Annotated in this window: 52 protein-coding genes and 3 pseudogenes (2 of these 55 cut by a window edge); 20 read left to right on the top strand and 35 right to left on the bottom strand. The window is 60.2% G+C overall.

The features are described 5' to 3' along the window. On the bottom strand, nt 1-159 hold the 5' portion of the coding sequence (locus tag M1E10_RS03670) for a GNAT family protein (protein ID WP_499172769.1). 291 nt of this gene lie to the left of the window's left edge; only the first 159 of its 450 coding nucleotides appear in the window; it begins with the start codon at nt 157-159; the stop codon falls past the left edge of the window. 340 nt (nt 160-499) lie between these two features. Between M1E10_RS03670 and M1E10_RS03675 the strand changes: the two genes are divergently transcribed. The 3 genes and pseudogenes from M1E10_RS03675 (at nt 500) to M1E10_RS03685 (ending at nt 3,850) form a co-directional block, all read left to right on the top strand. Continuing rightward, nucleotides 500-2,350: an ABC transporter ATP-binding protein gene (locus M1E10_RS03675; protein WP_499172770.1), complete on the top strand. Its 1,851-nt coding sequence runs from the start codon at nt 500-502 to the stop codon at nt 2,348-2,350. A gap of 315 nt (nt 2,351-2,665) precedes the next feature. Continuing rightward, a pseudogene (locus M1E10_RS03680) lies at nt 2,666-2,926 on the top strand (transposase); the annotation flags it as partial. A 582-nt stretch (nt 2,927-3,508) separates the two neighbouring features. Continuing rightward, nucleotides 3,509-3,850 carry an ISL3 family transposase gene (locus tag M1E10_RS03685; protein WP_499172771.1) on the top strand — a complete coding sequence of 114 codons (342 nt, stop codon included), beginning with the start codon at nt 3,509-3,511 and terminating at the stop codon, nt 3,848-3,850. Nucleotides 3,851-4,113: 263 nt separating this feature from the next. Here the strand turns inward: M1E10_RS03685 and M1E10_RS03690 are convergent, their stop codons facing one another. Then, on the bottom strand, nt 4,114-7,281 hold the full coding sequence (locus tag M1E10_RS03690; protein ID WP_499172772.1) for a GAF domain-containing protein: 3,168 nt from the start codon (nt 7,279-7,281) through the stop codon (nt 4,114-4,116). Next, entirely contained in the window at nt 7,278-7,478 is a 201-nt protein-coding gene (locus tag M1E10_RS03695) for a type II toxin-antitoxin system ParD family antitoxin (protein ID WP_499172773.1), read from the bottom strand. The genes M1E10_RS03690 and M1E10_RS03695 overlap by 4 nt, the downstream gene beginning before the upstream one ends. Before the next feature lie 351 nt (nt 7,479-7,829). Here M1E10_RS03695 and M1E10_RS03700 point away from each other — a divergent pair, with 351 nt between their 5' ends. Beyond that, nucleotides 7,830-8,192, top strand: a complete 363-nt coding sequence (locus M1E10_RS03700; RefSeq protein ID WP_499172774.1) for a hypothetical protein — start codon at nt 7,830-7,832, stop codon at nt 8,190-8,192. A gap of 589 nt (nt 8,193-8,781) precedes the next feature. Here the strand turns inward: M1E10_RS03700 and M1E10_RS03705 are convergent. Both M1E10_RS03705 and M1E10_RS03710 read right to left on the bottom strand, forming a co-directional pair. Continuing rightward, nucleotides 8,782-9,411, bottom strand: coding sequence for an RraA family protein (locus tag M1E10_RS03705; protein WP_499172775.1), 630 nt, complete (start codon nt 9,409-9,411; stop codon nt 8,782-8,784). Nucleotides 9,412-9,433: 22 nt separating this feature from the next. Then, the gene (locus tag M1E10_RS03710) at nt 9,434-10,120 is read right to left on the bottom strand and encodes a fumarylacetoacetate hydrolase family protein (protein ID WP_499172776.1); all 687 of its coding nucleotides are present in this window, start codon (nt 10,118-10,120) and stop codon (nt 9,434-9,436) included. Nucleotides 10,121-10,378: 258 nt separating this feature from the next. Here M1E10_RS03710 and M1E10_RS03715 point away from each other — a divergent pair, with 258 nt between their 5' ends. The 6 genes and pseudogenes from M1E10_RS03715 to M1E10_RS03740 all read left to right on the top strand — a co-directional run. After that, the gene (locus M1E10_RS03715; protein WP_499172777.1) at nt 10,379-11,386 is read left to right on the top strand and encodes an ABC transporter substrate-binding protein; all 1,008 of its coding nucleotides are present in this window, start codon (nt 10,379-10,381) and stop codon (nt 11,384-11,386) included. Then, nucleotides 11,387-12,208 carry an ABC transporter ATP-binding protein gene (locus tag M1E10_RS03720; protein WP_499172778.1) on the top strand — a complete coding sequence of 274 codons (822 nt, stop codon included), beginning with the start codon at nt 11,387-11,389 and terminating at the stop codon, nt 12,206-12,208. Continuing rightward, nucleotides 12,205-13,104, top strand: a complete 900-nt coding sequence (locus M1E10_RS03725; RefSeq protein ID WP_499172779.1) for an ABC transporter permease — start codon at nt 12,205-12,207, stop codon at nt 13,102-13,104. The genes M1E10_RS03720 and M1E10_RS03725 overlap by 4 nt, the downstream gene beginning before the upstream one ends. Nucleotides 13,105-13,152: 48 nt before the next feature. After that, a complete protein-coding gene (locus M1E10_RS03730; protein WP_499172780.1) occupies nt 13,153-13,875 on the top strand; it encodes a GntR family transcriptional regulator in 723 nt (240 codons plus the stop codon). 25 nt (nt 13,876-13,900) lie between these two features. Continuing rightward, on the top strand, nt 13,901-14,584 hold the full coding sequence (locus M1E10_RS03735; RefSeq protein ID WP_499172781.1) for a sulfite exporter TauE/SafE family protein: 684 nt from the start codon (nt 13,901-13,903) through the stop codon (nt 14,582-14,584). Nucleotides 14,585-14,650: 66 nt separating this feature from the next. Continuing rightward, nucleotides 14,651-14,917 (top strand): annotated as a pseudogene (locus M1E10_RS03740) (ISKra4-like element ISMet1 family transposase); the annotation flags it as partial. Nucleotides 14,918-15,434: 517 nt separating this feature from the next. Here M1E10_RS03740 and M1E10_RS03745 read toward each other — a convergent pair. The 9 genes and pseudogenes from M1E10_RS03745 to M1E10_RS03785 all read right to left on the bottom strand — a co-directional run. Further along, nucleotides 15,435-16,517 carry a protein-glutamate methylesterase/protein-glutamine glutaminase gene (locus M1E10_RS03745; RefSeq protein WP_499172782.1) on the bottom strand — a complete coding sequence of 361 codons (1,083 nt, stop codon included), beginning with the start codon at nt 16,515-16,517 and terminating at the stop codon, nt 15,435-15,437. A 4-nt stretch (nt 16,518-16,521) separates the two neighbouring features. Further along, nucleotides 16,522-17,442, bottom strand: a complete 921-nt coding sequence (locus M1E10_RS03750; RefSeq protein WP_499172783.1) for a CheR family methyltransferase — start codon at nt 17,440-17,442, stop codon at nt 16,522-16,524. After that, entirely contained in the window at nt 17,393-17,890 is a 498-nt protein-coding gene (locus M1E10_RS03755) for a chemotaxis protein CheW (RefSeq protein WP_499172784.1), read from the bottom strand. The genes M1E10_RS03750 and M1E10_RS03755 overlap by 50 nt, the downstream gene beginning before the upstream one ends. A 294-nt stretch (nt 17,891-18,184) precedes the next feature. Beyond that, on the bottom strand, nt 18,185-19,879 hold the full coding sequence (locus M1E10_RS03760; protein ID WP_499172785.1) for a methyl-accepting chemotaxis protein: 1,695 nt from the start codon (nt 19,877-19,879) through the stop codon (nt 18,185-18,187). A 13-nt stretch (nt 19,880-19,892) separates the two neighbouring features. Continuing rightward, on the bottom strand, nt 19,893-20,411 hold the full coding sequence (locus M1E10_RS03765; RefSeq protein ID WP_499172786.1) for a CheW domain-containing protein: 519 nt from the start codon (nt 20,409-20,411) through the stop codon (nt 19,893-19,895). Then, entirely contained in the window at nt 20,408-22,384 is a 1,977-nt protein-coding gene (locus M1E10_RS03770; protein WP_499172787.1) for a chemotaxis protein CheA, read from the bottom strand. The genes M1E10_RS03765 and M1E10_RS03770 overlap by 4 nt, the downstream gene beginning before the upstream one ends. Further along, nucleotides 22,381-22,749 carry a response regulator gene (locus M1E10_RS03775; protein ID WP_029621227.1) on the bottom strand — a complete coding sequence of 123 codons (369 nt, stop codon included), beginning with the start codon at nt 22,747-22,749 and terminating at the stop codon, nt 22,381-22,383. Before M1E10_RS03775 ends, M1E10_RS03770 begins: the two co-directional genes overlap by 4 nt. After that, nucleotides 22,746-23,072: an STAS domain-containing protein gene (locus M1E10_RS03780; protein WP_499172788.1), complete on the bottom strand. Its 327-nt coding sequence runs from the start codon at nt 23,070-23,072 to the stop codon at nt 22,746-22,748. Before M1E10_RS03780 ends, M1E10_RS03775 begins: the two co-directional genes overlap by 4 nt. A 176-nt stretch (nt 23,073-23,248) precedes the next feature. Further along, nucleotides 23,249-23,816 (bottom strand): annotated as a pseudogene (locus tag M1E10_RS03785) (IS5 family transposase); the annotation flags it as partial. Nucleotides 23,817-24,018: 202 nt separating this feature from the next. Between M1E10_RS03785 and M1E10_RS03790 the strand changes: the two are divergent. After that, the gene (locus M1E10_RS03790) at nt 24,019-24,234 is read left to right on the top strand and encodes a hypothetical protein (RefSeq protein WP_499172789.1); all 216 of its coding nucleotides are present in this window, start codon (nt 24,019-24,021) and stop codon (nt 24,232-24,234) included. A 799-nt stretch (nt 24,235-25,033) separates the two neighbouring features. Here the strand turns inward: M1E10_RS03790 and M1E10_RS03795 are convergent. Next, complete coding sequence (locus M1E10_RS03795) at nt 25,034-27,175, bottom strand: bifunctional diguanylate cyclase/phosphodiesterase (RefSeq protein ID WP_499172790.1); 2,142 nt, start codon at nt 27,173-27,175, stop codon at nt 25,034-25,036. A 729-nt stretch (nt 27,176-27,904) separates the two neighbouring features. Here M1E10_RS03795 and M1E10_RS03800 point away from each other — a divergent pair. After that, entirely contained in the window at nt 27,905-29,122 is a 1,218-nt protein-coding gene (locus M1E10_RS03800) for a GGDEF domain-containing protein (protein WP_499173467.1), read from the top strand. Between the two features lie 609 nt (nt 29,123-29,731). Here M1E10_RS03800 and M1E10_RS03805 read toward each other — a convergent pair. From M1E10_RS03805 to M1E10_RS03825, 5 genes are all read right to left on the bottom strand, one after another. Beyond that, the gene (locus M1E10_RS03805; protein ID WP_499173468.1) at nt 29,732-30,487 is read right to left on the bottom strand and encodes a Crp/Fnr family transcriptional regulator; all 756 of its coding nucleotides are present in this window, start codon (nt 30,485-30,487) and stop codon (nt 29,732-29,734) included. Between the two features lie 132 nt (nt 30,488-30,619). Further along, nucleotides 30,620-30,853 (bottom strand): DUF6894 family protein, encoded by a 234-nt coding sequence (locus M1E10_RS03810; RefSeq protein ID WP_499172791.1) that lies wholly within the window; start codon nt 30,851-30,853, stop codon nt 30,620-30,622. 11 nt (nt 30,854-30,864) lie between these two features. Further along, the gene (locus tag M1E10_RS03815; protein WP_499172792.1) at nt 30,865-31,728 is read right to left on the bottom strand and encodes a Crp/Fnr family transcriptional regulator; all 864 of its coding nucleotides are present in this window, start codon (nt 31,726-31,728) and stop codon (nt 30,865-30,867) included. 235 nt (nt 31,729-31,963) lie between these two features. Continuing rightward, nucleotides 31,964-32,479 (bottom strand): ferritin-like domain-containing protein, encoded by a 516-nt coding sequence (locus tag M1E10_RS03820; protein ID WP_499172793.1) that lies wholly within the window; start codon nt 32,477-32,479, stop codon nt 31,964-31,966. A gap of 565 nt (nt 32,480-33,044) precedes the next feature. Beyond that, complete coding sequence (locus tag M1E10_RS03825) at nt 33,045-33,164, bottom strand: DUF6894 family protein (protein ID WP_499172794.1); 120 nt, start codon at nt 33,162-33,164, stop codon at nt 33,045-33,047. 94 nt (nt 33,165-33,258) lie between these two features. Here M1E10_RS03825 and M1E10_RS03830 point away from each other — a divergent pair, with 94 nt between their 5' ends. Next, nucleotides 33,259-33,954, top strand: a complete 696-nt coding sequence (locus M1E10_RS03830) for a Crp/Fnr family transcriptional regulator (protein WP_499172795.1) — start codon at nt 33,259-33,261, stop codon at nt 33,952-33,954. Nucleotides 33,955-34,140: 186 nt separating this feature from the next. Continuing rightward, nucleotides 34,141-34,443, top strand: coding sequence for a hypothetical protein (locus M1E10_RS03835; protein ID WP_499172796.1), 303 nt, complete (start codon nt 34,141-34,143; stop codon nt 34,441-34,443). A 203-nt stretch (nt 34,444-34,646) separates the two neighbouring features. Here the strand turns inward: M1E10_RS03835 and pip are convergent, their stop codons facing one another. Then, complete coding sequence (pip, locus tag M1E10_RS03840; protein ID WP_499172797.1) at nt 34,647-35,636, bottom strand: alpha/beta hydrolase family protein; 990 nt, start codon at nt 35,634-35,636, stop codon at nt 34,647-34,649. A gap of 224 nt (nt 35,637-35,860) precedes the next feature. Next, on the bottom strand, nt 35,861-36,352 hold the full coding sequence (locus M1E10_RS03845; RefSeq protein WP_499172798.1) for a DUF4142 domain-containing protein: 492 nt from the start codon (nt 36,350-36,352) through the stop codon (nt 35,861-35,863). A gap of 127 nt (nt 36,353-36,479) precedes the next feature. Between M1E10_RS03845 and M1E10_RS03850 the strand changes: the two genes are divergently transcribed. Then, the gene (locus M1E10_RS03850; protein ID WP_499172799.1) at nt 36,480-37,697 is read left to right on the top strand and encodes a DUF2254 domain-containing protein; all 1,218 of its coding nucleotides are present in this window, start codon (nt 36,480-36,482) and stop codon (nt 37,695-37,697) included. A 264-nt stretch (nt 37,698-37,961) separates the two neighbouring features. Next, a complete protein-coding gene (locus M1E10_RS03855; RefSeq protein ID WP_499172800.1) occupies nt 37,962-38,462 on the top strand; it encodes a YciE/YciF ferroxidase family protein in 501 nt (166 codons plus the stop codon). Between the two features lie 821 nt (nt 38,463-39,283). Here the strand turns inward: M1E10_RS03855 and M1E10_RS03860 are convergent. Further along, a complete protein-coding gene (locus tag M1E10_RS03860; protein ID WP_499172801.1) occupies nt 39,284-39,910 on the bottom strand; it encodes an SCO family protein in 627 nt (208 codons plus the stop codon). A 205-nt stretch (nt 39,911-40,115) separates the two neighbouring features. Between M1E10_RS03860 and M1E10_RS03865 the strand changes: the two genes are divergently transcribed. Both M1E10_RS03865 and M1E10_RS03870 read left to right on the top strand, forming a co-directional pair. After that, a complete protein-coding gene (locus tag M1E10_RS03865; protein ID WP_499172802.1) occupies nt 40,116-40,553 on the top strand; it encodes a disulfide oxidoreductase in 438 nt (145 codons plus the stop codon). Continuing rightward, the gene (locus tag M1E10_RS03870) at nt 40,550-41,206 is read left to right on the top strand and encodes a DsbA family protein (protein ID WP_499172803.1); all 657 of its coding nucleotides are present in this window, start codon (nt 40,550-40,552) and stop codon (nt 41,204-41,206) included. The genes M1E10_RS03865 and M1E10_RS03870 overlap by 4 nt, the downstream gene beginning before the upstream one ends. A 99-nt stretch (nt 41,207-41,305) precedes the next feature. On the opposite strand, the gene M1E10_RS03875 is transcribed toward M1E10_RS03870, so the two are convergent. From M1E10_RS03875 to M1E10_RS03885, 3 genes are all read right to left on the bottom strand, one after another. Continuing rightward, the gene (locus M1E10_RS03875; protein ID WP_499172804.1) at nt 41,306-41,980 is read right to left on the bottom strand and encodes an NAD(P)/FAD-dependent oxidoreductase; all 675 of its coding nucleotides are present in this window, start codon (nt 41,978-41,980) and stop codon (nt 41,306-41,308) included. A gap of 9 nt (nt 41,981-41,989) precedes the next feature. After that, a complete protein-coding gene (locus tag M1E10_RS03880) occupies nt 41,990-42,418 on the bottom strand; it encodes an NAD(P)/FAD-dependent oxidoreductase (protein ID WP_499172805.1) in 429 nt (142 codons plus the stop codon). A gap of 88 nt (nt 42,419-42,506) precedes the next feature. Next, complete coding sequence (locus tag M1E10_RS03885; protein ID WP_499173469.1) at nt 42,507-43,535, bottom strand: L,D-transpeptidase family protein; 1,029 nt, start codon at nt 43,533-43,535, stop codon at nt 42,507-42,509. 312 nt (nt 43,536-43,847) lie between these two features. Between M1E10_RS03885 and M1E10_RS03890 the strand changes: the two genes are divergently transcribed. Together M1E10_RS03890 and M1E10_RS03895 are read left to right on the top strand one after the other, a co-directional pair. After that, nucleotides 43,848-44,264 (top strand): MerR family transcriptional regulator, encoded by a 417-nt coding sequence (locus M1E10_RS03890; protein WP_499172806.1) that lies wholly within the window; start codon nt 43,848-43,850, stop codon nt 44,262-44,264. Between the two features lie 171 nt (nt 44,265-44,435). Further along, on the top strand, nt 44,436-45,662 hold the full coding sequence (locus M1E10_RS03895; protein ID WP_499173470.1) for a peptidoglycan L,D-endopeptidase MepK: 1,227 nt from the start codon (nt 44,436-44,438) through the stop codon (nt 45,660-45,662). A 216-nt stretch (nt 45,663-45,878) separates the two neighbouring features. On the opposite strand, the gene M1E10_RS03900 is transcribed toward M1E10_RS03895, so the two are convergent. The 9 genes from M1E10_RS03900 to M1E10_RS03940 form a co-directional block, all read right to left on the bottom strand. Then, nucleotides 45,879-46,385, bottom strand: a complete 507-nt coding sequence (locus M1E10_RS03900; protein WP_499172807.1) for a copper chaperone PCu(A)C — start codon at nt 46,383-46,385, stop codon at nt 45,879-45,881. 70 nt (nt 46,386-46,455) lie between these two features. Further along, entirely contained in the window at nt 46,456-48,639 is a 2,184-nt protein-coding gene (locus M1E10_RS03905; RefSeq protein ID WP_499172808.1) for a heavy metal translocating P-type ATPase, read from the bottom strand. 125 nt (nt 48,640-48,764) lie between these two features. After that, entirely contained in the window at nt 48,765-49,736 is a 972-nt protein-coding gene (locus M1E10_RS03910; protein WP_499172809.1) for an arsenic resistance protein, read from the bottom strand. A gap of 471 nt (nt 49,737-50,207) precedes the next feature. Next, nucleotides 50,208-51,035: a cyanophycinase gene (locus M1E10_RS03915; RefSeq protein ID WP_499172810.1), complete on the bottom strand. Its 828-nt coding sequence runs from the start codon at nt 51,033-51,035 to the stop codon at nt 50,208-50,210. Continuing rightward, complete coding sequence (locus M1E10_RS03920) at nt 51,028-51,963, bottom strand: isoaspartyl peptidase/L-asparaginase family protein (protein ID WP_499172811.1); 936 nt, start codon at nt 51,961-51,963, stop codon at nt 51,028-51,030. Before M1E10_RS03920 ends, M1E10_RS03915 begins: the two co-directional genes overlap by 8 nt. Next, nucleotides 51,900-54,677 (bottom strand): cyanophycin synthetase, encoded by a 2,778-nt coding sequence (gene cphA / locus M1E10_RS03925; protein ID WP_499172812.1) that lies wholly within the window; start codon nt 54,675-54,677, stop codon nt 51,900-51,902. Before cphA ends, M1E10_RS03920 begins: the two co-directional genes overlap by 64 nt. 76 nt (nt 54,678-54,753) lie before the next feature. Next, nucleotides 54,754-55,014: a DUF982 domain-containing protein gene (locus tag M1E10_RS03930; RefSeq protein ID WP_499172813.1), complete on the bottom strand. Its 261-nt coding sequence runs from the start codon at nt 55,012-55,014 to the stop codon at nt 54,754-54,756. Nucleotides 55,015-55,864: 850 nt separating this feature from the next. After that, nucleotides 55,865-56,101, bottom strand: a complete 237-nt coding sequence (locus M1E10_RS03935; protein WP_499172815.1) for a response regulator transcription factor — start codon at nt 56,099-56,101, stop codon at nt 55,865-55,867. Between the two features lie 497 nt (nt 56,102-56,598). Next, nucleotides 56,599-56,887, bottom strand: the 3' portion of a protein-coding gene (locus M1E10_RS03940) for a Crp/Fnr family transcriptional regulator (RefSeq protein WP_499172816.1). Its footprint extends 437 nt past the window's final position; the window shows 289 of its 726 coding nt (coding positions 438-726); the start codon falls outside the window, past its right edge; its stop codon occupies nt 56,599-56,601.

Here is a 56,887-nt window from a genome sequence, read left to right on the forward strand (position 1 = left end):
GCTCGGCAGGTATTGATCTTCGATAAGCGAGCATTGCTCCAGCAAACGACATTCGCCGATGAACGGATGCGCAATCAGGGACGCTTGGTACCAGATGTGTGACAGAGCCTTAGTGTCCGATGCCTGGAAAGGCCGGATCACAACGTCATGTGTCGTCATGAGAACTTCCGTAGAAATCATATGCAAAGAGGTCCGGCCACTCTTCGAAGTGCCGGGTGATGCCGCTACATGCGGCCAGTAGGACTGCCTCTGTGCATAAATCTCCTTCTACCGAAGTCAGCATCTAGGCTACTGACTGTCCCATCGTCAACGGTAGCATTGTGTCGAGCGCGGCTGCGGCGCTACGGCCGCTACTGGCGCATCGGCGTCACGAGCCGGTTAGCCGAATGCATTATTCTGCTGCTCAGCGCCCTCTAACGTTGCTCACCGGCACCTCCGGTGATCTTATCTGCACGTTACTGAGCCACACCTTTTCCTGAATGACTAAAGCGATAAACCCATGTCGATTTCCGATGCAATTTTCAGTCCCTTCGAGAGGTTGATCCGGCCACTGGATATCCCTTACCAGCCCCTGCCTTCCAAAGGGCCGGTTGCAGTTCTTCTTCATTTCATCTCAATGTTTCGAGGCGTGCTGATTGCGCTTGCCATCGCCGCCATGGCGGTCGAAGCCATCAACCTAAGCATCGTCTGGGGCCTTTCGGTCATTGTGGATGGGGTGAGTAACCAGGGAGCAGCGGCGTTCATTCAAGATGAATGGCTGCTACTGGGCTTCCTGGGCTTGCTGTTGTTCCCCGGGTTGCCTGTTGCATCGTTTCTGCTGAACACCCTGCAATCCCATACTCTAAGTGTTGCCATGCCGGTTGCCATCCAGTGGCAGGGCCACAAGGCGGTGGAGCGGCAGGATATCGCCTTCTTCCATGACCTCTTTGCGGGCCAGGTCGTCTCGCGCCTCTCGCAGGTCGCATCGGCAGTTCAGCAGCAGATCATAGCAGCCTTCCAGACCATCCCGCGGTTCATTCTGTCGATGGCCGGGTCGGTGGTACTGCTTGGTGCGCTAGCTTGGCAGCTTGCGCTTCCGGTCGTGGTCTGGATCGCGCTCAATGTTCTCCTGGCGATAAAGATGGCGCCGATCTTCACAGAGCGATCGCGCCGTACCGCGAAGCTGCGCAGCCTGATCGCCGGTACCGTCAATGATCTCTACGGCAACATGCAGATGATCAAGCAATTCGCAGCCGAGGACAGCGAGGCAGGTGCCATTCGGCGGGTGTTGCAGAACGCCGTGAGCACACAACACAGTGAGCAGCGGGTCTTCCGGGCTTCTGAACTCATCGTCGTTGCACTGAACACGGTGCTTTGGCTCTCTATACTTTCAATCGGCCTTACTGGACTGGTGCGAGGCTTCGTGTCCGTAGGCGAGTTCGTTGCTGCCGTTTATGTCCTGCAGCGCCTCTCAGGACACACGTTCACCTTTCTGCAGATGGGGCAGCAGATTTTCCAAGCGATCGGCACGATCAAGGACGCTATGCCGGTGATGACGACGCCCCCCACGATCGTCGATGCACCAGGAGCTGGAGAGCTCGCAGTCACAGGCGGGGAAGTCCGGTTCCAGAACGTCAGCTTCGCGTACCGGGGGGACAAGCAGGTCATCAAGGGCCTTTCACTGACCATCAAGCCAGGTGAGAAGGTGGGCCTTGTAGGTTTGTCTGGTGCGGGAAAGACGACGCTGGTGAGCCTGCTCTTGCGCTTCTACGATGTTGGGGATGGCGCGATCCTGATCGACAACCAGGACATTAGAACTGTCACTCAAGCAACCCTGCGGCAGAACATTGGTGTCATCGCGCAGGATGTTGCCCTTCTTCACCGGTCGGTCGGTGATAACATACGGTACGGCCGGCCGGACGCGAGCCAGGAAGAAATCGAAGAGGCCGCCCGAACCGCAAGCGCTGACGTGTTCATTGCGGAACTCAAGGATGCCGAAGGGCGCAATGGATACGAAGCGTTTGTTGGTGACCGCGGCATCAAGCTGTCTGGTGGCCAGCGCCAGCGGGTTGCGATCGCACGCGTCCTGCTGAAGAACGCTCCAATCCTTGTGCTTGATGAGGCTACCTCTTCGCTGGATAGCGAGTCGGAGGCAGCAATCCAGCAGCGCCTTGATCTTGTAATGGAGGAGAAGACCGTCATCGCAATTGCCCACCGGCTTTCGACAATCGCAAAAATGGATCGCATTGTAGTGCTGGACGCTGGATGCATCGTCGAAGAAGGCACACCCGACGAGCTTGTTGGACGCGGCGGCTTGTTCTCCCAGCTGTGGAAACGCCAGACCGGAGGTTTCATTCCTGAAGAGGAATAGCGGCCTTCGGTCCGTCTGATCCTATCGTGACGGCAGTCGGCCGGCGTGCCGCTTAGAAATGGCGGCCCGCACACCTGATCCTAAATGTCGGCCGTCTCGCTCTTGAAGGGATACGAACCATCGGCATACTGTTTTTGAAGCTATCTTTTTGTTTTTAAAACTTCAATGTCGCCCGACACCCGTGAACTTCTTAGTCACGTCTACGATGATGACTGCTACGGAGGAGTGAGGCCCTTCTCATGCCAACGGCTGTATTCAATCGAACTGAGCATCGTGGAAGACAGCTCATTTTCAGAGGGCAGACGAACCCGCTGCGAGCGGAGAGAGGTCATGGACATTCTCGATGATCGAAGCGTGGCAAGCGTTACACGATGGTTGAAGCGGCATCCCTCCATTGAGGTGGTCAGTCGAGATCGATGCGGCTTTATGCGCAGGCTGCTCGTGAGGGTGCCCCGCAAGCATCTCAGGTGGCGGACCGCTTCCATCTCTTCCAGAACCTGCGTCTTGCTATAGAGGAACAGATGAGCCTCTCTGGACGAGCTACAGGTAGAGCGCTGCTGCCAGACGACGACATTGAGATTGATCATGACGATCGAGCTTTGCATGAGCAGGCGCCTGAAACGCCTTGGCGCGATCAACTCCGCCGAACACATCGGCAGTCCAGGAAGGAGGTGTTCGGGACGGTGCACGCCTTGAGCAAAGAAGGCCTGACCTGCTCGGAAATTGCGCGTCGCACGGGATATGGCCGCCGCAGCATCGCGAAATGGCTAACGTTTGATACCCCACCCGACCGGCGCAGGGGAGAGCTGCAGCCGACGTCACCTCTCTATTTCGAGGCCTTTCTCACGCAGTGCTGGAAGGACGGTAACCGCCGTGGTTGGCATCTGTTTCATGACATCAAGCACCGCGGGTATACCGGCAGCTTTTCCAATCTCGAACGCCTCCTGGCAACCTGGCGCCGCGCCGAGAGGCCGGAAGCGGATAAGGATAAGGGTAAGGGTAAGGATGATGCCGCGCCGGCTCAAACCTGCCTCGCCGACAGCAAGTATCACGACGCGCCTGTGCGTGATCCGCACACTGGTCACCTTATCTCACCGGTAGTCGCCGCTGCTCTTTGCATCAAGCCGCGCGGCGCTGACCATCCAGCAAGGACGGAAAGTGGACGCCCTCAAACAGGGATCACAGACGTTCGCGACTTTGCGCAGCTTCTCCATGCGATTTCGCGGAATATTTCATAGCCGAAAGTCGGCGAGGCTCGAAGAATGGATTGATGATGCCATTCATTCTGGCCTCGTTTCCCTTGCCCGCTTTGCCCGCGTTCTTCGCCGCGATATCGATGCCGTCTGCAACGCCATCGACCTGCCCTGGAGCAATGGTCAAGCGGAAGGTCAGATCAACCGACTGAAGATGATTAAGCGCGCCATGTATGGCCGAGCGGGTGCAGAGCTTCTCAGAGCGCGGATGATGCCCATCCAATTGGCCGATCTCCACACAAAGTGAGGCAGACCCCATTAAGTGCCAACCAAGAAAGAAGCGGCCGCATTCTCACGTTTAAGTGCCAAGCAACACCTGCCGACGCCGCAGCGCTCGGCGAACTCTATGTCGTCTCATGGCGCGGGACATATAGGCAACTCGGGCTGCGCTCTTCTGGCGAGACGTTACGTAATTGCCCTTTGAAGCCGGAGGCAATCCTGCTCTGCCGTAGCGCCGCCAATGCCCCGCGCGCACGAGGCGGAGATTTTGTCTCGTATTGCGATGAGGGCCTACGTGTCTGAGATCATTCTTTTGATGCGGCTGGCGAGCACTGCGATGTCGAATGGCTTGGTGACGACCTGCATGCCGGGGTCGAGATGGCCGTGGCTCAAGACCGCGTTCTCGGCATATCCGGTTACAAACAGCACCTTAAGATCAGAACGAAGCTCTCGCGCCGCGTCGGCGACCTGGCGGCCGTTCATTCCGTTAGGCAGACCGACATCGGTGATGAGGAGGTCCAGGCGAACATCAGAGCGCAGAATCTCCAACCCCTCGGGTCCATCGCCGGCTTCGAGCACGGCGTAGCCAAGCTCCTCCAGAACGTCGATGATGAGCATGCGCACGACCGGCTCGTCGTCAATCACGAGCACCGTCTCGCCCGCCTGGGTACGCTCGATGGCCGTGGCCGCTGCCGGCACGTCCGACTGCGTTTCTCCAACGTGGTGGCGCGGCAGATATATGCAGACCATCGTGCCCTGGCCGACCTCGGAGTAGATCCGCACCTGCCCGCCCGACTGGCGGGCGAAGCCGTAGATCATGGACAGGCCGAGACCGGTGCCGACGCCGATCGGCTTGGTGGTGAAAAAGGGATCGAAGGCGCGCTCGATAACGCCGGGCGGCATCCCGGTGCCGTTATCGCTGACGCAAAGCGAGACGTACTGCCCGGGCGGCAGGTCGCGCTCACGGCCGGCCCGGTCGTCGAGCCAGCGATTGCTCGTCTCGATCGTGATCCTGCCGCCGTCGGGCATGGCATCCCGGGCATTAATGCAAAGGTTCAGCAGCGCGTTCTCGAGCTGGTTCGGGTCGGCCAGCACCGGCCACAGCCCGGCTTTGGCGACTGCCTCGATATCGATCTGCGGGCCGACCGTGCGCCGGATCAGCTCCTCCATGCCCGCTATCAGCCGGTTCACGTCAGTCGGCTTGGGATCCAGCGTTTGGCGCCGGGAGAAGGCGAGTAGCCGGTGGGTCAGCGCCGCCGCCCTCTTGGCGGCTCCCTGTGCAGCAACGAGGTAGCGATCGACGTCGGCCATTCGCCCTTGCGCGATCCGCGTTCCCATCAGCTCCAGGCTTCCCGAGATGCCCGCGAGCAGGTTGTTGAAGTCGTGCGCGAGGCCACCCGTGAGCTGGCCGACCGCCTCCATCTTCTGCGACTGACGCAACGCCTCGTGTGCCGTCTCCAGTTCGGCGGAGCGCTCCGCAACGCGCTGCTCTAGCAATTCGTTGGCTTGCTGTACCGCCTGGAACAGTCGCGCGTTGTCGATCGCGATTGAGGCTTGGGAGGCGATATTGACCATCAGCCGCTCGTGACGGTCGGTGAACCGGTCCGTCTCCGGGTGCCCGAAGATTAGGCCGCCGAGCACCGCGCCCGACCGCGACACAACGGGGATGGCCAGGTAGCTGCGGACCGGGAGGTGCCCCGCCGGCATGCCTTCGTGCGGTGGATTATGCCCATAACGAGGATCGGCAAGGATGTCGCCGGAGCGGATGATTGTCTCGTTGCGGAAGGTCGGCCCGAAGATCGCCGTCGCTCGCGGCCGCCCCATGCTCTCAAAGTCCGCACGGTCTGCCCCGGAGAGGGTGTAAAGGTGCAGCCGTTCCCCGGTTTCGTCCATCACGTTGTGGAAGTAAGCCCCAAACTTCGCGCCCGTGAGCTCAACCGCAGCATCCGTGACGGTCTGGAGGAGTTGCTCAAGGTCAAGTTCTCCGGCAAGCGTCGCTCCCGTTCGGTTCAACGTTTCGAGCGTGCGCGTCTCCTCACGTAGCGCCGCTTCCTGGAGTTGGCGGTCGGTGAGGTCAACCGTCACGGCGAGAACACCGCGAGGCTTGCCCTCCTCGTCATTCAATCGAGTCAAGTTGCTGTTGGCCCACACCACGACACCGTCCGCCCGGACATAGCGCTTGTCGACCGAGACGGGTTCGCCCGTCTCGACCGTGCGGCGAAGGTTTTCCCGGCTCTGGGAAACGTCGTCAGGGTGGGTAACATCCGCTATGCTGCCGGACAGGATCTCCTCGCGCGACCGGCCGAGCATGGCGCAGAGCTTGCTGTTCACGGTTTGGAAGCGGCCATCGAGGCCGATCTCCGAGAGCCCCACCGGCGCCTCGGCGAAGATTGCTGCAAGTCGCGCTTCGCTCGCCCCTAGTTCTGCCTTGGATCGTACGCGCTCGACGTGCGCCCAAGATCGGGCGGTCACCTCAAGGAGCAAGCTCAGGTCCGCCTCCGTCCAAATCCGAGGGACCCGATCGTGGATCGCCATCAAGGCGGTTAGGCGACCCTCCTTGACCAGCGGCATGCAGATAGTGGCGGCGATGCCGATGTTCTGGAACGTGGCCGCCTCCTCGGGTGCCAGCTCGCGAAGGTTGTCATTGACGACAAGCGGCAAGCCCGCGCCTAAGTTCTTCACTGCGAGCTCGCCGAAGTCGGCCAAGCTGTAGTGCCCAACGATGCTCGTCGAACCTGGCGCGGCCCAGTCGCCCCGGATGGTGAAGCCGTCCTGGTCGTCGTCCATATCGGCGTAGGCACAGACCGATAGGTTCAGGTGCTCGCCTAGAAGACGCGTTGTCGTCGCCAGAACCGCCCCAGCGTTGCCGAGGGGCGCCGTTTTAGCGCCGAGTTGATCCAGAAAGCTCAAGCGCGCCTCGCTCAAGCGTAGACCCGCCTCGGCGAGCACCTGGCCGGTCGTTTCGGTGCAGGGGCAGAACAGGCCGGCGACCTGGCCTGTCTCGTCCCGGACCGGCGTGTAGGAAAAGGCGAAGTGCGTCTCCTCGACGTACCCACGGCGCTCCATCATGAGCGTGATGTCGTCCATCTGCACAGACCGCCCGGCATACGCCTCCTCGACGATCGGCGCCAGGTCCGTGCTGACCTCCGACCAGACTTCGAGGAAGTCCACGCCCAGCGCCCCTGGATGCTTCTTTGCAAGGATCTGAGCGTATGAGTCGTTGTAGAGGAGCGTACGTTCGAGGCCCCAGGCGATGAACATGGGCTGGTTCGAGCCGAGCATCACGCTGACGAGGGCCTTCAGCGACTGCAGCCAGTCCGACGGGTCGCCGAGCGGCGAGATCGACCAATCGTAGGCGCGCATCAGGGCACCCATCTCGCCGCCGCCAGAAAGGAACGACGGGAAGGCTATTTGTGCTTCAACATCTGACGTTCCGGAGCTTGGGTTCTGGTCACTCATTCTGCGCCTGGCCACTGAGGAATAGGCGCTTTGGAACGAGGCGCATCCACTGTCTCCATCTCGCGTTCTATAAGAAGCCTCAGCGCCGCCTGAACAACTGCGCTAGCGGATCGATACCGGCCCTCGGCGACGCGCTGCTCGACGAAACTCGTGAGCGGCTCGGGCAAGGCGATGTGACGGATGTGCTTTGCTGCCATACCGCCTGATATCAGTTAGATTCGAGGGTGTCACCTTCTCGATCGCCAGCTTGTCCGCGAACACGCGCGAGAGCGGGATCATCGACACGCCGCCCATTGAATATCCGAGTGCCACTATTGCTTGGCAGAGATTGCCGCTTGACTCTGGTTGCTCTTTGACGTTCTCAAAGAGCTCATTACCTACCTAATGCGAGCGAGGAGGAGTTGCGCCTCCCCAACGGAACCTTCCGCAGCCGCATCAGGGATGGCCGTCTAGCAGGACGTTTCGCCGACCACATATGATCGCTTTGCGTCGGATGGAACATGAACGATCTGCCGGAGTTTGCTCCTCGACCGACAGGAGCAATCAGAATGAAGAAGATCAAGATCCCCAAGAAGATCGCTGGCTACAGGGTACCGAAGATGGTTCGTAAGAGCCCGGTCCTGAAAGCGATGCTGAAGAATAAGACGGGCCGAGATGTCTTGGCGCAGGCTCTCGTCGCGGGCGCAGGCGCTGCCGCAGCAGTGTTGGTTGAAGAACGCGAGAACGTCGCCGGTGCCGCGAAATCGGGCGGCAAAAAGGGCGCGAAGGCGCTTGGGATCGTCGGCGAAGCATTCCACCGCGGATCAGACGCCGCCATTGAGGTCGTTCGTGAAGCCTCGGGTTCGATGCTGCCGAAGAAGCTGCGAAAGGACAGGGACGAAAACCCTCAGAAGGGCGGCGCCGTTCATTAGTGGCGACGTCGTCCCGAAAAAAGGGAAAGAAACGTCGGCTAGAGCGTATGGCCCGCAATCAAGCCGGTGGCGGCATCTTGGACCAAGCGAAAGCTGCGGCTGGCGCTAAGATAGCGGTCAAACTTGTTTGTGAACACCCGCTTATTGCGACGGAATTGGCAGTTGCCGGCGCAGCTCGAGGGGTCCGGGTCGGGATCGAGGAGACCGGCCGACGGTTGTTGACCGGCGACAAGGAGAAGACAGAGGACCTTCCGGAGGGATGAATTAGCGCTTGCTGTGGGAGATAAACCACCGTCCCGGCGAAGGTCAAAGTCCTCAGTCAGCCCCTGCAATCTCAGGAGAGTGCAACCAGCCGAGCAGGTTCCTTGCCCCACTGGACGAGGTGCCATTGACACAGACGCTTTGCAGAAGGATGGCTAGGCTGGGGGCGACGGCGGCCTGCACCTTCTTCGTGCAAGTGCGCTGGCAAGTCGAGCCCCCGGGCCTTCAGCGCGCGCTAACGCCGCGCTCGACGCAGCAACACACTGGCCGCTTCCCCCTCCGCCTTGGAAGGAATCGAACCGCGGTAGCTAGGCGAAGGCAGACTAGCCTATGAGACAGGTCGAGAGAGACCTAGAAGATCCACCGTTAATTCACCTCTACTGATCGCTTGCCGCAGTTCGGCCTCTGCTGCCATCCGGGCGATAGCTGCCTGGCGGATTGCAGCTAGCTGCACGGCTGGCAAGATCACAACCCCGTCAGCGTCGCCGACCACGATGTCCCCGCGTCGGATTTCAATGCCGCCTATAAATATTGGCTCACCGACCGTCCCAGTATCATGCTTGGTCGTTCCGGTGATCGAGCAGCCGCGGGTAAATACAGGGAATTCCATCTTGATGAGAGTCGAGCTGTCGCGAACGGCTCCGTCGATCACCAAACCCGCGATGCCGCGCACCCTTGCGGCAAGCGCGAGGATGTCCCCGAATGGCCCGTGGGAAAGAGATCCTCCGTTCTCCACTACCAGAACGTCTCCCGGCTGTCCCACCGCTATGGCGCGGTGCAGCGCAAGATTGTCGCCGGCGGGTGCGCGAACTGGCAGCGCCCTTCCCCAAAGCTTCATGCTGCGGTCGAGCGGTGCAATCGAGCCCGGCAGCGCGCCGATCCTGCCTGCCGCCTCGTGAAGAGTGGCCGTGCCGAAGCCGGCCATCTCTTCCAGCGAACCTGGCGGGATCTGCATCATGTCGCTGCCCCCGCCCATCGGCTCAGGCCGCCGGGCCTATCGAAACTTCCAGCGGTGACAACCCCTCGAAACTGGCCACCAGCTTGTCGCCCGGCACCACGGGTCCAACACCATGGGGCGTGCCCGTCAGGATTACGTCTCCTGCGTGCAGTTCGAAAAACTCCGAAAGCCGCGCAATAATTTCAGGAATGCGCCAGATAAGCAGGGAAACATCCGATTCCTGCACGACCTTGCCGTTCACGGTCAGTTCAATCCGTCCCTTGTCGATGATGCCGGTCTCCGACGCCGGAGTAATGTCGCCCACTGGAAACGAGTTATCAAAGGACTTGGCGATTTCCCAAGGCAACCCTCCGCCCTGGATGTCGCGACGCGTCATGTCGAGACCAACGGCATAGCCCCAGATACACGATTGCGCTTCGGACTCGGAGATGTTGCGGCCGCCCTTTCCCAGCGCCAGGACCAGTTCCACCTCGTGGTGAAAGTCCGAAGTCTTGGTCGGATAGGAGATCGTCGCTCCGCTATTGACGACTGCATCCGTCGGCTTCTGGAAGAACAGAGGCGGGTCGCGATCCGCATCCCCACCCATTTCCTCGACATGGGCGACGTAGTTTCGGCCAATGCAATAGATGCGGCGGACCGGGAATGTCTTGTCGGTGCCGACCACCGGAATAGTGGCGGACTGGGGTGGTTCGATGACGTGATTGCTCATGCGCACTGCTCTCCTCCTTCGTGTGCAAAGGCCTCGCCCTGGCGATCAAAAGCTCGAACGGGGGCCAGGGACGGAAGTTACCATGTAGAATCCGCAGATCAAGCTGAATCATACATTATTGCAGCATTGACAGCGTATAAGATATGTCGCAGGCTCCGTTGGTCAGCGGAAGAGGAGCCGCCTGACACCGCCGATTTCGGCGGGGGCCTGCGGGTGGGAGCCTTGTAGGCTTAAGAAACCACACAGGGAGGAATGAGGATGCGTTTACTAAAGTGCATGGGCGGAGCTCTTCTGCTGGCGATGAGCGCGTTTGCGCCTGCAGCGGCAGAAGTCAAGGAATTGACACTCGTCGTGCCCAACCCCTCGGCCATCAACAATTATCCGCTTCATGTCGCCGTCGGAGAGGGATATTTCGAGGAGGAAGGTCTCAGCGTGACGGTCGAGGCCGTCAATGGTTCAGCCTCCGTCCTGCAACTGCTCGCTTCTGGACAGGGCCATATCGGCCAACCAGGCCCAGCGCCGCTTCTGGCAGCGCGTGCCCGCGGCGAAGACATCGTTTTTATTTACAATCACTTCAGCCGCTCGGTGTTCGGCCTAGTGGTGCCGGAAGAGTCTCCCGCCAAGACCCCGGCGGATCTTAAAGGCGAGACCATTGGCGTGGGAACGGCGGATGGCGCGGAGGTTGGATTTACCCGCGGCATCATGACGGATCTCGGACTAACCGAAGGAACCGATTACCAGTTCCTCGCGATCGGCGACGGCGGCACTGCTGTTGCAGCCTTCATCAATAAGGAGGTCGGCGCCTATGCCGCGGCGGTGGCAGATGCGGCCATCATATCGTCTCGCGGCATTCCGTTACGCGAGATAACGCCGGCTCCCTATCTCGACTACTTCGGTAACGGCTGGGCGGTGACTCGAGCCTTCCTAAACGAGAACCCGCAGACCTTGGAAGGGTTCGGCCGGGCCTTGGTCAAGGCAACTAAGTTCGGCTTAGATCCGGCAAACCGTGATGCGACGCTTAAGCACGTAGCTGCCGGCAATCCGCAGGAAAGCGAGGATCCTACCTTCGCCGCAGCCCTGCTAACGGCAATCCAGAGCAGAACTGTACCGGTCGACCCGAAGGATCCTGTCGGATACATGCCGCCAGCCGCCTGGAAGAAGTGGGAGGAGAGCCTCGTGGCCAGCGGCGGCCTTGAAAAGCCCATGGACAACCTCGAAGCAGCCTACACGAACCAGTTCATCGAAGTCTGGAACACGGTCAAGTAGATGATGCAGAACGCCAAACCTCTGGCGGAGCAAACGGCCGGGCATCACCATGCCCGGCCGGTCTACCAACTCCGCAACGTGTCGAAATCCTATGCATTCGGTAAGATCCGCGCGCTTGATCCCGTCGATCTCGATCTGCGCGAAGGCTCGTTCTCGTCGGTGATCGGCCCGTCGGGCTGCGGCAAGTCCACTCTCTTGAAGATCATGGCAGGCGTGACCCCGCCATCCACAGGAAGCGTCGTTCTTGACGGCAAGCCGGTTCTCGGCGCGCGGCGGGAAATCGGCATGATGTACCAGCAGGCGACGCTTTTCCCCTGGCTGACCGTGCTTGACAATGTCCTGTTGCCGATCACGATTCGCGATGGCAGGGCCGCCGCAAGAGATCGTCACGAGGATGCACAGGCCTTACTCGAACTGGTAGGTCTCAAGGGTTTTGAGAAGGTCTACCCACGCCAACTTTCCGGCGGCATGGCGCAACGCACCTCAATCTGCCGGATGCTGATCACGGAACCGCAGGTCCTGCTTCTCGACGAGCCTTTTTCGGCTCTGGATGAGCTTGCGCGCGACTTCATGAACATCGAGTTACAACGCATCTGCCTTTCTCACAATGCCACGGCATTCCTGATCACCCACTCAATCCCCGAGGCGGTGCTGCTATCGGATGACGTTTACATCATGTCACCGCGCCCAGGAACGTTTCTCGAGGTGGTGCGGATTGAGCTTCCAAGGCCACGCACGCTGGAGATGATGACCACCCCTGCGTTCGGTGAATATGTTCGCTACATTCGCAGCCGTCTAGACGAAGGGGTTGTAACCGCATGAGATCCGTTGATGCCGAAAATGGCCTCCAGGGCCTTGGCCGTCCGATCACCGTGGAGCAAGGCACGTTCCCGGAAACCGTGTGGAGCGAGCAAGTCGCCTGGATAGACAAGGTCCCCCGCGTCGTCGCTATGGCGGTCCTGCTCTTCATTGCTCTTGGGCTCTGGTGGGCCGTACATCATTTCGAGATCGTGTCGCGCATCATCCTACCCTCTCCCGCGGAGGTCGGCCGCGATATCATCATGGTTGGCAAGAACATCCTGACCGGCAATTACATGCTTTCGGCGCTGTGGATGACCACCCAGGAGGTCCTTTGGGGATTTGCCTTCGCCATAGCCATTGGTTTCTCGCTCGGAGTACTGGTCGGCGAAACCTCCTTCGGAGAGCGCGCCGTGCTGCCCTATCTCGTCGCTATAGACACGATGCCAAAGGTGGCATTTGCGCCGCTATTCCTTGCCTGGCTTGGTTTCGGCATCGCCTCAAAGGTGGCGCTGGCGGCTTTCATCGCCACCTTCCCAATCGTGGTCGGGACGGCCGCAGGCCTACATGCCGCCGACGAGAATGCACGCATGCTGTTTCGCACGCTCGGCGCCAGCCGCTGGCAGACTTTGGTGCGCATGAAGATACCGACTGGTTTGCCACAGATCTTCACCGGACTGAAGATCGGAGCGGTCGGTGTAATGGCCGGAGCGATAACGGCCGAGTTCCTCGGTGGAGGCAAGGGCTTTGGCGAATTGATCCGGGTGGCCGCCAGTCAGCTCCAGACGCCTCGGGTCTTCTCCCTGATCCTTTATCTCAGCGTCCTCGGCTTCCTGCTATTCTGGTCCGTGGTACTGATCGAGCGCAAGCTGGTGTTCTGGCATCGCGCCTCCGTAACGGGTGTCGATGAACGCCGGTGATCCAGTCGATCCACTTAAGCAGTATTCAATGACAGCAATCGGAATCTGATGACAGTCCAAGCAAATTCACCTCGTCGCGCTGCCCCGCGGCGCGTCGAGAAGGAAACTGCAGCCACCACCGTCTACCACGCGCTGAAACGCGACATCGTGCGTGGCCTGCTGGAGCCTGGCCACAAGCTCCTTATCGACCAGATCGCCGAGCGCTATTCGGCCGGCACTAATCCGGTGCGCGAAGCTCTCAACCGTCTTTCCTCTGAAAGGTTAGTGGACCGGGAAGACCTCCGCGGTTTTTTCGTGCCGCCGATATCGCTCGAGGATTTCCGCGACATCGTCCACACCCGCTGCTGGGTCGAGGGCAAGGCGTTGGCGGAATCGATCCGCAACCGAACGGAGGCTTGGGAGGATGCGGTGATCATAGCCACCCATCGCCTCCAGAACACTCCAATCCACTATTATGAGCATGCCGAGCCCGGCATGCCGGCACCGGACAACAGTCTCTGGGAAGAGCGTCACCGAACCTTTCACCGCGCCCTCATCGCTAATTGCGGCTCGCGGCACCTCCTGCGCTTTGCCGCTGAGCTGATGCTGCTTGGCGAGCGCTACCGCTTTATATCAATGGCAAACAGCTATCCCCGCCGTCGTAGTGGAGACGAGCATCAAGCGATTGTAGATGCCGCATTGGCCGGTGATATCGATAAAGCCGTGTCAGCACTGCAGAGCCAATACCGATTGACGTTAGCAATATACGAAGAAACCATGTCCAGCGCTTAGATCGCCTGGGGAGCCGCTAGGCATCATGCTCTTAGACACAGAAACAATCCTTGTAATTGGCGGACTTCTCGTAGTCGCGGGTGCCGCGGTCGGATTCCTTGCCGGCCTCTTCGGCGTCGGCGGCGGCGCCGTGTCTGTGCCAGTGCTTTACGAAGTCTTTGGTCTAATGGGACTTGATGACAGTATCCGCATGCCACTGGCTGTGGGCACGTCCCTAGCCCTCATCGTCCCGACGTCCCTGCAGTCCGCGCGAGGGCACTATTTGCGTGGCGCGATGGACGCCAGTGTCCTTCGGCTTTGGGCACTTCCTATACTCTTAGGAGTCATCATGGGTGCATTAATTGCGCGTCACGCTGATCCTTGGATCTTCAAATTGGCTTTTGTGGCAGTGGCGGGCGTCGTCTCCGTCCGGATGATCCGAGGCTCAGGCTGGGTCGTCGGCGAAAGGCTGCCCGGCCGCGGCCCAATGAGTGTCTTTGGTCTGATCATTGGCCTCCTCTCTTCCCTCATGGGTATCGGAGGCGGCGCGATCTCGAACCTGATCCTTTCGTTATTCCGCACTCCGATTCACCGCTCAGTCGCCACCTCAGCAGGCGTGGGGGTGCTTATCTCGATACCCGCTACCTTAGGCTACATCTACGCGGGTTGGGGCAAGCACCGTCTAAAGAAATCTGCCCCGATCGAGCGACGCCCGAACTGTTGGAGCTGACTGCCCGTCTGGGAAGCATGATGCCCTACCGGCAGGCAGCCAAAGTGCTGGCCGAATTCCTGCCGATTGAACCATATCCGCTCGAACCGTGGTGCGATTGTCGACTATGGAAAGCGCCACCGAGCCGGGCTCCGCGTTGCCACGACCCTCGCCGAGTCGGCGGTAAATTCCCTCGTCGGCAAGCGAATGGTGAAGAAGCAGCAGATGCGGTGGTCGCTCCACGGCGCGAATATGCTCATGCAGGTTCGAACTGCGGAGGCAAATGGCGAACCCCGTACTCGATTGCGGGCACCTTTCCGACAGCCTCAAGTAAATGTACCACCGCTATTCAAACCACAACCGCCCCTACTGCACGCCGCCCAACCCCAGAAAGATCACCGGTCTCCTTCCTGGGCGGCAACACCAGCTCTGCCGCCGTTGGGCAGCGGATCCTGAAGCTCTACACCATGGCTGCCGAACGCGAACTGCACGCGAAGATCTTCGGCGCCGGGAGCGAGCCTGCGGCACCTCAGTCGCGGACGACCTCGACGATGACCTGATGGAAGCGCTGTTCTAGCAGATTATCCGTCCTTTCGGATGGTGCTGCCGCTGCGAGATGAGTATTCCCGGTGGCAAAAATCAGGTGCCGGCGCTCTCTCCGCTTCAACTCTGGGCACAGGCAGGAGGTTTGCGGGACGGGGTGAGTCCAGCGATTCTGATAGTAGGTCCGGCATCGCTACCGCTTTCGCCAAGGGCGCGTTGAGTTTCCACAGGTTATCCGAGGCACGATCGAGAACATTGGAGGAACGGATAGGTCGGTCCTCCACCACCTTCGGAACAACGTTGGGGGGATGCCGCTCTAGCTATGCATCTAGTGCCGACGGTCGGCAGCAAGGATTTCGCGCGCGATCTGCTCCAGCGGCACGATACGGTCGACGCCACCGCGGGCAATCGCCTCCTTCGGCATGCCGAAGACCACCGAAGTGGCCTCGTCCTGGGCCAGCGTGAAGGCACCGGCCTCGTGCATCTCGAGCATGCCGCGGGCGCCGTCGTCGCCCATGCCGGTCATGATCACGCCCATGGCATTGGCGCCGGCGGAGCGTGCGGCGGATCGGAACAGCACATCCACCGACGGGCGATGGCGGCTGACGAGCGGGCCGGTCCGGACCGAGACCTGGTAGCGGGCACCGCGACGCTCGAGCAGGGTGTGCTTCTCGCCGCCGGGGGCAATCAGCACATGGCCCCGCAAGACCGGGTCCCCGTCGGCGGCTTCCTTGATCTCGACGGCACAGAGGCCGTTCAACCGGTTGGCGAAGGCGGCGGTGAATTTCTCCGGCATGTGCTGGACGATGACCATGCCGGGCGCATTGGCGGGCAGCGCCTCCAGCATTTCCCGGAGCGCCTCCGTGCCGCCCGTGGACGCGCCGACGCAGACGACCATCTCCGTCGTCTTGGCCATGGCGCCGGCCCTGGGCGGCGGCAGCACGGCATCGGCGGTCAGTCTGGCGCTGGGAGCATCGGCGGGCTTGTAGCGCCGCAGCTTGCCGACCTGCGCCCGCGCCGCCGACTTGACCACGGTGCGGATGCGTTCGCCGCATTCGGCCAGATGGTCGGCCGCACCGATCTTCGGCTTCAGGATGACGTCGACGGCACCCGCCTCCAGCGCCTGCATCAGCGTCTGTGAGCCGGCTTCGGTGAGCGAGGAGCACATCACCACCGGGATGGGGTGCTGGCTCATCAGCTTGCGCAGGAAGGTGATGCCGTCCATCTGCGGCATCTCGACATCGAGCGTTATGACGTCGGGAACGTCGTCGCGGATCTTGCGGGCGGCCATGAAGGGGTCGTTCGCCGTCCCGATCACCTCGATCTCCGGATCCGCGGACAGAACCGCCGTCAGCGTCTGCCGGACGCTGGCGGAATCGTCGACGATCAGCACCCGTATCTTCTTGATCATGAACTCACACGCGCTTGAAGATGGTATTGGCGACCTGTCGAAGCGGCAGGTCAAGACCAGAGACCGTTTCGGAGTGGCCGATCAGCAGATAGCCCCCTGGCAACAGGCAGTCGCAGAGCCGCGACAGCACCCGCTGCTGCGTCGGCTTGTCGAAATAGATCATCACGTTGCGGCAGAAGATCACGTGCATCAGGTCGCCGACCGGATAGGAGGCATCCATCAGGTTGAGCCGGGCAAAGCCGACCCGTGAGCGCAGCTGCGGCGCGATCCGCACCTCGTTGCGCTGTCGGTTCGACGAGCGCATGACGTATTTCTGCATCATGGCCGGCGGCACCGGTTGCAGCAGGTCGGCCGTATAGATGCCCTTGTGCGCCTTCTGCAGGACTTCCGTGGAGAGGTCGGTCGCCAGCACGAAGAAATCGCGCTCCGGCGCCGAAGCCGCCAGGAAATCGGAGAGCACCATCGCCATGGTATAGGGCTCGGCACCCGTCGAGCAGGCCGAGCTCCAGGTCCGGATCCGCCGGTCGGCGAAGCTTTTGAGGATGTCGGGCAGGCCGGCTTCCAACAGATAGTCGAAATGCTTCGGCTCGCGAAAGAAGTCGGTCTTGTTGGTGGTAACCGAATCGATCAGATGCAGCGATTCACTCGCCAGACCGTCGCCTTCGAAGAGATGATCGCAATAGGCGTCGAAGTTGTCGAATCCGGTGACACGCAGGCGCCGGCGCAACCGGCCCTCCAGCATCGTCACCTTGTTGGGCGGCATCTTGATGCCGCTGTAGTCGTAGATGTATTTCGCCAGTCGATTGAAATTTCGCTGGCTCAGGCGGTCGTCGAGAGGCTGGCTCTTCAATGCGGTACTCAAGCAGAGGCTCCGATCAGGCCACGCGGGCAGCTGGTGCGACACCGGACAGGGCGGGTCCGGCATCGGAGAACAGCCGGGCGAGATCGACGATGACCACGAAGCTCTGGTCGCGCCGCACGACCCCGGCAATGTAGTCGGAACGCCAGCGGATCCCGATATCGGGCGCCGCCTCGATCTGTTCCTGCCGGAACGGCACCACCTCGTAGACCCGGTCGGCAACGAGACCGAGCGCCAGGACGCGGTCGCCGATCGGCACGTCGAGAACGAGGATGCGGGTGTGCGGGGTCTTCACCGTCGCGCTCATCCCGAGCCGCAGGCGCAGGTCGATCACCGGCACGCCCTGGCCGCGCACGTCGCGCAGCCCGAGCAGATAGTCCGGCCCGTGCGGGATCTTGAAGGCGTCCTCGTGATCGAGGATTTCCCGGACCACCCCGACGGGCACGGCGAAGAGCTCATCGCCGAGGCTGAAGGTGACGAATTGGAATTCTGCGGATGGTGCGGTCATGGTCATGCGCTCTCCCTGAAGTCTGCATCTTCTGAATCCGGACCACCCATCGACAGGTCGAGCGCGAAGCTCGTGGCACGGGCCTGCTGTGCCAAACGGTCGGTGTAATAGTCCCTGCGGCCACTGAAACAGAGAGGCCGGTTTTCAGCTTGTTTGTGACCAGCATGGAATACCTGGCGGGTTTTCTGAGAGTACGGCTTGCTTGGTGGCAGTTCGACCACCGCAGCGGCTTCACAGAGCTTGCCTGTAGCTCAGATTTCAAGCAGCGAAGAGGTCGGGCCTGTTCGGCCCGACCGTTGCTTAGGCACTTTCGCGGAAGTGCATGTCATCGGCATCCGGACCGCCCATCGACAGGTCAAGCGCGAAACCCTTGGCACGGGCCTGCTGTGCACTTACCGAATGTTCAGGCTTAGAGGTCCGGGCTGGCGGACGAGAGGCAGGACGGCTGAACTGCTTAGCACCCGCTTTGAGGGGGGCGGAAGCTTTTGAAGCCGTCCCGCCGGATGCATCAACACGGAAGAAGGCGATCGACGCCTGCAGCTCTTCCGCCTGGGCAGCGAGCTCTTCCGACGTCGAGGACATCTCTTCCGACGCGCCGGCATTCTGCTGCGTCACCTTGTCGAGCTGCTGGATCGCCTCGTTGATCTGGGCGGCACCGATGTCCTGCTCGCGGCAGGCGGCGGAGATTTCCGACACCAGTTCGGCGGTCTTCTGGATGTCCGGCACCAGCCGGTTCAGCATCTCGCCGGCTTCGGTCGCAACTGTGACCGTCTCACCGGACAGCGTGCTGATTTCAGCGGCCGCGGCTTGGCTGCGTTCCGCAAGCTTGCGGACTTCCGAGGCAACGACTGCGAAGCCCTTGCCGTGCTCGCCGGCGCGGGCAGCTTCAACCGCTGCATTGAGGGCGAGAAGGTCGGTCTGACGGGCGATCTCCTGGACGATCGAGATCTTCTCGGCGATCGTGCGCATGGCACCGACGGCACGGTTGACGGCCTGGCCGGAGTTCTGTGCGTCGAGCGACGACTGGCGGGCGATCTTCTCGGTCTGCGCCGCATTGTCGGCGTTCTGCTTGATGTTGGAAGCCATCTCTTCCATCGAGGCGGAGGCTTCTTCAGCGGCGGATGCTTGTTCTGTTGCGCCCTGCGAGAGGGTTTCGGAGCTGGCGGAGAGTTCCTGGCTGCCGGAGGAGACATTGTCGGAAGCGGCAAGCGCGTCGCCGACAACGCCGCGCAGGCGCTCGATCATCGTGTTGACGTAGCCCAACATGTCGCCGATCTCGTCCCGGCTGGTGATGTCGGCGAAGCGGGTAAGGTCGCCGTCAGCCACGTTCTGTATGGCCTGGGTGGCTTTGCGCAGCCCGCTGTTGATGCTGATCGCGATCCAGAAGGCAGAGCCGATCGCGATGAGGAGTGCAGTGGCCGCGACGATGATCATAACCATGCGCGTCTGCGCGTAGTCCTCGTCGGTGCTCACCTCCGCTTCCTGGAGGCGAGCCTGTTCAAGACCAACGACCTCGGTGAGCAGCGCATCGATCTCATTGGTGACAGCACGCGCTTCGTTACCAGATACCTGGGCTGCGGCTGCGCTGTTGCCTGCGAGCATCAACGAACGAATGCGGTTATCCTGCTCACGGAAGTCGTCAGTAAACCCTTCAACCTTGTTCCACAGCACCATTCCTTGCTCAGTCGCGAGTGTCAGAACGCTCTTGAAAGCATTATCAAACTTGGCGCGTGCTTCGTCGCCTTTCGTAATGTAGCCTTGCATCTCCTGCGTAGACGCAGCCATCAACAGGTTTTTCTGCTGGCGGATTTGTTGCAGCTGCTCGGTGCTGAGCTCCTGAGCAAGCCTCAAGCGCTCAGCAGGCCCTTGAATGACAGTGTTCAGCGTCTGGTTGAGATTGCTCAGGCTGAAGATGGCATAGCCCGCCGTTGCCAGCAGCATCAGAATGACGAAGCCGAAGGCGGCTCCCAGTTTGAATTTAATCGTCGCGCGCATTGGATTGCCTCTTTTAGATGGTGCTGGAGCCGGGTTTCCCGTGCTGTTCATTGTCGAAGAAGATGGCGTGGAGGTTGGGAAGGATGATGAAGTCGCTTCCCCGCTTGACCAGGCAATCGATGAAATCGGGTCGCCAGCGCATGCCGACGCTTGGAGGTGGTTCACCGGCGCTGCGCACCAGGGTAGTGACCTCGTGAACCTTGTCGGTCCGGATCCCGGTGAGGGTCGGCTCGCCTTCGATCTCGAGCTCGATGACGACGATCCGGCTGTCGATGGTAGGCTGCGTCGCCTCCATGCCGAAGGCTAGCCGGATGTCTGCCAGCGGAATGACCTTGCCGCGAAAATTGATGACGGTGCCCACGAAGGCCTTGGCGCCGGGGACCGAGGTTTCCGGCAGAAGGTCGAGGATTTCCTGCACGGCCGCCGCTTCGAGTGCAAAGACCTCTCCGGCGATATCGAAGGTGACGACCTCGATCTCCTCGCGGCCTTCCCAAAGCGCGTCGGGAAGTGTTCTGGCTGCTGCTTCGCTCATCCCGCTGCGCGCAATTGCGCCTCCTGTTGCTGTCCCTCGGAGACCAGATGGCCGACGTCGAGAATTAGGGCGACGTTGCCGTCCCCGAGTATGGTTGCGCCGGAAAATGTTCCGACGTCCTGGTGGAGCTTCGACATGCTCTTGATCACCGTCTGGTGGTCGCCGATGATCTGGTCGACGACGAGGCCGACCCGCTCGGAGCCGGTCGAGATCACCACCACCTTCTGGAAGGGATCGGGCATCGTGCCGGTGCGGAAGAGATCCCGCAGCCGGATGAAGGGTACGAGACTGTCGCGCAGCGAGATGAAGCTGCGTCCCCGTGAGCGCATGTCCTCCTCGATCGACAGCTCGAGGCATTCCTCGACCGCCGACAGCGGGATGACGTAGCGGCCGGAGCCGACCCGCACGAGAAGCCCGTCGATGATGGCGAGCGTCAGCGGGATGGCCAGCGAGATCTCGGAGCCCTGGCCCGGACGGCTGACGACGTTGATCGTGCCGCGCAGGGCATCGATGGTGCGCTTGACGACGTCCATGCCGACGCCGCGCCCGGAGAGATTTGTCACCTGCTGCGCGGTGGAGAAGCCAGGCTGGAAGATCAGCTGGTAGAGGTCCTGGTCCGACAGGCTCGCATTGGCCGCGATCAGGCCCGAGGACTCGGCCTTGGCGCGAACCCGCTCCTTGTCGATGCCGCGACCGTCGTCCTTGATGGTGATGATCACCTCGCCACCCTGCTGGCGGGCGGAAAGCGAGATCGTTCCCGCAGCCGGCTTGCCGGCGGCGAGCCGTTGCTCGGCGGTTTCCAGCCCGTGATCGCAGGAATTGCGCACGAGATGGATCATCGGGTCGGCGAGCCGCTCGATGACGCTCTTGTCGACTTCGGTGGTCTCGCCTTCGGTGACCAGTTCAATCACCTTGCCGGTTTCATTGGCGAGATCGTGCACCAGGCGCCGGAAACGGCTGAAGAGCTGCGTCACCGGAACCATGCGCAGGACCATCATCGTGTCGCGCAGTTCGCCCGATAGGCGTTCCACATCCTCCGAGACCGCCCGCAACTGAAGATCGCCGCTGCCGCCGGCCAGCTGGCTGAGGCGCGACTGGGCGATCACCAGTTCGCCGACGCGGTCCATCAGTTCGTCCAGCCGCTCCGCCGGCACGCGCACGTTCTCGGCGGCCTTGGCGGCTTTCGCATCCACCGTCGCGGGACCCTTCGCAGCGGGCTTGGGGGTCGTGGCAGCCGGGTCTGTTGCCGCGATGACGGCCTCTGCCTCGGCAGGCGCGGCGATGGTCTGGGGTTCGCCCTGAACCTCGGTCACCTCGAGCTGCATGTCGTCCATCACGAAGATGAAGACGTCGTCGATGGCCGAGCGCGGCTCCGATGTGGTCAGCTCCACCGTCCACGACAGGTGAAGATCGACCGGGTTGAGCTGGTCGAGCGGGGGAATAGCGGAACGATCGGCGACGACCCGGCAGTCTCCCAGGTCGCGCAGCTCATCGAGCAGCCCGAGCGGATTGGTGCCGTTCGCCATGGCGTCCTGCGGCAGCGAAAAGCGGATGGTGTAGCGTGTCGTGCTCGGACCGGCCGGGACTTCCGGCACGCCGGCGCCGTCCACGGCCCGCCGAAGACTGGCCAAGAGTGCCTCGCTGGCCGCCTCATGGTCGCCGGCCGGGGTATCGACGAGCAGGCGCATATGGTCCTTTGCTTCCAGCACCGCACCCACGAGATCATGAGTTGCCGGAACCTCTCCCTTGCGAACCCGGTCGAAGGCCGTTTCGCAGTGATGGGTGAAGGCGGCGAGTGCATCGAAGCCGAACATGGCGCCGGAGCCCTTCAGCGTGTGCAGGCTGCGGAAGACGGTGTCCACCTGGTCCTTGTCGCCGAGGTTCACGTTGAGATCGAGAAGACCGGCCTCGATCTGCTCGAGGAGTTCGGCGGCCTCGGTGCGAAAGACCGCAATGGGATCGGGGAAGCTCATCGACCCAGCACCTTGCGGACGATCTTGACCAGGCTTTCAGGATCGAAGGGCTTTGTCAGCCAGCCTGTCGCGCCGGCGGCCTTCGCCTGCTGCTTGATCTCCGCATCCGATTCCGTCGTCAGGAAGATGACCGGCACGCCCGTATGCGCCGGCAGCTTGCGCAGCTCCCGGATCATCGTCAGACCGTCCATATTGGGCATGTTGAGATCGGTGACGATGATGTCGAACTGTCCGGCGTCGAGCTTGGCCAGCCCGTCCTTGCCATCCACGGCCTCGGTGACCGTGTATCCTGCGTTGCTCAGCGCCACGCGCGTTGTCAGCCGGATGCTGGCGGAATCGTCTACTGTAAGAATGCTGGCAGTCACTGTGTTTCTCCCTGGTGGAGCCAGAAGGAACGATCTTGGGCGGTCATCGCTTCAAGGAAACCTCCCCGTCGAAGAACATCCAACAGCGCCCCATCAACAGGGCTAGCGAGAGTGATCTTTTTATAGAATTGTTCTGCGTGAATTCGTGCGGATTCGATGCACTGGACGCCGGACACATCCGCTACGTGATCGGCGGGAATCTCGAGCTTGGCTGCTGTGTGCTCATGAATGAATTTGAGGAGCTGCGCACCAACGGTGCTGACGCCCCGGATTGTGAGATCCTTTGGAGTGAGAAATTTTGTTTGCTCTTCCACGGTGACCATACCTCGACCCAATATAGCTCAGCTATCTGCGGACAAGAGTCAGGTTTCGCCAGTTACCAAATCGTGAAAGCATGCGGGGAGGATATCTACCGTGACTTCTTGTACCGAGGGGTTGAGCACCCGAGACCGGTGGCAGGAGCCTGGACGGCGGCCTTACATTTCAATCCAAATCCGTGTTGGCGATTTGAACGGCCAGGTATCACGGGGACGATTGCGGATCGGCGCAGCCGCTTTCGCAAACTGTTGGCGTCGTATCCCTTGTCCGCAAGGAGATATCGCGCACCCTTCAGACCAGCCAGCAAGTTTGGCGCGACCGGGCTATCTGCCGCATTTCCACCCGTCAGCATGAACGCAAAAGGGCGGTCACGTCCGTGAGGACGTGGATTTTGGTGGTCTGACCACCGCGCGAAGGCCCGATAGCCTGATTTTTAGCCCCCCTTTGCCGCCATGGGCCGAGCGGTGCGCCTTAACATAGGTGCTGTCGATGGAAGTGCTTTTGGTGACCGCGCCGGACCTCGCAAGCGCCTCGACCAAGTCGGTCCAGAACCGTTTACGAGACCAGCGGTTGAAGCGGTTGTAGACCGTGGTCGATGGGCCATAGTCCGCCGGACAGTCGCGCCACCGGCAGCCGACCTTGAGAACATGGATGATGCCGGAGATCACCCGACGATCATCGACCCACCGAGCACCGCCCTTGTTCCTCGGCAAAAGGGGCTCGATGACCGCCCATTGCTCATCCGACAGTCAAAACAAGCGACCTATCCAAACCTCCAACCCATCGACTGCAAGCTTTGAATCTGATTTGCCACGCCAAAGTCAAGATGATCAACGGGTTTCGACCCTAGAACGATTAGGTTCAGCTGTTATTCTGGGGCAGTAGCTAGGTCTGTTAAGCTCAAAGCGACCTCTTTGTGAGACCATACAACGGAACGAGGAGGTTCTTCGAATGTACGTTCTTGCCGTTGACGATAATGGTGGTGAGCGGAATTTTTTAGCGTCGAGTGTCGAGATGATTGACGGCGTTTGCGTAGCCGTGATCAACGACGTGATGACAATTATACCCTTGTCGAACCTAAAAGATGTTGTTTCTATTTACGAAGCCACCGCTCTTGACAGGGTGGAGGAAACGTTTTGCACTGCACGGCAGCAGCAGCTTGCGTGATACAGCGATGCGCAGGCAATATCGAGTCCCTCTCGTCACGGCACCAACTACAGCCGGGTAGGGATCCGCCGAGGAAGTGTTGCCCAATCTCCGCGATCATGCACATCTTTTCCGAGAAATTCATGTGCTCAGTACCAAGCCCCGCGCAAGGGTATATTAGTAGTCTTGCAAAAGGTGCAAATCTACTAAAGCGGTCCCATGAGAAATTTCATTAGCCGAGAACCCCAACCGGATTGGCAGGGGCAGTACGAAAGGGAGCTTGACGGTATATGCTTCCGCCTTCTTGTTCGTGACTCAGCCTCTGGTCGCCGCGTCTCGTTTCAGATGCGGCGTGATGTTGGAAATCAGGTAAGATGGTGCTCAGTGAACAGGTACCACAAAAAGACGTACTCTGCAGCCGCAGAGCTGTTCGCCAAAGAACTGGAATCGCTTTTGGCGGTTCATCAGGTGACGGCTCTGCTACTGGAAGCATGACCAGCTTATCGCTAGTTGTTTACCGCTATCGTGTGTGCCTTTACCGGTATGACGTATCTTCTGGTGCTCGAAAAACGCTCATATCCCGGTGATTGAGACCTGGGATGTAATAATAGGCGACACAAGGGACTGCGGCCCGGATACGGGCTGCAGTCCCGAGAAGTCACTCAAGACTCTGCTGCTTACACCTCGCTCATGCTGAATATTAGATAACCCAATGCGGCCTTGCAGCCCGCGGCTAAGATCGCGAGGCGCTTTGACACGCTAAGTGAAGGTGGCCATCGGGCGGGGAAGGAGTGGGCGTGCCTACAGGCTGCTCTGAGCCTCAAGCCGCCTGCCGGTCCCTTAAGATCAGCACTTCAAGTTCTTCAGCACCCATTGGTTTGCCCACCAGATAGCCCTGCAGCTGATCGCAACCAGCCAGCCCGAGAGCCTTGGCCTGCCTCTCCGTCTCTATACCTTCAGCCGTCACTGGAATATTCAGCGCGGTTGCCAGTGCAATTGTTGCGCTCAGGACACCTGAGCCGCTTCCAGCATCATCCAAACCCCATACGAGGGAGCGGTCAAGTTTCATCCTGTCAAACCCGAACTGCCGTAGGGCTCCAATGCTGGCGAAGCCGCAGCCGAAATCGTCCAGCGCGAACTTTATGCCGAAAGCCTTCAGAGCAGTGATCGCCCGTCGCGCTTGATCCGGATTTGAAATAAGGACACCTTCGGTGATCTCCAACGTCAGCCGGCGGGCATCGAATTTCTCCTTTTCCAGGAGCGCAACCACTCCTTCTACAAAGTTCGGATTGCACAACTGGATAGGGGAGATGTTCACCGAAAGGGCCAGGTTGCCCCATTGGGAGGCCGCGCGGATCGACGATGCAAGAATCTTCATGCCCAACTCGTCTATCATGCCCGAACGCTCGGCCAGGGGTATGAAGATATCGGGCGCGACTGAACCCGTTTCCGTCTGCCATCGCGCCAAGGCTTCGACACCGCATATCCTCTGCGTGCTCGCCGAAACAAGCGGCTGAAATACCGGCTTTATCGCGTCTCGCGCAAGCGCCTGCCGCAATTGCCCTTCGAGGCTGGCAATCTGCTCGCGTTCGGCATCCAGTTCAGGCACGTAGGCGTAGGCTTGACCCCGGCCCGTTTCCTTGGCCTTGTACAAAGCCATGTCTGCGCGCCTCATCAGCTCAAGTGGATCGAGCGCCGAGGCCTGAGAGGCGTGGCCTACACTACCGCCTATCTCGATCGTGCGACCGCCAATTGTGAAGGGCTCGGCAAGGCAAGCGACAATCTCACCACTGAATCCTTCTGGATCACTTGCGCCCACCTGCAACAAGGCGAATTCGTCACCACCGAAACGGCCTGCTGAAACCACTTCCGCATGGACGGTCTGCAGACGCGACGAAACCATCTTCAGAAGCTCATCGCCGACAGCATGTCCCCACGCGTCGTTGACGGCTTTGAAGCCATCAAGGTCGGTAAGATGCAGCGTCAGGCTAGCGTCCTGTCCCCGGTCGGCACCCGCTCGCGCCGCAAGAGCTTCAATCAGCCCCCGTCTGTTCAGTAGTCCTGTCAGCCCGTCGTGCGTCGCCTGATGACGAGCAGCATCAGCCAGCGATCGAAGCGTAGATGCTTCTTTCCGGCTGCTCATCAGGATCAGAACCAGGAAGGCGACCAGCAATCCTGCTGCTGTGACCACGTAAGGCCGAGTCTGAACGAAGACCGCGGAGCCAGGCCTTTGGCTTGGCCATGCAAGGTAAGCAACTGCCTTGCCGTCCAATCCGAGCAGCGGAACGCTCAACAACTGCCCCGCGGGCGGGACCATGCGGCTCAGACGCAGCCCCATCAGTTGGTATTCAGAGGCAATCTGATCGACCACAGCATCGGAAACCACCTTGAAGAAGCTCAGGACACTGAAGGATTCGTCAGTGATGGAGGCGGAATAGGGCTGGATCGAGCCAGACCCCAGCAAAGCGATATCATCGCCTGCTACGACGAACGTCAGGATCGGATCCTGTGTCGGCGAATTCGACTTCTGGATCTGCGCAGCAAAGTCGGGGCCGATGAGCTGGTGAGGGTCAAACTCCTCTCCTTTGTGATAGGCGGAAATGGTTCGGCCATCTTTCGCGAGGACTACAGCCCCATCATAAAGGGGATAGTCTTCAGTTGTCTTTCCCCAGTTCTCATAGGTCCAGTTCCCAGCATCTTCGGAGTTGACGGCGGTATAGGCATCATCCCAGACCGCGTTGTCTCTGACCGTAGCCGCCAGCTTCTGCTGGAAAGACAGGGCCGCCGCCTCAGCCGCTCGCACAGCTCTCGCGTCGTCCATCTCGTTTGCGGAATCGCGCATTGCAAGTATCGCGAACGCAAGGAGCCCGGCAATGGAAAGAGCAAGCAGCAGGGTACCAAGGGCTGTCGCAAAAGCTATCCCACGTGATCCAGTCGAACCCGCAGCCTCAATGTCGCTCATTTGAACATCCAGATGACAGAGATGATGTCCATTGGACGGCAGAAAGACGTCATGTCCGCTTATGCGCTGCATCTGAAACGAATAGCCCAAGAGTCCTTCTCAAAAAATAAGCGTTAGGATTAATTATTGTTGAAGATGATACTCGAGGAGATCAATGACCTCTTCCCGCAGACGCAGATCCCAAGCTTTGAGCGAGAGCCGCTGAGGGAGTGTTCGAAAAGAACGGCGCTAATCGAGGCGCCCCAAATAACTCGATGTGCGGCGTGGAAGGACGCTCGGGTACTGAGGTCGATTCACGCTTCCCGCCGATTCCCGGTCAGCGAGGAAGAGCGCGTCCAAATACAATCGGGAAACCGACGCCGTCCGGTGCGCACGTATGACCGGGTGCGCCGCGTCCTCCAGGTCGCGACGTGTGCTTCCGGAACGACCGGAGGACAGCAGCCAGACAAGGGCGGCAACTGGATGTTGTTCCGACCGGCCAGAAGGCTTTTGGTTCGGAGGCTCCTGGCACGTTGTTTCAACGCGTACATTAGAATTCCTTGATGATCTGGTAACGAGGTTATGACATCTTGCGTCTCAGGATGGCGATAACGCCGGCAATTCCCTGCTGCTCAGCCACCCGTTAGTGTCCTACTGGCTGGAAATATCGAGATCGGACTGATGAACGTGAACGGGACATCAGGCACTTCACGTGCAAACCCAACGCACCTGGTTACAAGCCTTCAAGAACTGTCGCCGACAGCTAGCAAAGAGGTTGAACACCTCCTTGCAGGAAGAACACGAGACATCCAGCTAAGCCCGGAGCTGACGCGGCGGTTCCGGGACCGGTCGTGGCCGCAAATGTCTAAAATCGTTCGGGCCTGGATGATCTGGGTGGTGGTCCTCGATCTCTCGACCTTGGCCGTCAATGCGGTTTTGCTTCCGACAGAGACCGTGAGGCTTATGTTCGCTCCCGCGTCCATCCTCATTCCCGCAGCTCTAGGCTCTCAGTTTGTCTTCCGGAAACCCCATCCCTTATGGGTGCATGGAGCAGCCATCCTTCTCGGGGTGTTTCTGATCCTTATGTCGGTCGCGTTGGTCGGCGTTTCGGCTGGAGGAGAGTTCTACGAGCGTCACCTGACGATCATGCTGTTCGTTGCCGTGACCGCCATCATCATTTTCCCTGTTCCCTTCTCCTGGACCATGAGCATCGCGGCCTATGCGCTCGTCATTTATCTGGCATACCAAATGAGCAATCCCATAATCGGAAGGGGAAGCGCACTGGCAGGCGCACTCTTCTTCGCAACAGGAGTCATTGCAACTGTCGCAGCCCGTCATACTGCCAACATACTGGCGTACAAGACATTCCTCCTCGTGCTCCGGGACCGAATGCGCCTTGAGGAATTGACGGACACCAATGCCCGGCTGGAGCTGCTCGCACGGACCGACCCTCTCACAGGTATCGCCAACCGCCGCTGGATGATCGAGACGCTCGATTGGGTGTGGGGCGGCGATGGAGAGCAGACACCAGAGAATGCGATCCTGATGTGCGATGTTGATCACTTCAAGCAACTCAATGACCGCCTTGGTCATGCCGAAGGCGATCGCTGTCTCGTCAAGATCGCGGGCATCATCCAGAGCAGCCTGCGCGACGAGCGCGACCAGGTCGCTCGGTATGGCGGAGAAGAGTTTCTCGTGCTCCTAAGAAATGCGGATGAAAAGGAGGCTGCCGTCGTTGCGGAGCAGATCCGCAGCCGTGTGGAAGCGGCGTCTTTGCCCAATCCTCTGTCCACCACCTGCCCATACGTCACCGTCAGTATCGGGGTATCAGTCACCGAGGAGGGCGAGCATAAAATATCCGCAGACGCGCTTCAGCGGCAAGCGGACGAGGCGCTCTATCGCGCAAAGCAGGGTGGGCGAAATCGGGTGGCAATTTTCAGACAGGGTCCATCAGGCCAGGCCACCTGATGCCTCCGCGAAACGTCGTCGCTCCAACTGTACTAACCAAGGCACGTTGCGGCGAAGGCGGCTGACCGCTGGCGGTCAAAGATGCACGGGCTACCATAAAATCAACTCCCAAGCCTGCACCGCCTAGGCGCTGTCGAACCTCCCGACATCCTCGCCTTCAATACAAGGAGGCGCCCACACTGCGCAGAGACGATCTGAAGCCGCCGCCAGGACGATGTTGCTCTCAGGAAGGCGCGGTGGCGGCGGCTCTGACCGACCTGGGAGCGCTAACTGCCGTCGCGCGTTGGCACAATTGCATCGGGCACTATGCCGGACGAGCCAGTCGCCTTGAAGGGATCAGAACCGGCGAACCGTTAATTAAATCCTGCACTCAGGTGGGGGCCCAGTGAAGAACAGTGCGCCAAGCCATTGAGATGACGTGTCATCGGCGGAGGCTTCCGCTGTATTTTGGCAACTCATGTTGGCTGCCGCCCAAGCATCCAGAACTACGACCACGGTGATGACACGCTGATGGTGGCTTTAGGGAGGCGATCTCCGAAAGCTACCTTCCTCGATTGGCTGCGGCTGGCGCGGCGCGTAACCCGCCGGAGGCGGGATCCGTGAAAATGCCTACTTCGTGCCCCTGCCGGGGATCAGCCGCTCATACTCGCGTTCCGGAACCCCATAAGAGCCGCCAGCCAGCTCCTCCAGCTTTACCCGATCGACGATGTGTATGTTACCCCGTGTCGCCTTGATGATCCCGAGGCCTTCGATGACGTGGATCTGGTCGGTCACGCCCGATCGCCTGACACCAAGCATCAGCGATAGGAATTCGTGTGTCAGCGGCAAGTCCGGCGAACGGAGCCTGTCGTGACACATGAGCAGCCAGCGAGCCAGGCGCTGTGGCATCTGGTATCTCGCGCTCGCCAATGCCGAATGCGCAAGCTGCAGTTCGCACGATTGAATGTAGCGAAGCAGGAGGTCGGAAGCTTCGGGATGCTGGAGCAAGATTTCTTCGAAGAGGTCGGAGGGAATGGCCAGACCTGAACCCGCCACCTGCATGAACGTCTTGTTCGGCGTTTGCTTCGTTTTCAGGAGGAGGTGAGTAGCGCTCATACCCTCAAAGCCGAGATGACCGACTTCGATTGTCTCACCATCGAGAGCTCTGGCAACGACGGATCCAAGGCCTCCTCCGATAAAGACGACGCGGGTGGTAGGAACGTCAGGCTCTACAAGAACATGCCCTACTGGAAGATCGACCGGTTCAAGCTGTTTCGCAAGGGCAGAGAAGCACCGCGGCGGCATCGCCTTTAGGAGCCGATTGTGAACTTGAGATTGATTGATCAGCACTTTTCCCTTCTCCAACGGGAAAGAGCCCGAACCCATACACACCGCCGATTGCAGCGAGCACTGCCCCATCAATGCGATACCTATTCACGATCCGCCATAATCTATCTTGGGATTGTACGGTTCTGACATTTGATGCGGTGACTGCGAGGGCTTCTCGCGCCGCATTGCTCATCTCGCGCCGGTGACGACAGTCGTCAGCTCCACTGTTAGAACGAGCTCCCCGCCCTCGCCCACCACCCGGATCGCAAGCCCCCGCCCGTTCCAGAGGCTATTGTCTTCAGCCATCATCGTCGCCGCGGTCCTTACCGCCAGCGGGAGAACCAGATCCCCGGATGCCACTTCCGTTCCTACCTGGTCGAGGAAGTCGAGGTCATGATGGATGTGGAAGAAGTAGCGGCCCATTACGCGCCCGTCTACAGGTTCTTGATCGCGGACTTCACGCTATCAACCGCCCGGCCGACGACGTTCAGCTCAGTCCGCGAAACAAGGTCACCAGCGCGATCGGCGACTTCCCTATCCCCTCTCTCCGTGCGATTGAGGTGCAGGTATGCGGACTCGTAGTTCGCAGCTCGGCGCAAACGCTGCGTGTCCAAGATAGTGAGGACTTTGTTCTTGAGCTCGATCAAGCCCGCAGCTCGCAAGTCCTGCAATGTCTTGTTTACATGCGGAGGAGTGAGGCCCGTCGCATCCGCCAGGTCATCCTGGGTGATCGGGAACGAGAAGCTGTCGTCGGTGGTCTCGCCCACAATTCTGTGGCGGATGAGCATCTCGTAAAACAGGTGCGCAATCTGCTCTCGGGCATCCCTACGGCCATGATCCACGATCCATTCGCGCAAGATCCCTGAATCGACCATGGTGCTCCACCAGAGCGCCTTGGTGATGTCGGAGGACTCAGTCAGCAGCCTTTCGATCACCTCAGCAGGGATAAGGACACATGTAGTGTCCGTCATCGCAATGATGTCATGATCCATTGCGCGAAGAACAAACACTTCCACATCGCACAGATCTCCCGGCACCAGGAACGCCATAATCTGGCGACCGCCGTCTGGGAGGATCTTTGAGCGGGCTGCTAACCCGGTCAGCAGCAGATGAATGCTCTCTACTTCCCTACCCTCTTCAATAATGACGTCGCCACGCGAGAACGTCGAAGTCGGGTAGCTGAGAAGCCGGTCGAGACGTTGTCGGTCGTTCTGGTTAAACCGGATGAACTGCTCGAGCTTCATTGTCAGCGAGTTTGCCACAGCAAGCGCCTCCTGAGGTGAGAACGCATCTGCCATGTCAGTGTTCCGGAATCGAGCCGCTGTTCCTGAGGTAGATCCAGGTAAACTTCCTAGCGGCAGTTGGCGCCACACCACCTGACGCCGCTGCAAGAATCACGGCGCCTGCTTGGGGCCGCCGCGAGGGCGGCCTTCATGACGAGGCATGGCGGCGGTACTCTGATGTTGCGAGCGAGACCCCAAAATGGCAAAGAAGGCGGCCCTCGAGGCGCCGATTTCTTTGCGGTTCGTATCATCAGACTTTGGCAGTCTCACCTGCTTCACGAAGGCTGACAAAGCGGGTCGTGACGGTCGCAAGGTTTTCATCGATCCACTTGGCCATGCTCTCCTCCTCCCGCAGATTCGTCTGCAGAGCCGAAGTGGCGAGGGAGAAGCCGCCGGCTTCCGCAACCGTCAGAAGAGATTTGTAGGCGGCAATTTCGAAGTGCTCGAATGCGTAGTTGGCAAAGGAGTTCTTGAGAATTTCGTCGCCAGCAATTGAATGCCCCATCGCCGCCATGCCGCCGGTGAAGGAGAGCGCCATGTCCTTGAGCGACGAGTGGCTTTCATCGAGCTGCTGAAGGAGTTCCTCGATCCGCGTCATCTGGCCCTCGGTTTCCCGGACATGCTCTTCCAGGCGACGGGCGACCTCGGGATAGTTCTCTATGCGGGAAACCTGCGGCTTCATGATCGAGAGCGCCTGGCTTTCCATGGCATGAGCGTTCTTGAGGCCAGTCACGAAGACTTCGCGGGTTGCGTTGGTGTCAGCCATACGGGATATCCATTCGTGTTGATTTCGTTGCTGTTCAACGGGAAGGCCTCGCAAATGTTCCACATTGGCGTCTCCGGCTGGGTGCCTATTCTCTGCCGTGACTTATCTTGCAGAAGCATCCCAGCGTAATCAGCTAGGGCTTCTTCCATCCCTGGAAGCGACTATCTCCTGTTCGATTGCTCAAAGCTCGGACACGTCACACTCACCTGTCCCCATGCATTGGACTGAGCCGCACCGGGTCTGCCTGCGAATCGGACCTGATGCTCAGGGATGGTACGAGATGATGAGCTCCTCCGCTTGCTAAGCGTGATCCGCGAATGGCGCTTGGGGAAGCGCGTGGGTCTTCCTAGTCGCAGTCGGTACAGCTCTGACCAGTCCCTCTTCCTCGCCATCCCAACTTCTTACACCACTTGGCCACTGTCACTCTGGGCCGATGGGATGAAAGCCGGCATCAGATCCCGAAGGACCTCCAAGAAGGTCACTTCGGCCAATGACTTTCCGTCCTCACCCGCGATAACCACTGCATCTGGCTCAACCTGCCTTGCCTGCCGTAGTCGTTCGGCGATTAAGTCACGGACCCTTCGATTGCAACCAGACGTGCCGCCTGAATATCAGGAAGCTCGGTTCCATCCGGGTCCTCAAGGAGAAGATCGCTTTGGCGGATGTGGAAGTAGTACAGGGGCATGTGGGCGGAACCATCGGCTCGGCATCAAGTTCCATCACACGGTTGCTAGCTCCAAATGCCGCTGGGCGGGTGGGGCAACAGGCGGAGATACGAGTTGCTGAACACAACAAACATACTTCTATCGCGGCTCACTGGCAGCGACCGAGACCTGCTCGTGCGCCGCCTCGAAACGGTGCCGCTGAAGCAAGGGGACGTCCTATTTGAGCCGAATGAGCCGATCGAGTATGTATATTTCTTTGACGGAGGCCTCTCCTCCGAAATCGCCATGAACGGTGGCGGAAGCCGGATTGAGGTCGGGTGCGTCGGCCGCGAAGGCTTTTCAGGGGCGCCTGTGGCTTTGGGGGTCGACCAATCTCCGCACCGGTCTTTCATGCAATCCGATGCACACGCCCTACGCATACGGCGAGATGATCTACAAGAAGCTATGGCAAGAAGCCCCACCCTCAGATCGCTTCTTCTGAAATACGTCCACGTTTTCATGATCCAAATCGCAGCAACTGCTCTTGCAGACGGCAGGTACAATGTCGAGATGCGACTCGCCCGTTGGTTGTTGATGTCGAACGACCGGTTGGGAGACCAAATGCCCCTCACTCATGAGTTTCTTAGCTTGATGCTTGGCGTCAGACGACCCAGCGTTACCGATGCGCTTCATATCGTGGAGGAGAAGCGCGCGATCCGGGCGCACCGGGGCATCATCGTTGTCCGGGACCGTCGCAAGCTGGAGGAGATTGCCGGGGATTGCTATGGGGTACCTGAAGCCGAGTACCGTCGGCTCATCCTGACCTCATAAGCTCGGGAAAATGTCTGACCGAGGATAACACAGCGGCAGAAGGCTGAATGGAAGAACCCAGGGCAGTGGCGTGGGAGGAAGCCGTGAGCAACGACTGACTTCATCGTGGAGCTGGTGCGGGCGGCAAAGAGGCCCAAGCAGCTGACGAAACTCGAATGGCGGGAGCTATTGCTGAGGACCATCGTCATGGTTCGGTTTATGCGAAAGTCGATCGGCGCCCCTTTAGCCCAGAAAGAGGGCGACGTGATCGTAGAATTGCAGTGTCACGTAGCCGCCATTGGTAGCAACGCGCCGATGCCGGAAGAGATACGCGATGTGCTGTTGACTGCGGCTGGCATGATCCGGGATATGCACGTGGTGATGGAAACAGGGACGGAGGAGCCGCCTCGGTTCAAGCACCTCAAGTGCACGATGATCGAGATCAGTACGAGCAAACCTGACATAGCAACAACAAAGACGGCGGCCCCGAAGGGCTGGTCAGATGTCTGAGCTGTTCTATTGCGCTGACGGCTCTCCTGATGCAGGCCGCGGACCCAGCTCTTCAAGTGCCACCTGCCGCAGCAGGATTAGTAGGTCGAGTTTCAGAGCTGGACCGATTATTGATAGGTCCGCAGTTCGGATCGGATTGTCGCTCTCCCCACAGCAGGTTGAAATCGGTGACCGCTGTGCTTGGCGCTTCTGGAAGAAGGCGATCAGGAAGCCCCCGTGAACCGCCTATGCTGCTTGAAGGCCTCCGTCGCCTCGATCAGAAGGCTCAATGTTCCGTTTTCCATCGGAGAGTGCCCAGCATCCGGCACTATCTTCAATACCGATTGCGGCCACGCCTTATGGAGTTGGTATGCAGAGTTTGGTGTGGCGATCATATCATGTCCACCCTGAATGATGGCGCAGGGAAGATGGTTGATGCTGTCTAAGTCCCTCAAGATCTGGTTGTCCTCGAGGAACATGTTGTTCTTGAAGTAGCAGGTATCGAGGCGTCCCATCCCCAGCACCGTCGTTTCGTCTCGGGCCATCTCTTCGACGGCTTCCGGATCATGCTCCAGGGAGGAGCAACTGCCGGAGTATTTTACCCAGCGGCGGCACGCCTCCAACCGAAGATCAGGGTCCTCCGACGCCGCTCGCCTGGCGTACGCGGCCAGCAGATCGTCTCTTTCGCTTTCAGGTATCCAGCTCGAGAAATCTTCGAATGCTCTAGGAAAGAAGCGGCGCATTCCGTACACGAACCAGTCGATCTCATCAGTGGTGCCGAGGAAGACGCCTCGAAGAAGAAACCCCAGACACCTCTCTGGATGTGCCTCCCCATAGGCCAATGCAAGCGTGGTGCCCCAGGAGCCTCCTGCGATCAACCAGCGGTCTACATTAAGATGTTCACGGAGCGACTCGATGTCAGAGATCAGGTGCTGCGTCGTGTTGTTTCTCAACTCCGCAAGCGGTGTCGACCGCAAGGAGCCCCGCTGATCGAATAGGATGATCCTATAGGAATCAGGATCCCAAAACCGGCGTTTGCTCGGATCCGCTCCCTCTCCAGGTCCCCCATGAAGATAGACAACAGGGATCCCGTCCGGATTGCCGCATTCCTCCCAGTATAGGGAGTGCAGGTCGTCGACCTGAAGTCTTCCGCTGCGATTGGGCTCTTCGATGGGAGGGAACAGGGAGTAGTTCTTTTTGCACGGCGCTTCCATGGCGGGCAGAACTTCTAGCCTCGGCTCACTGTTCCGCGTTCGTACGCTCACGGACTAAGGAGACGCGGTTCTCTCGTACAGGGTGACAAGTTGATGCCGTGGAGTTGCGGCGACGATCGCCCGCATAGTGCATTCACCGCGCTCGAACGCAGCATGCAAGGCGGGCGCATCTTTGGTGTTGCGCCCGCCTGCTGCGGTTCGTTCAGGAAAGAAGTTGAAGAAATCTACCCGATCATGCTCTTGATGCCCCTGAGCATCGCGAGGTGGCTTTGGATGCCTGCGACGCCGACGATAGAAGCACCACGCGCCATGGGGTCACCGCCATTGCGGGCATACTTCTTATGGATGGCCAGGAGTTCCTCGTGGCCGTCGATCTGGCCCTCGATATACATGGCATCGAACGCCGCACCTTCTGCAGCCTCAAGCTTTTCGAGGCTGGCGGCATGCTTCTGGCTTATCCCTGCGGCGCCCGGACTGGAGCCGAAAGCTTCGGCGACTGCGGCCTGTTCGGCAATCTCCAGTTCGGCAAATGTCTTGACGGCACGATGGTTCGCCTTTCGCAAGGCAAGCTGACTTGCCGCCGTTGCGAAGTCACCGCCCATGAGGGCGGGTAGTTTAGCCTGATCTACCGCTGCACCTTGGGCGAAAGCGAAGTTTGCGAGCGGAAGCACCGCCGCCGTAGCCGCCGTGCCGATCAAAAGAGTACGTCTGTTCATTGGCTGTCTCCTTGCCCCGCGCCAGCCGAACAACCTGTGAAAAGGCAAGTTCCAGTCTTGGTCCGCTCTCCTGGCCACCACTTGAAACCTTTCGTCACGGCTCAGGTTCGCCGGACGGAGGTGGCGGATGCTCGACAAACTTCCCAAAGTCACGGGACTGAACCCAAGCCTTCAGGTGGTGCGGGAGAAGTTGAGGACAAGCCTGTGGCTCGTGCCAACGCTTATGGCAAGCTTTGGGCTGGCACTGTCGGCGGCTGCCACGTCAGCGGATGCCGTTCTGGCCGACGCCGATCCGGCCAGGATGCCGATCCTTGTCTTCGTCAGTGCCCCGAGCGACGCTCGAGACGTCCTTTCGTCGTTGCTGACGTCTATGATCACCATGACCAGCCTGGTCTTTTCGATCACCATGGTCGTGCTGTCATTGGCCGCCAATCAGTTCGGGCCGCGTCTGATCCGCAGCTTCATGTCGACGCGCCACACGCAGCTTGCACTGGGCACCTTCGTGATGACCTCCGTGTATTGTCTTCTTCAGCTAGCCGCCGTCGGATCCAGCCTACAGAACGGCGCTGAAGCTTTTCCCAGCGTGTCCCTTGGGATTGGGCTCACCCTGATGAGCGTGCTTGTCCTCGTCTCCTATCTACACTTCCTCGCCCGGTCTATCGAATCGGAAACAGTGATCAAGCGCCTAGGCATCGAGATCACCGATATGCTTTCTGAACTGGATGATCTCGCTGAAGATCGCAATCATGATCCAGAGAAGGCCCTACCTGAAGGCTTCGACCAGAACGCCCACTTCTTTGGGCCCCGCGTCGATGGCTTCGTACAGAGCGTCGACGTGGAGAGGCTGCGCGAACTCGCTCAGAGGGCGAATATGTTCATCGGCTTCTCGTTCAGGCCGGGAGACTATGTAATCGCCGATGGGGGTGGGATCGGCATGTTTCCGGCCTCCCAATGGACGAAGGACCTTCAAGAGCAGGTTTGTCAGGCAGTCGTCGTTGGGTCCAGGCGGACGTCAACTCAAGATCCGGAGTTCGCGATCCGTCATCTCGTGGAGATGGCCGTAAGGGCACTGTCGCCGGGCATCAACGATCCGTACACGGCAGTCGCTGTCCTGGCGCAACTATCAGCGGCACTTTCCCGTCTCATGCGACGCGCTCTCCCCTCGTCGGTCATAACGGGCCCGGCGGGAGAACCGCGGATCGTGTTGCCCCGCTCCACCTACGCCACATTGGTCGGAGCTGCGTTCAATCAGATCCGCCAGAACGCAATCGGAAAACCGTTCGTCATCATGCATCTGATCGAGGCTATACAGCGCATAGCAGACCATGCCGAGCTTTCACAATAATGCGACCTGCTGGACGAACATCTGTCAGCGGCCGTGGAGGCTGTCGGTGATGTCGGTATGCTCGATCAAGAGGCCGTACGAGCCCGGGCGGAAGCCGCACGCGCGGCGATCGCGAAGGCTAAGGCCCGGATCCGAGGAGAGGCTGCAGGTCCTGCCTCCAGCTTCATAAGTGCGTAATCATGTGGCGACGGCGCCGGACTCAGCATCCGGGAACTCCGGAGCCTCATATTTGTTTGCTCCCACGCAAACACAGGAGGACCAGCTTTGGCTAACAAAACACTTGACGATCTTTTCTACGAAACGCTCCGAGACGTCTACTACGCGGAACGGAAGATCATCAGCGGCTTGCGGAAGATGGCGCGCGGTGCGCAGGACGAGCAGCTCAAGGCTGCATTCGAAAAGCACCGGGAGGAGACAGAAGAGCAGGTAGAACGCCTGCAGCAAGTCTTCGAGCTGATCGGCAAGCGAGCACGTGGCAAGACCTGTCCCGCGATCGAAGGCATTCTGGACGAAGCTGAAGAGATCATGGAAGAGTTCAAAGGCTCGCCTGCCCTCGATGCTGGCCTTCTTGCCGCAGCTCAGGCTGTGGAACATTACGAGATCAGCCGCTACGGCACGCTCAAGAGCTGGGCAACCCAACTTGGCATGGACGATGCCGCAAAGCTCCTGGAGACAACGCTGAACGAAGAAACGAAAACAGACGAGTTGCTGACAACCCTTGCCGAGCAGACGCTGAACGCAGCCGCACAGCAAGTGGCTGGCTGAGCGACGTGCTTGGTGGCGCACGCAGTAGCTCGGTCAAGAGGTAGCAGCCACAAAGGAATACCCGTTAATGTGATTGCGCCTGAGGCCATCAGGATGTCCATCCCGGGATGCATGGAAAACCGAGGAGGCCCTGATAAAGCTTCTTCGGCGGCAGGATCGGCAAGCTAGAAGACGTTGTAAGAGCGGTGACATGGCTAGCCTCAGATGAGGGAGATGCCCGGCTGCGCCCACCGTCGACCAGCAGGGTCTTGCGGGTCATCCGCGCAAGGTAGATCGCGGCCGTCATTCCACCCGGACCACCGCCCAGGATGATACAGTTCGAACGAGCTGTCCGAAACGGCGAGCTCGTTCGAACCTCTGCCAAGCATTTGGCGTCTCCGCGGATTCGATCTTCGGGAAGCGCCGGTAACCAGTGCAGAGCACTAGAAGTTCCAGTTCAGCGCCAACCTGAGGCATCCCTGCATGACGTGGCCTCCCAACCACGTGAAGCGAATTTCCAAGTGGCAGATTGGCTTTAGGCCAACATGCCTGTTCGTTGCACCTGGCCCCCTGTCAAGCGTACAGGCGATAGATGAACGTACCTGAAGAACCATCGCTCTTGAGCGGATTTGAACCTTCGACCTACTATTACTTCGGATGCGAGCCGGCAGATCAAGCACCTGGCCCATTTGGAATGTCGGGAAGGGGGCCGAAAGCAGAAGGTCTGTTGCTAGAGTAGCCTTTGGCAAAGCAGACTTTCTATCTGCCAAGGATGGTCGGTGGGCTAAGGCATAGGCGCACAGGCTTCCGGGAGATGGTTGTATTATCTCAGCCTTCTGTCTTCAAGGCGATTGAGCAGCCGAAATAACGTTTCGGATTTTCTGCAGACGCATTTCACGCGGCTCATGCATGTCGAGCGTGCCACGGAAGCCGCCGTCCGCATCCATCAGATAGACTCCAGCGGTGTGGTCCATCGTGTAGTTGACGCCTTCGGTCAGGACCTTCCGGGCATAGGCCGCGAACGCCTTCACGGCCGTCTGCGTCTGCTCCTCCGTTCCATGCAGCGCCATGATCCTTTGATCGAACGAGGTCATGTACGCCTTCAGAAGCTCCAGATTGTCTCTGTCCGGATCGACAGTGATGAAGATCACGTTGAAGTCGTCTGCGGCCGGGCCGAGCTCCTTCATAAGGTCCGTCAGCTCGAAGAGGGTGGTTGGGCAGACATCCGGACAGTGCGTGAAGCCGAAGAAGGCAAGGTACGGCTTCCCCCGGAGGAAGGCGTTGTCTACGATCTCGCCACGATGAGACGTCAGTTCGAAGGGCTTTCCGATGGCCGGCGTCGATGCGTCGGACGTCGCGGCCCGGCGGTTGTTTTCGGATGGGATCAGATAGCCGAACACGAGCAGCCAGCCTCCCACGAGCGCGACGATACCCCAGGTGATGATCCGAAAAATTCGAAGGCCTTTCACGGCGCCGCCTTTCTATGCAACTGATCGAAAGGGTCCCATACCCCCTCAAGCTGCTAGAGGGTCAACACCTTAAACCGGCCGCACGCCAATCCGCGCCGAAGTGCCGCAGCCTTGCCTAGTAGATACGATGGTTTGCCGTCAGAACGGCTTGACCCTCTAGCAGCTTGAGGTTTCATAAGGAGTACGATTTGAAGCAGGATTACCGATGAGCAGGTTCCAACAGGCAGCCGATGCGGCATGGACGCCCATGTTTTTGGCTTGGATCATGGCGCTCGTCTCCACGTTGGCGGCGTTGTTCATCGGAGAGGTGATGGGCCAGCTTCCATGCGACCTGTGCTGGCACCAGCGTGTCTTCATGTTCCCGCTGGTCGCCGTGCTTGGGACCGCATTGCTGCGTTCCGACGCCCGAGGCTGGCTCTACGGGCTTCCCCTCGCCGTCCTTGGATGGCTCGTGGCCACCTTTCACAACCTCCTGTACTTCGAGATCATACCCAAGGCGATCAAGCCATGCGGCGAAGGTCCTTCTTGCTCCGGAGACGGCATGACGGTCTTCGGATCAATCCCGCTGCCGCTACTGTCGGTTGCCGCTTTCACCATCATCATCGCGCTCCTCCTCATCGTGCGCCGGAGATCGTTCCCATGAAGAGACGTACCGTCGTTCTGTCCACCGCATTCGCTGCCGTCGCAGCCTTCGCCGGCGGGGCCGTTCTGTATGGAGGCAGGAGCGACGAAGCTACTCCCGCGCCACCTGCACCGGCAGACACTCTCGTGAGGATGCACTCGCCCATCATCGGTCCCGCCGCTGCTCCGGTGACGATCGTCGAATTCTTCGATCCCTCCTGCGAAGCCTGCCGCGCCTTCTACCCTCTCGTGAAGCAGATGATGGGCCAGACCGGGGACGATGTGCGCCTGGTGCTCCGGTACACTCCGCTGCATGAGGGAAGCGACGAGGCCGTCAGGATTCTCGAGGCGGCCAGGAAGCAGGATCTTTTCGAACGCGTGCTTGAAGCGCTTCTGGCACAGCAGCCGGCATGGGCCGTTCATGGTGCGCCCGATCTCGAGAAGGCGTGGCAGTTCGCAGTGGCCGCGGGTCTGGACGAGGAGAGAGCCCGTCAAGATGCGGCCTCCTCATCGGTGGACAGCGTCCTGGAGCAGGACGTGGCGGACATGAAAGCCAACAATATCCAACAGACCCCGACCTTCTTCGTCAACGGGAAGCCGCTCGCGGAGTTCAGCCCGCAAGGCCTATACACCCTGGTGGCGTCGGAGCTGGAGGTCGCGAAGGCGGGTTCCTGAAGTGGCGTCTCCGCAAGAAAGGGCGACGGAGCCAAACGGGCAGCCCTTGCTGTTCTGCATGTCGACCCAGCAATGAGATCCCACTGGGGAACCGGCTTGTCAGATGCTTCTGTCCCTTGACCTGCCAGACTTGATCTCGCTGGCAAGTCTGGCAACGAGGAACGAGGCGTCGTCGCCGGCCCCCGCGATCAGAGCGGAGGCTCTGTTCCTCTGCCAGGGCCTGCCGACGAAGTAGAGACCGGGAATCGGAGAGACGCCCTCCTGGTGCAGGAGCCGTCCTTCCACGTCCACTGCGCCTTCGATCCTTATCCAGTCGAACTCGTCCCGGTAGCCGGTCGCCCAGACCACGGCGCGCGGCGCTTCGCGCGATCCGTCCGCGAAGACGGCATGGCAGCCGTCGACAGAAACCAGCCTAGGCTTCAGCGCGACGCCCTTTCGGATCAGTGTGGCGTCGTCGTTGCCTCGGTTGGGGAACGGATCGATCCGGCGCATCCTTCTCCCGATGATGCTGTCAGGCTTTGCGCCCAGCAGTCCAAGACGCCTAAGCCACCACCAGGTGCTCTGCCCCAGGATTCGTTCGGGAAAGAGCTTGCGGGGTCGTCCCCTTGCAAGAAGCACGCGATGGCTGCCGGCAAGGGCCAGCGCGGCGTCCCTTCCACTTGCTCCGTCTCCGACGACGAGGACGGGACCTTTGGCAACCGACCCCGCACTCCGGAAGTCTGAGACGTGCATCTGCTGGATGTCGTCCGGGAATTTACTTGCTATAGCTGGCAAGCGCGGGATCTAGAACGGCCCGGTGGCCACGATGACCGCCGAGGCAGCATAGATCCTGCCTTCGCTGGACTTGGCTTCGAATGCGGCGATTTCCCGACGGAGAGTTGAAATCCGGGTCCCGGTCTCGATACGGTGGCCGCCTATCTCCGCATATCGGGCGAGATATGCCGCGAACTCGTCCTTCGTGGCATATCCCTCGGTATCGCCTGGAAGGGGCAATCCGGGAAGGCTGCTGATGCTCCGCGGCGTGAAGAGCGTCAGGGATTCATAGCGCTGCCGCCAGCTATCGCCGACCGCAGCGGCGGCGTCTACAAGGAGGTAGTCGACCCCCGCCTTCTTCAGTTCGTTCGCGGCGGCAAGCCCCGCCTGTCCTGCGCCAATGACGAGGACCTCCGTCCGACGGGTTCCACTGCGGCTGTCGCTGACGTCGCTCGACATGACTAGGGCCGAACCTGAGTGAGAGCTTGCATGCTCGCAGCAAGCGTTGCGGCCTTCGCGAAGCTCCTGACGTTCATCGTTCGTCACGTCAGTTCCCGGATGCCTGGTCGGACATGCTACCGGCTCCCGCCCTCTTCCTCGCACCCTGGAACGGATCGGCAAGCGCCGCCTCCGGCCGGCTGACGGGATACTTGATGCCGGAGATGCTGGCTGCCAGCTTTTCGGGGCCATTCTTCTTCAGAAGCGCGCGGAAGCTGGGGTGCATTCCTCCGTCGACATAGGCGGTGACGGGAGAGGCCTTGCTCTCCGCCAGGGCGGCGTCGACCTTCTGCTTCTCCGCATCGATCTTCGCCATGATCTGCGGATCCGGCTGCGTGACAGGGGTTGGACAAGCTGCCAGTGGATCGCCGGGCTCGCCCCCTTCGAAGGCTGTGTTGAACACGTATCGCCGACCACAGGCCGAGACCTTCGGCTGCTGCTTTGTAAGTTCGAAGGCGTCGTAGCCCTCCTTGAGCATGCGCCAGAACGACAGGTTCTCGTCGTTCCTGTGGAGTGCCATGTTGTCGGCCGTCATGCGGAACGGATACGCCTGCACCTGAAAGTGGTTCTGACCGGAGGAGAGCGCCTTCGAGACGATCGCGTAAATCTCGCCGACGCCTTGGTCGGTAAGAGCGTAGCATCCTGCGGAGGAACATGCGCCATGGACCATGAGCGCATCCCCCGTATAGCCGAGAGCGGATTCGAGTCGATTGGGATATCCGAGGTTGAAAGACACGTAGTACTGAGACTTCGGGTTCAGCATGCCCGCCGTCACATGATAGTAGCCTTCCGGTGCCTGACGGTCCCCGTTTTTCGTCTTTGGACCAAGCTTGCCGGACCATCTGCACATCGGATACGTCTTGAGCAGGGCATACCGGCCCGCCCCGTCCATCTTCCAGACCTCAAGCTCGCTTTCCTGCTTGAAGATCCTGACAAGCACGGGGCTTTCGGCCTTCATGCCCTTCTTGGACATCTCGGCGATCATCCTGCTTGGGATCTGCGGCGGCGCCTTGGCAGCCCCGTCCAAGGCCATGTCGGCTGCTACGCAGCTCGACAGCAGCAGTCCCACGGCCGCCATGCCCGCGAGAGGACGTATCGCATGCTGAAGGGAAGTCTTCCTGCTCCGGACGGTCGCGATCAAGTGCATTCCTCTGACGTTGGTGAGCTCGTGCTGCTTTTCGAGACCAAGGTCCCTCTCATGTCGCTCGAAAACCACCGCAGAACATGACGGATCGTCGAATCTGTGCCATCCTAAAACCTCTAGCGGCTTTAGCTGCAAGAGGAAAAGTGACCCGTATCACCGCGCGTGCTCGAGCTGTTGCAGGGAATGTTGACTTCACGATGGCGGGTGGTCGCGTTGGGATGAACTTCAAAGACCAAGAGGATCCAAATGCTGACGATCGGCGACCTGGCGAAGACAACCGGCGTGAAGGTGCCTACCATCCGCTACTACGAGCAGATGGGTTTGCTTTCGCATGCAGAACGTTCCGAGGGCAACCAGCGCCGCTACTCCAGGAGCGAGCGCGACAGGCTTTCATTCATCAAGCATGCGCGGGAACTTGGCCTGACGATCGAGGCGATCCGCGAGCTGATCGACCTCAGCCAGCATCCCGAGAAGCCGTGCGCGGAAGCCGATCGTATTGCGGCGGAGCAGCTTGCGACGGTACGCCAGAAGATCGCGAAGCTGAAGAAGCTGGAGGCGGAGCTCGAACGGATTTCGACCCAATGCCACTCCAACCATGTGCGCGACTGCTACGTTATCAGGGCGCTGGCCAACCATGATCTGTGCGAGGCGGATCACGATTAAGTCGACGAGCGACACCACCGAACTCCGAAGCGGCAAGACTTCGGCCCATTAGGATTTTATTGACCATACTCGCTTCTACTAGGGCTCCCGGATCCGACCGCGATCCGTTGTAGCGTGTAGGAGTGTGCGGTGAGCGAGTACTGGAAGGGCATCGTCGGCCGTGTCGTAGCGATGGCTTTTCGAAGTGTCGCGGGAAGAACCTGCACTGCAGCTCTGACTGCAATGGCGATCTTCGGTTCGCCGGGCGCCGCAGCCGCGGAGGAACGTGCGCTGAAGCTCTTCTTCACGCACACTGGCGAACGGGCGACCATCACCTACAAGCGCGACGGCCGGTTCGACCAGAAGGGCCTCGCGCAAATCAACCGCCTCCTCCGGGACTGGCGCAAGAACGAGCCGGCGCGCATGGATCCCCGCCTCCTCGATCTCGTCTGGGAGATCTACGGCCGGAGCGGCGCCAAGGACTACATCCATATCGTTTCCGCCTACCGTTCGCCCGGCACGAACAAGATGCTCCGCGGCCGCTCGCGAAGCTCCGGCGTCGCCAAGAACAGCCAGCACACGCTCGGCAAGGCGATGGACTTCTACATTCCTGGCGTCAAACTCTCCAAGCTCCGGGCGCTGGCGATGCAGGCGCAGGTCGGCGGCGTCGGCTACTATCCCACATCCGGATCGCCCTTCGTCCACCTCGACGTCGGGAACGTCCGCGCATGGCCCCGCATGTCCCGCCAGGAGCTCGCGACCATCTTCCCGGACGGCAAGACGATGCATCTTCCATCCAACGGGAAGCCCCTGCCTGGTTACCAGCAGGCGGTCGCGGACTACAAGCGGCGCGTCGGTTCGAAGTCGATCGAGATCGCCAGCACCGCTGGCGGAAGACGCTCGTCCAGCGCCGGAAGCAGCCTTCTCACCGCAATGCTGCCGACACCGACAAGCCGCGCGCAGGAGGCTCTGGACCTACAGCCAGGAGCACGCGTCCAGGATCTTGACGAACCCAACCCAAGCTACGTAGACCTTGCCTCCTTTGCCGTCCCCCTCCCCATGCTTCGGCCTGCCGCCATCGCAGAGGCGGCTCCCGTGGAGACGGCGTCTCTGGGACCGGTCACGGCTCTAGCTCCAGTCACTCTCGTCGGAGAGATGCCGCTCTCGAACCTGCGGCAGCCGTCGACCGACACGCTCGGGTTCCTTCGGTCGGAGATGGATGACGAAGACGAATTCGACTCCGAGGAGGCGATCATCTCTTGGGCGCTTTCGCCTCCTGGAAGCTCGACGGGCATGAGAGCGCCGGCGTTCCTCTTCCAGTCCGGCGCGACCGAGGCCGGCGTTCCATCGAACGACGCACCGGTCCCCATGCCTGATGAGCCGAAATTCGATACGGGACGCTTCTGGTCGGGCAGCTAGTTCTAGTCGGCCAATCGAGCCTTACAGGCGGTTTGAAGATCGAAAGAAATGACGAAGGCGCTCGACCCGTTTCCGAGGAGCGCCTTCGTGGACCCGGACAACTGCACGCGCGGCCGAGAGCGGCGCTGCAGGCAGTCATCTATGACGGGTGGTGAACCCTAGATATGAGCTGGCTGCCTCAGTTTCAAGGGCTTCGGGTCTTGGTCACCTGCCATCTCAGGGCTTCGAATGTCCCGTGTGATCCTCGGCGGGAGCCGGGGCCGACGCCTTGGCCTGGACGACGAATTCCACCTCGACCTGGCCTGCCTTCTCGAACTGCAGGGTCGCCTTGAACTTCTCGCCCTCGGCTGGACGCTGCTTCGGGTTCACGAGCATGATATGGGCGCCGCCCGGCTGCAGGTTCAAGGATGCTCCTGCGGGGATTTCGATGCCGCCCTTCGCCGGACGCATACGGGCGACGCCGTCTACGAGCGAGGATTCATGCAGTTCCAGCCGTTCGGCGACGGCCGTGCTGCCGCCGACAAGTCGATCGGGCTCGCTGCCTGTGTTGACGATGGTGAGATATCCTCCAAGAACCGGTGCGACCGGAGGCGCTTTGGCAGACCACGGGTGCTTGAGCTCGAGGCTTCCCACCTTGAAGTCGTGGGCCGTGGAGATGCCTGGAGCGATGCCCGCAGTAACGACCGCTGCAAACGCGAGGGCCTTGATGATTTTGTGCTTCATGATTTCAACTCCATATGCTCGGGATACTCTTTGGTCATCAACTCGAACATTTCCGCAGGACCCGCCATCACTATCTGATCGGACGCAGCAGGCGTAGCGCGTTCATGGTCACCAGCACGGTTGCTCCCGTATCGGCAAGGATGGCCGGCCACAGCCCGGTGATCCCGATGATCGTCGTGACCAGAAAGACCGCCTTGAGGCCGAGCGCGATGGTGATGTTCTGGTAGATGTTGCGCATCGTGCGCTTCGAGAGATCGACCATGAGGCCGACGTCGCCCACCCGCCCATGCAGAACCGCTGCATCCGCAGTCTCCAGCGCTACGTCGGTTCCGCCGCCCATTGCGATTCCGACGTCGGCCGCGGCAAGGGCCGGAGCGTCGTTGATACCGTCGCCGATCTTGCCGACCACGAACCCTTCTCGCTTGAGGTCGCCGACTATCCGCTGCTTGTCTTCGGGCATCAGTTCAGCGCGAACCTCGATGCCAAGCTGAGCTCCGATGGCGGTGGCCGTCCGCTTGTTGTCGCCTGTCAGCATGACGGTCCTGATGCCCGTATCCGTTAGCGTCCTCAGCCCGGCTACCGCGTCGGCCCGCGGCTCGTCTCTCATGGCGATCGCACCCGCGAGGACGTTTCCGATGACGAGAACGGAGACGGTCTTCCCCTCGTCGTTGAGGGAGGTGATCGTCTTCGAATGCGCCATCGGCATCGAAACACGTTCGGCGGCGGCCTTTGGCGAGCCGAAGAACACCTCGACGCCGCCGATCACTGCAGTCACGCCCTTTCCGCCGAGGGCCTTGGCGTCGGTAGCTGCCGGAGCTTCGATTCCGTCCTCGTCGGCCCTGTCGAGCACCGCCACGGCCAGCGGATGGCTTGATCCCATTTCGAGCGCGGCTGCATACCGCAGGACCTCGTCGACCTTTCGGCCGAACGGAATAACGTCGGTCACCTTCGGCTTGCCTTCCGTGAGCGTGCCCGTCTTGTCGAAGGCGATGGCGGTAAGCTTGCCAAGTCCTTCAAGAACGGCGCCGCCCTTCAGGAGCAGGCCGCGGCGCGCGCCCGACGACAGCGATGCGGCGATAGCGGCCGGCGTCGAGATGACGAGAGCACACGGGCAGCCGATCAGAAGAACTGCGAGCCCCTTGTAGATCCATTCGCTCCAGACTCCGCCGCCGAGCAGCGGAGGGACGATGGCGACCAGCGCGGCCACGACGACGACGCAAGGCGTATAGTAGCGGGAGAAGCGATCGATGAAGCGTTCGGTAGGAGCCTTCGATTCCTGGGCTTCCTCGACGAGCCTGACGACGCGGGCGATGGTGTTGTCGGCGGCGGCGGCCGTTACCCTAACACGTAGCGCAGCATCGCCATTGACCGTACCCGCGAAGACGTTGTCGTCAACAGCCTTCTGGACGGGAACGCTCTCACCCGTAACCGGGGCCTCGTCGACGGAACTCTCGCCCGCGACGATCACGCCGTCGGCGGAGATCCGGTCGCCGGGGCGGACGAGGATGACCGAACCCACTTCAAGCGTCTCTGCGGGAACCTCGCGAGTCTTTCCGCCCTCCTCCAGCAACGCCGTCTCGGGTACCAGGGCCGTGAGCGACTTGATGCTGTCGCGCGCCTTGCCAGCAGCCACGCCCTCGAGCAACTCGCCGACCAGGAACAGGAAGACGACGGCGGCCGCCTCCTCCGTGGCGTCGATGAACAGCGCACCGACGGCGGCGATAGTCATCAGCATCTCGATCGAGAACGGAGTGCCTGCCATTGCCGCCATGATGGCGCGACGGGCGATCGGAACGAGACCGACCAGCATCGCGACGATGAAAGCGTAGGTCGCAATGTCAGGGAACAGAAGACCGATGCCGTAGGCAACCACGAGTGCCGTACCCGCCATGATTGTCAGGCGGCCCTTCGCGCTCCTCCACCAGGGTCCTTCGGACGGGCCGTGGTCGTGGCCGCCGTGGTCTGCGTGATGTTCGATCCCGGAGCCTGCACCAAGCGCGTGTTCCGTCACCGGGGCAGCGGAAGCCGACCTCGGACGGATTGGCGTCGCCTGAAAGCCCAGCCCCGAAAGCTTCGTGCCTACGGCCTCGAGGTCGCTGGCGTCGTCGTGGGTGACCGTCATTGTGCCGGCCGTCACGGAAACGGCCACGTCGGATATGCCGGGCATGCGCCTGACGGCCGTGTCGATCTTGCTCGCGCAAGAAGCGCAGTCCATCCCGTCGACGCGGAATTTCGTCTGTGACGGCCCATTCATGTGCGGGATCCTCATGCTGTCCATAAGGATGGTTCTACGACCTCTAGCCGCTAGAGGTGCAAGAGAAAAAAATGAGGTGCGCCGATCTTCTACCAGAACCTCGCCCGGACCGCCAAAACCCGACCTTAGCTCGCCGCGTCGACTGCCGGGTTTCTTCTTCCAAGCAGCGGCATGACTCGGACGTAGACGAGTTCGCTCAACAGTTCCACGAGGGTCTGGGTGACAATCACGGCCGGGAGCACGGGAACGGCGCCTGGCACGGCCAGCGCGAGAGGAAGGACGACCAGCGAGTTTCTTGTAGCGGTGCTGAAGGCGACCGCCCGCCCCTCCGCGGAAGCAAGCCGGAACAAACGGCCCGACATCCAGCCGGCTGCAGGAGCGAGGACGGCGAAGGCGACGTAGAGAGGTAGGACGGTCAATGCCGCTTCCACCGCCGACCCTAGCTGCGGCAGGACGGAGGCGACCACGACGAACAGCACCAGCGCAGTGGCGGGAACGGGTAGAAGGCCGAGCACGGACGCCGCCTTCTCCGCCGCTTTGCTTTTCTTGGCGAGGAGCTGAACCAGGATCGCCAGCGCGAGGGGGATCGCGATCAGCCATACGAATGCGTGCACGAAGGGACCGGCTTGCACGAGAGACGCCGCATCGTCCCCAAGAAGGAACCCGAGATAGAAGGGAAGAGCGATCATCTGCACGATCAACAGGATCGGCGTCGCCGCCAGCAGGAGACGGGCGTCCGCCCGTCCGAGATGCGAAAAGGTAACGACATAGTCTATGCAGGGCGTAAGCAGGACGAGAAGGACGCCCAGCCGGAGCATCGGATCCTCCGGCAGGAACTGGACGAGGACGGCCACGATGCACGGGACGATGACGAAGTTTGCGAGGAGGAGGACGCCAAGGAACCGGAACCGCGAGAACGACCTTCCCAGGTTGGATATCGGTACCTGAAGAAAAGTGACGAAGAGCATGAGTGCGAGTGCGGGATTGATGGCAGGTTCGAGCAAGGTGGTTCCCGATACCGAGAACGCCGCCAGAGTTGCGAGTACCACTGCGGCAAAATAGATGACGACCTGGTTCTCTTCCAGAGCTTCACGCATGTCGGCTATTTTCCTTCCTCATGCCAGATACAGCCCCGCTCGATGAAGTCATGAAGCAATAAGCCATGAGGAGGCTGGGACTTGGGAGGCCCGGATGCTTGTTGGCTAGATCATGTCTAGGTGACGAACGCGAGCAGCCTTTACAAGATGATCGGCCATCTGTCGTCTACAAACCGGATCCAACCTTGTTGAGGCCTTCGGCAGGTTGCGGATACTGAGGAACTCGCAACGAGTGCTACGATCAGTTTGCTGCGCAGTGGAACAATGCGGTAGCAGACGATGCCTGCTTTTAGACACGCGTAGTGACCGTTCGCGCTTCTACCGCCAGACAGGGTGCTCCGCAGGACAACAGCAACGCCGAGCCGGAAGACGCCCGTGCACTCGATACGACCGCACTCGGATGGAGACTCAACTCAGGGGGCCGTGGCCCAGAGAGATCTTTAGAAGTGAGTGCCGAACCCGTGCGCTGTCTTACTGCGGCTTCGCCGCTTGCTCTGGGCGCCGCGTCGCGAGGTTAAACGCGTCGCCGGAGCTTAGAACGTGGAGCTTGAGGTCGTAAATAGAGAGCGGCTCCTCGGCACTCGCTTCCGCTATGTTAGAATGGGTTACGTCTCCTGCATCCACCAAATAGACAGCGCCGGTTCCGATCACCTCGAACCTCTGACCTTTCACGACGATGGCAGTGTCCTCATCAATCCCAATCCCCAAAACGCGCGGGTTCTGAGAGACAGCTCCGATGAGCCTGCCGATCCGTCCCCGCTCGGCAAAATGCTGGTCGATGATGACGTTCGGAAGCAGACCAAGGCCTGGCGCCATGCTGAGGTCGCCGATCCGAAAGGAGGCCGCATTCGGCCCACGAACCAACATGGTCTCGCTCATCGCAGAGGCGCCAGCCGATGTCCCGGCGATCACGCCGCCGTTTGCAAAGATGTCATGAACCCGCTCATAAATGGGCGTGTCGCCGATCAGGCTCGTGATCCGAAGCTGATCGCCGCCAGAGAAAAAGACAGCATTCACCTTCTGCAGATCGGCTAGCTTATCTTCCATGACGGCCTGGTCGCGTTCATCGATGTAAAGCTCGCTCACCTCGCTAACCCCGAGAGCACCAAAGGAGTTCTGGTACTTCTCGATATAACCCTCCGGTTCGTGCGAGGCGACGGTGGCGAGCACCAGCTTTCCGTCTGTCACATGACGTGCGACCTCCTTCAAGATCACCCGCTCTCCGTCATGATCTTCATGGCCACCTATGATGATCAGCGTGCCCTGTTTGTCATCCGAACCTGTACTTCTCTTAGCCATGCCGCTCTTCATCCTGATTCAGATAGACTTTCGGAGCCGGATCGGTGCTGCTGGCATATGCGACTGCAAAATGGCTGCTGTTATGGGCCCAGCCAAACCTTCCATCCGGTGTCAGCACAATCGCTCCCGCTTCGCCACCGGTCGTGGCCAAATGTGTGAGAGCAGCCTCGACGGCGGCTCGAGGTGACGTCTCTGTGAGGCCTTGCATGACGCGCGCAGCCAGCATCATGCGAGTGATTTCCTCGCCATCCCCTGAAAGAACAACGCCGCCAACGCCGTTGTCGCAATAGAAGCCGCAACCGGGAAGCGGAGAGTCCCCGACACGCCCAGGAAGCGTATCTTCCAGACCTCCCGTGGAGACAGCAGCCGTGAGCAAGCCGTGCTGGTCCAGGGCAATGCAGCCGACGGTGTCATGCCGCCTCTCCCGAGCAGGCTGTTCATGGGCTGAAGAGGCAGCAAGTGACGAGGTCTCGCAGAGAGATAGGCCGGCGTCACGAGCAAAGGCATGAGCGCCCTCCCCAGCGAGCAGCACCGGCTTTTCGAACAACATCGCCCGCGCTGCGGAGATCGGATTGCGAATTCCTCGGGCTGCGGCGATGCCGCCGATGTTGAAGCTCGCACCCTCCATTATTGCCGCGCAGGTCTCCACGCTTCCATCCGCGTTTGGCGTGCTGCCATGGCCGGCGTTGAACGTCGGATCGTCTTCAAGCAATCGAACTGCCGCCTCAGCGGCATCAATGCTGCTGCCGCCCGTTTCGAGAATACGGATACCCATGCGAAGCGCCGCTTCGCATCCTGCACGGTTCGCAGATGCCGCTTCTTCGTCGATGGTCTTGGCGCCACCATGCAATATGATGGCCCACATCAACAAGCTCTCATCTCGACCGCGGCAGAACCCGTGATTGCAAGCGGTCTGGGTGTTGGACATTTTGCTTCCTCCACCTGCCGCCAGACCGCGTCGATGTCGTCCACGGTCAAAGCCACGAGGTCGCCCGGTTGTGCGGTAGATAGCGCCAGATCAACAGCGTCGGCTTCGTTCAATACAACTTGGATGTTCTGCTTGGCGGGCACGGCTTGCCTTACCCCCCGGAGCAGAAGAGAGGCGGCCTCTCCCTTCGGACGCCCCCGCAGATCCAGATCTTCCTTCAGGATCAGGCGGTCGAAATACTCCGCCGCCACTCTTCCCATCTTGATGATATCCTCGTCGCGCCGATCGCCCGCGATCCCGATCACGCCGACCGTTGTTGCCCGATCCTCGTGCATCCGGCGGACAAGCTGTCCCAAGGCCCTCAGGCCGTCGGGATTGTGGGCGTAATCAAGGATGATTTTGACGCCGTGGACCTCGGTGACATTGAGCCTTCCAGGCGACTGCGCGTAGGACGTCTCGAAAGAGCAAAGCGCCTGCCGGATGACGGGGAGCGGCACGCCATGGCAGCAGGCCATCGCCGCGGCCGCAAGTGCATTTTCCACATTGAATCCTGCCATTCCCCCAAGCGTCGCAGGTATCTCGGCTACCTCAGCGACAAACGTGGCTTGGCCACGATCGAACATCACCATATCGCCAGTCCCGGTACTTGTGTCGCAGGTCAAGGCTCGCCCGCCACTAGCAACGTGCTCCTTCAGGAAAGGAGGCCAGTTCTGGTACGGCTGCATGGAGAAGTAGCAGACCTGCCCTCCAGCCAGTTTAGAGATGGCTGCCGTATGGGGGTTATCCGCGTTGAGCACGCTCCATCCATCCCGGCGCACGGCCTCCACCACGACCGCCTTGACCTCCGCCAGGTCCTCAAGGCTATCAATGCCGCGCAGGCCAAGGTGATCCGCCGAGACATTGGTCACGCAACCGACGTCGCAGTTTTGAAAAGCGAGACCCTCCCGCAACATACCTCCACGCGCAGTCTCCAGAACAGCTACATCCACTGTCGGGTCACTTAGAACAACGTGGGCGCTCTTGGGGCCGGTGCAGTCGCCGGTCATGATGCGCTCGCCGTCAATGTAGATGCCGGAACTCGTGGTCATACCCACTTTCTGACCTGTTGCGGCCATGATGTGTGCGACCATACGGGTAGTCGTCGTCTTGCCGTTGGTTCCGGTAATAGCAAGAATCGGGATGCGGGTGGGCGCGCCAGGCGGGTAGAGCAGGTCGAGGACCGGCGCGGCGACGTTGCGGGCCTTTCCTTCTGAGGGGTAGAGATGCATGCGAAAGCCTGGCCCGGCGTTTACCTCTATTATGCCGCCGCCCGTCTCCTGGACCGATCTCGAGATGTCCGGCGCGATGAAATCGATGCCGGCGACGTCGAGACCTATAATCTGTGCCGCGCGGCAGGCGATCAGGGCGTTGTCCGGATGGATGATGTCTGTGCAGTCGATGGCCTTGCCGCCGGTCGAGAGGTTCGCTGTGGGGCGCAAAAGGACCGTTTCTCCGCTCGCAGGGACAGTGTCGAGCGTCATGCCTGAGAGATTGATGTAGTGCAAAAGGCAGTCATCAACCGTGATCCTGGTCAGCGCCGCCTCATGGCCTTCGCCCCGCCGCGGGTCGTGGTTTTCCTGTTCGATGAGTTGCGCAATCGTCGAGCTACCATCGCCCAACACACAGGCCGGGATTCGCCTGGCTGCTGCCACCAGTTTGCCGCCGATCACGAGAATGCGGTGATCCGCGCCAGCGAATTGTTGTTCCACCAGAACCGACTTCCCATGCGCCTGGGCCTGCGCGAAGCCCCACCTCACCTCCGCCGCATTGGTGAGCCCGACATTGACGCCGCGGCCGTGATTGCCATCCACCGGCTTGGTGACAACAGGAAATCCCAGACGCTCGGCTGCCTCGACTGCAGCCTCCGAAGTTGTCACGATTGTGCCGCGTGGCGCGGGCAGGCCTGCTTTGACCAACAGGTGGTTGGTCAGTTCCTTGTCACCGGCGATTTCCGTCGCAATCTCCGAGGTGAGTGAGGTGCAACTCGCCCTGATCCGCCGAACATGCTTGCCATAGCCGAACTCGACAAGGCTGCTATCATCCATCCGGCGCCAAGGAATCTGCCGCTTTTCTGCTTCTGCCACCAGCGACCGCGTCGTTGGGCCGAGCGCACGTTCAACATGAAGCTCTTTCAGATGGCGCACAGCATTCTCGACGTTGAAGGGCGTCAGCAGCGGGCTTGCAACAAGCTCCAGGCCCTCAACGCCCCTAAGTTCCGGTGGAAGAAGGGAACTTACAAGTTCCAGAGCAAACCGTCCGGCCTGAAGCCCCACCTCCTCATCTTCATATGCGAACATGACATTGTACACGCCGGGGCTGCCCCGGACCGAGCGCGTCTTCCCTCTTGCAACATTGGCACCGGCAAGGTTTTGCAGTTCCAGGGCCACGTGTTCGGACACGTGCCCGAGCCATGTGCCTTCCCTCATGCGGCGAACAAAGCCGCCGTCCACTCCATAGCTGCAGCCATGCCGTCCGAGGCCGGGCAAGCTGTCCAACAACGCGTCCGTGAAGCCGGGAAGAAGGTTCGTCGGGTAGTGCTCGAGGGAGCGAAGATCGATTTCGATCCGTATCATCGGCGTGCGGCTGAATAAGTGTGGTCCGCGGTAAACAGCAACGTCCCGAACCAATATCCCGTGCTTCGGCTCAACGCCGGAGCCAAGATTTGTTAATGTCATTGGAATATCCTCAACCATTCACCGGACCAGTGGGTCCTTCCAGATCTATATGCGGCGGTCATTCTGGTCGCTTTGGTCAAGCCATCATGTCCGCCTCTCGAGCGGCGCTTACGAAGGCTGTCCGTGCAGCCTCACATCCGAGCTGCTTACGAACCGCCAGATTGCAGCGATGCATCGCCTCCTTGAAGCCATCCCCCCGTATCGTGGGCCATCGGAAGGTGAGGTAACTCAGCGCTTGCTTCGGTCCCCGTACTGCCTCGGGGAAGCCGTAGCCTATCCTTACCCAAACTGGCTCCTGCCAGCGGACCTCATATTGAGCGTCGATAACGTCTGCCATGCTTCTTCTCCTACCGTTCACAAAACTGCCCCCGGAATTTGCAGTTCCACAAGGGTACGTTGACGTACGATCGGTAGTCTCCAAGAACGCATCGCTACTCAGGAGGCGGAAAGCGCTATAGCGGTTCCTTTAGGTTGATCCTGTGCCCCGACAGTAGAAGCCAATTCTAGGTGGCGGCGGTGCTCCCTGTATGGATCGGCCCCTCGGAGTGGTTCTAGTTCTGCCACTCAGCTTCTGGCGCTGCTGCAGGCGGGGAAGATTAGGGGGAGTATCCGCCGTGTCCTCGTCGGAAGCGGGATGACAAAGAAGAAGCCAAACAAGGCCTGCGGAATACTGCCATTGATATTGGTGGGAGATTAGATAGCGAGTCCTCTGGCTAAGAAGCGCCGCAACAGCGGAATCAAGCGCACATGAACAATAAGCGTCCGATGCGTTGGTCCCCTGTCAGCATCGGCTCGTTCAGGCTTGGCAGCAGTTGCAGCGAGCCGGGTTATGCAGGCAAATTTCGCACACCGCCCGCCCGCCGTTTATTGTGCCGCAAGTTAGAGGAGATGGCGCCGTGCTTAATGGTTTTCGGTTTCCGTCAAGCCGCTCCGGCAGCAACCTCACCAAGGAGGGTGCAGCCGGCGCCCTACGTGAAAGCCTCAGTTCGCGGGTCGAGCTCACGAAGTATCGCTCACCACATCTAAAGGGGCTAACCCTCTCATACCGCCTTCGTGTATCGGCTCAAGCGCGCGGCAGTTGCCAGCATTCACCTCCGCGGGCGCCTTGTCAGTGTGGGGACGACCTTCCTTCCGAGTAAGCAGATGGCGCTGGCACCATCACAACGCCGCGTCGCCAACTACCCCTGCTAGTGTCCGATTGCACTGGATATCGTCGCGGCTACGTGTGCCAGATCATAAGGCTTGGCGACGAAGTACACGAGGACTGGAAGTTCGAAATTCTGGAAAGTTCTATTGGCAGAAGTTATAATTATGGCAACTGAGGGCCACCGTCCCCGAACCAGCATGGCCAATCGCAAGCCGTCCATGTCGCCGGGCATGTCTATGTCGGTGAACATCACCTGGATGCCCGGGTTCTGCACCATTTTCTCGAGGGCATCACGCGCGTTGGCAGCCTCAAGACGTCAAAGCCGAAGTCCGTCAGCTCATCAACGATAGCAAGGCGGATCAGCGGCTCGTCCTCCACGACGAGCACACTTGGTTGTCGGTAATGATGCACGGTACGTTCGCTTCTGCAGGAGTAAGCTGCTGTTCTGTACGTTAGCATACAAAACTGCATCTCAGCCGAGGAAGTTCCAGCAGCAGGTACGGGTTGGGCATGTTACTGGCTAATCAAGGCCCACGACCCTCGATGTTACCGGGTCAGACGCGAAGTTTTCAAATCGATGGAAGGCAGGATAGTTGTCCCTGTGATCCCGCTTATCCCAGGCGGACGCAGATCAGCTTCAATTTCATTGGCCGCAGTAACCGCTTCTATCAGCCTAAATGCCCATACATCCTGGGATGCGGCGAAACGGAGCGGTGGAGCCCTAAATCGTCGCAGCACGTCCGCCACGAGGCCCCGGCTCCCTGTCGCTTACAGTCAAGAACGTCTGATGGGAAATCCTACGCGTCGCTCGTATTCCTGCTCAGGGATTCCGTAGGAGGCGCTGGCAACTTCTTCGAGCTTCTGCCTGTCGACAATCCGGATGTTTCCTCGCGTCGCCTTGATTGCGTGAAGACCCTCCAGGACATGAATCTCGTTGGTGACACCTGAACGACGCACGCCGAGCATGAGCGATAGAAACTCGTGCGTGAGGGGCATGTCATCGTCTTGCAAACGGTCGTGGCACATCAGCAACCAGCGAGCCAGCCGCTCGGGCATGTTGTAT

The sequence above is a fragment of the Rhizobium sp. PK7-22 genome (assembly GCF_056530405.1).

What these genes read in the sequence shown, in the direction of transcription:
- M1E10_RS03675 (WP_499172770.1), top strand. Translation starts at nt 500, where the DNA reads ATGTCGATTTCCGATGCAATTTTCAGTCCCTTCGAGAGGTTGATCCGG.
- M1E10_RS03690 (WP_499172772.1), bottom strand. Translation starts at nt 7,281, where the DNA reads ATGAGTGACCAGAACCCAAGCTCCGGAACGTCAGATGTTGAAGCACAA.
- M1E10_RS03695 (WP_499172773.1), bottom strand. Translation starts at nt 7,478, where the DNA reads ATGGCAGCAAAGCACATCCGTCACATCGCCTTGCCCGAGCCGCTCACG.
- M1E10_RS03700 (WP_499172774.1), top strand. Translation starts at nt 7,830, where the DNA reads ATGAAGAAGATCAAGATCCCCAAGAAGATCGCTGGCTACAGGGTACCG.
- M1E10_RS03705 (WP_499172775.1), bottom strand. Translation starts at nt 9,411, where the DNA reads ATGATGCAGATCCCGCCAGGTTCGCTGGAAGAGATGGCCGGCTTCGGC.
- M1E10_RS03710 (WP_499172776.1), bottom strand. Translation starts at nt 10,120, where the DNA reads ATGAGCAATCACGTCATCGAACCACCCCAGTCCGCCACTATTCCGGTG.
- M1E10_RS03715 (WP_499172777.1), top strand. Translation starts at nt 10,379, where the DNA reads ATGCGTTTACTAAAGTGCATGGGCGGAGCTCTTCTGCTGGCGATGAGC.
- M1E10_RS03720 (WP_499172778.1), top strand. Translation starts at nt 11,387, where the DNA reads ATGATGCAGAACGCCAAACCTCTGGCGGAGCAAACGGCCGGGCATCAC.
- M1E10_RS03725 (WP_499172779.1), top strand. Translation starts at nt 12,205, where the DNA reads ATGAGATCCGTTGATGCCGAAAATGGCCTCCAGGGCCTTGGCCGTCCG.
- M1E10_RS03730 (WP_499172780.1), top strand. Translation starts at nt 13,153, where the DNA reads ATGACAGTCCAAGCAAATTCACCTCGTCGCGCTGCCCCGCGGCGCGTC.
- M1E10_RS03735 (WP_499172781.1), top strand. Translation starts at nt 13,901, where the DNA reads ATGCTCTTAGACACAGAAACAATCCTTGTAATTGGCGGACTTCTCGTA.
- M1E10_RS03745 (WP_499172782.1), bottom strand. Translation starts at nt 16,517, where the DNA reads ATGATCAAGAAGATACGGGTGCTGATCGTCGACGATTCCGCCAGCGTC.
- M1E10_RS03750 (WP_499172783.1), bottom strand. Translation starts at nt 17,442, where the DNA reads ATGCCGGACCCGCCCTGTCCGGTGTCGCACCAGCTGCCCGCGTGGCCT.
- M1E10_RS03755 (WP_499172784.1), bottom strand. Translation starts at nt 17,890, where the DNA reads ATGACCATGACCGCACCATCCGCAGAATTCCAATTCGTCACCTTCAGC.
- M1E10_RS03760 (WP_499172785.1), bottom strand. Translation starts at nt 19,879, where the DNA reads ATGCGCGCGACGATTAAATTCAAACTGGGAGCCGCCTTCGGCTTCGTC.
- M1E10_RS03765 (WP_499172786.1), bottom strand. Translation starts at nt 20,411, where the DNA reads ATGAGCGAAGCAGCAGCCAGAACACTTCCCGACGCGCTTTGGGAAGGC.
- M1E10_RS03770 (WP_499172787.1), bottom strand. Translation starts at nt 22,384, where the DNA reads ATGAGCTTCCCCGATCCCATTGCGGTCTTTCGCACCGAGGCCGCCGAA.
- M1E10_RS03780 (WP_499172788.1), bottom strand. Translation starts at nt 23,072, where the DNA reads ATGGTCACCGTGGAAGAGCAAACAAAATTTCTCACTCCAAAGGATCTC.
- M1E10_RS03790 (WP_499172789.1), top strand. Translation starts at nt 24,019, where the DNA reads ATGTACGTTCTTGCCGTTGACGATAATGGTGGTGAGCGGAATTTTTTA.
- M1E10_RS03795 (WP_499172790.1), bottom strand. Translation starts at nt 27,175, where the DNA reads ATGAGCGACATTGAGGCTGCGGGTTCGACTGGATCACGTGGGATAGCT.
- M1E10_RS03805 (WP_499173468.1), bottom strand. Translation starts at nt 30,487, where the DNA reads ATGGGTTCGGGCTCTTTCCCGTTGGAGAAGGGAAAAGTGCTGATCAAT.
- M1E10_RS03810 (WP_499172791.1), bottom strand. Translation starts at nt 30,853, where the DNA reads ATGGGCCGCTACTTCTTCCACATCCATCATGACCTCGACTTCCTCGAC.
- M1E10_RS03815 (WP_499172792.1), bottom strand. Translation starts at nt 31,728, where the DNA reads ATGGCAGATGCGTTCTCACCTCAGGAGGCGCTTGCTGTGGCAAACTCG.
- M1E10_RS03820 (WP_499172793.1), bottom strand. Translation starts at nt 32,479, where the DNA reads ATGGCTGACACCAACGCAACCCGCGAAGTCTTCGTGACTGGCCTCAAG.
- M1E10_RS03825 (WP_499172794.1), bottom strand. Translation starts at nt 33,164, where the DNA reads ATGCCCCTGTACTACTTCCACATCCGCCAAAGCGATCTTCTCCTTGAG.
- M1E10_RS03835 (WP_499172796.1), top strand. Translation starts at nt 34,141, where the DNA reads ATGGTTCGGTTTATGCGAAAGTCGATCGGCGCCCCTTTAGCCCAGAAA.
- pip (WP_499172797.1), bottom strand. Translation starts at nt 35,636, where the DNA reads ATGGAAGCGCCGTGCAAAAAGAACTACTCCCTGTTCCCTCCCATCGAA.
- M1E10_RS03845 (WP_499172798.1), bottom strand. Translation starts at nt 36,352, where the DNA reads ATGAACAGACGTACTCTTTTGATCGGCACGGCGGCTACGGCGGCGGTG.
- M1E10_RS03850 (WP_499172799.1), top strand. Translation starts at nt 36,480, where the DNA reads ATGCTCGACAAACTTCCCAAAGTCACGGGACTGAACCCAAGCCTTCAG.
- M1E10_RS03865 (WP_499172802.1), top strand. Translation starts at nt 40,116, where the DNA reads ATGAGCAGGTTCCAACAGGCAGCCGATGCGGCATGGACGCCCATGTTT.
- M1E10_RS03870 (WP_499172803.1), top strand. Translation starts at nt 40,550, where the DNA reads ATGAAGAGACGTACCGTCGTTCTGTCCACCGCATTCGCTGCCGTCGCA.
- M1E10_RS03880 (WP_499172805.1), bottom strand. Translation starts at nt 42,418, where the DNA reads ATGTCGAGCGACGTCAGCGACAGCCGCAGTGGAACCCGTCGGACGGAG.
- M1E10_RS03885 (WP_499173469.1), bottom strand. Translation starts at nt 43,535, where the DNA reads ATGGCGGCCGTGGGACTGCTGCTGTCGAGCTGCGTAGCAGCCGACATG.
- M1E10_RS03890 (WP_499172806.1), top strand. Translation starts at nt 43,848, where the DNA reads ATGCTGACGATCGGCGACCTGGCGAAGACAACCGGCGTGAAGGTGCCT.
- M1E10_RS03895 (WP_499173470.1), top strand. Translation starts at nt 44,436, where the DNA reads ATGGCTTTTCGAAGTGTCGCGGGAAGAACCTGCACTGCAGCTCTGACT.
- M1E10_RS03900 (WP_499172807.1), bottom strand. Translation starts at nt 46,385, where the DNA reads ATGAAGCACAAAATCATCAAGGCCCTCGCGTTTGCAGCGGTCGTTACT.
- M1E10_RS03905 (WP_499172808.1), bottom strand. Translation starts at nt 48,639, where the DNA reads ATGAATGGGCCGTCACAGACGAAATTCCGCGTCGACGGGATGGACTGC.
- M1E10_RS03910 (WP_499172809.1), bottom strand. Translation starts at nt 49,736, where the DNA reads ATGCGTGAAGCTCTGGAAGAGAACCAGGTCGTCATCTATTTTGCCGCA.
- M1E10_RS03915 (WP_499172810.1), bottom strand. Translation starts at nt 51,035, where the DNA reads ATGGCTAAGAGAAGTACAGGTTCGGATGACAAACAGGGCACGCTGATC.
- M1E10_RS03920 (WP_499172811.1), bottom strand. Translation starts at nt 51,963, where the DNA reads ATGTCCAACACCCAGACCGCTTGCAATCACGGGTTCTGCCGCGGTCGA.
- cphA (WP_499172812.1), bottom strand. Translation starts at nt 54,677, where the DNA reads ATGACATTAACAAATCTTGGCTCCGGCGTTGAGCCGAAGCACGGGATA.
- M1E10_RS03930 (WP_499172813.1), bottom strand. Translation starts at nt 55,014, where the DNA reads ATGGCAGACGTTATCGACGCTCAATATGAGGTCCGCTGGCAGGAGCCA.
- M1E10_RS03935 (WP_499172815.1), bottom strand. Translation starts at nt 56,101, where the DNA reads ATGGTGCAGAACCCGGGCATCCAGGTGATGTTCACCGACATAGACATG.